The sequence below is a fragment of the Streptosporangium sp. NPDC020145 genome, from assembly GCF_040631275.1.
In the GTDB taxonomy this organism is placed as follows: Bacteria; Actinomycetota; Actinomycetes; order Streptosporangiales; family Streptosporangiaceae; genus Streptosporangium.
On the sequence record NZ_JBEXZT010000011.1, the window covers coordinates 170,929 to 224,255 of the forward strand.

The following is a 53,327-nucleotide window of genomic DNA, read 5'->3' on the forward strand; positions in this document are numbered from 1 at the left end:
CGCCGTGACGCGGAGCCGCTGGTCCACAAGAACTACGGCGACTCCTTCGAGGCCACCGACCTTGAGGAGCTCCTGGCCGAACACGGCGTCGGCCATCTCGTCGTCACCGGCGCGCAGACCGACGCGTGCATCCGTTCGACCATGCACGGCGCCTTCACCCGTGGCTACGACGTGACACTGGTCGGCGACGCGCACACGACGGACGACGCGGGAGAGGGCCTGCCCTCCGCCGCGCAGGTCATCGCCCACACCAACCTCTACTGGTACTGGCAGAGCGCCCCCGGCCGCCACGCGTCGACCGTGGAGACCGCGAAGGTCACCTTCGACGCCACCTGACCTGCCCCCGGCGGCCAGGAGACGCCTCGGCTACCCGGGGCCGGGCTCGCGCGTTCCACTCCTGGGCCCGGAGGGGTGGAACGCGGGCCAGCCGAAGATCAGGGCATTAAGTGTTACTTTGTCCGCCATGTTCGACTGGCTCGGGGCGGCCCTGCTCATCGCCCTGCTGGTGGCGGCGATCGCCTGGCCCCTGCCGGCCGTGGCCGCCGCCGCGTTGGTGGTCAGCCTGCGGGTGTCCGCCGTACGCCGCCGCCGAGCCGGGCAGCCCGCCGCCTGGCGGACGCCAGCGTGGTGGGGCCGGGCCTGCGTCGCGGCGTTCCTGCTGGCCATGGCCGGTACCGGCGTTTTCGTCCAGGCGGACGACAGCTTCGGCAAGCTCGACGCCGACGATCCGCCTCGCTGTCCCGTCGGCGCGGACTGCGTACCCTCGACCTTCGCCGAGATGGCCGCGCACCAGGAGATCGTGCAGAAGTACGCCCTGGCCGGTGCGGTGATCACGACCGTGGCGGGGCTGGTGTGCCTGACCGTCTGCGTGATCCTGCTGCTCAGAAGGCGACGACACCGCGCCTGACGGCGAACGTCCGCCGGGGCGCGCCGGAGAGGGCTGGAACCCGTCGAACGCCTTCGCCGTCAAGACCGCGAGCGGGTAGGCCCTACCTGTCCGGTACCCTCGCGACTCCGGCCAGCATCCAGATCCGATCGCCCTGCTGCTCGGGCGGGATCTCAGCCTCCGGCCGCCAGTACGACGCCGGGACCAGCCCGGGCGCGACGAGTGCCAAGCCGCTGAACAGCTCTTCGATGCGTCGGCGGGGGCGGATCTCGACGGTCAGTCCGGCCGACCGGTACAGCCGCTGGATCTCCATCACTCCGTCGGCCCGGCTGGTGGTGTCGGTGGCGTGCGAGATCACCAGGTGGCTTCCCGGCGTCATGACCTCGCGGAAGGCCGCCACGATCGGTTCGGGCGAGGTGAGGAAATGCAGCACCGACGACATCAGTACGGCGACCGGCCGACTCCAGTCGATCAACAACCGGGTCCGGGGATCGTCGATGACCGTCCATGGCCGACGGATGTCCGCCTGGATCATCGCCGTGCGCTCACCGTCATCCAGCACCGTACGACCACGCTCGAACACGGCCGGGTCGTTGTCGACGTACACCACCCGCGCCTGCGGTCGCCTCTCGCGAGCCACCTGGTGAACATTGGGGTGGGTGGGCAGCCCCGTGCCCAGGTCGACGAACTGGTCGATCCCGGACTCACCGGCCAGGTAGCCAACCGCGCGCGCCAAGAACTCGCGGTTGGCTCGCGCGACCGGCTTGAGATCAGGCGCACGGCGCAGCAGGTCGTCGGCGGCTTCGTGATCGACCGCGTCGGTGCCCTCGCTGTCCAGGTAGGCGTTGTACAGCCGTGCCACGGTCGGTCCGTCAGCTGTCGTGTCCCGCCTGCGGGAGTCAGGCGGCCCGGGATGCCCCGGTAAGTCCTCACCGTCCACATGCCAACCTCACCGCGTGTCCCCAACAGGCCACAACTAGCGTCACGACCACATTTGCCGCCCCTCTCAACAAGCCGAAGCGTCGAGGAGGGCCTTGATGTCGGTTTCCCGGTAGCGGCGTTGGCGACTGGGGGTCCTGACCGAGGGGATCTTCCCGGTCAGCGCCCAGCGGTTGACGGTCTTCGGGTCCACGCCGAAGATCCGGGCGACCTCGCCGGGGGTGAGCAGCCGTTCGGTGGTGTCCGGCCCGGTGGAGAAGGTGCCGTCGGGGGCTACGGCCTTGAGCGGAGACATGAGGGCTCTCTTTCAGTAGCGGAGGGTGTGCAGGATCTGGTCATGCCGGGCCAGCGCCCTGGCCAGCCGGTGCAAGGTCGTACGGCCGAGCACGTCCCTGGCCCCGGCTCCGCGCTGGTCGAGGCGCAGGGGTTCGTAGCGGACGGCCCACCACCGGGGCAGTCCGGGCAGGTTCCGTTCCTCGTACCGCCAGGCGGGGTGGGTGCTGATGAGCAGGTCGATCAGGCGTCGCTCGTCGTCGGTCATGGTCGTCCTGGTTCGGAGGGCGGACAGGGAACACACGTCGTTCAGGCCGTGAGGTTCACGAAGTGAGGAGGGGGCGGGTGCCCGGCCCCGAGCCGGGGAGCACGGGCCGGGCACCCTGGAGGAGGACCGGCCTCCAGATACGGAGACCGGTGCGCCAGACGGCTCCCTCTTCCCCAGCACGCCCGTTTGTCCCGGCGCGCACGGGAACCGCCTTGCGAAGGTGTGCGGCCCAGACCCCTCCCGCCTGAGCCGCACGTTCATGGGTACGGCGAGCGACGGGTGGGATGACGTCCACGCCCGCCGTACCGGCTTCACGAGCGCAGAAGTCTGCGCAATGCCGTAGACCGGCTAGGCGCGATGGCCTGACCAGGACATACGGCCTGAACGACCCAGGCGGTTCGAGTCCGCAGAGCGCGGGCGACGGCGACGGCCTGGATGCTCGGCGGCACCACCGGAGGTGCCTGGGCGGTCAGCTTCCGCTCCAACTCCTCGACCGAGTCGGCCCGCACCAACAGCACGTTCCCGGGGTACGGCCTGCCGGGCAGAACACTCCGGTAGGCGCTCCACAAACCGGTCGTCGAGTTGTGGAAGACCAGCCAGCCGGAATGGGCCCGCTGTACGGCGTCGCAACTCTGACGCGCGATACCAACCGTCATGCCGCCCTCCCACCCGACGAACGTCGTCCCCCAGCGGACGCCGTCCCCTCACCTGACAAAGGCCGTCCCCCAGCGGACACCATCTCCCCGCCCGACGAAGGCCGTCCCCCAGCGGGCACCGTTTCCCCAGCCGACGAACCCCGCTCCTCACTGAGCTCCTCGGCGACCACCTCGTTCCGCGCCCCGGAAGGCGGACGACCCGTCCCACCCCTCCTGCGCCGAACCGGCGCCGGAGAAGGCCGCGACGCGAGCCGGATCGCCCGGATCATCTCGGCCTCCCGCATCCGTTCCTCCAACCCGTCTCCGGTGGGGTCCTCGACGATCACCGGCCGGGGGCCGTCCCAGGCGGCCACGGCGTAGAAACAGCGTCGTCCCAGGCTGTAGAGCACGGCCCAGTCCGCCCAGGCCTGGTCGATCCGCTCGGCCTCGGCCCGCGCTGGGCCGTCCCAGACCCGCCGATAGACCGGGGCGTACGGCTGGCCGTCACGGTGGCGTCCCGTCACGAGGTGACCTCCTCGACCAGAGCGACGCGGGCCCTCTCCTCCTGCTCGGCGACGATGGCCTGGATCTCCTCGAAGGTGTCGGCGTCCACCGCCGACTCGGCTCCGGCCCGTACGGCGGCGCGGGGGAAGAGGTGGTTGCGGAAGGCCCAGAACCGGCCCGCGTCACTGATGATCAACCGCCAGCCCGGGATCACCGGGCGGCCGGGGGTGCTGTGCATGATCTGGACCTCCAAGATCCGACCAGAGGCTTGTGCCGACAAGGTGATCACCGGCCGGGCCTGCCCTGCGGGACGACGAAGAAGGTGTGTGCCAGCCGGACGAACGCCGGGCCGACAAGCCGCCTGAGCCTGGGGAACGCGACATCGGCCGCCGCATCGAGGCGGCCGACCGCTCGCGGGCCGTACGCCGCCAGGCCGACACGCCCTCGTCCAGGTGATCCCCGACCGAAAAGCGCCAGGGAAGGGGCGCCGGATTCGCCGAAGCGGCGACGGCCGTACCGGCACAACGGGTGCGGCCTCCGGAGCGGCGACCGGCCTGTCCACAGGCACCGGCCCAGAAGCGCCGCCCTCCTCCACAGGACCATCCGGAACCACCGCAGCCGCCCCCGGCCCGGAATCCGCAGGGCCTTCCCGTACGGCGGTCGCGGCCACTCCCGGCTCAGGGGCAGGACGACGCCGACCAGGCACCAGCCCACAATCCGGGCCAGTCTCATCCACAGGACCGTCCGGTACGGCCTTCGCAGCCGGGGCCATCGCGGGCGCCTCAGGATCGGGGTCATGCTCGGGACGCCGCTGGGCGGGCACCAACGGGATCACCTCGGCGGGCGCCACTTCCACCGGAGGCCGAGGCGCGGGAAGAAGCTGTGGACCGTACTCGCGGCGGGCCTGGAGACGGGCGTTCATCAACAGCCCGGACGGCTGCGCGTACTCGTGCCCGTCCTGCTGCGAACAGCCATGGGCGTAGGGGGAATGGCCACAGCGGGCACATCCCATGGGCAAGGGGACGGCGTCACCGAAGCAGTCGCATCCGTTGCGGAAAGTGATCGACTCAAAGGTCGAAACACTAGGCTTGGTCACGGCTTGGGACTCCACTTCCTGATCTAAGGAGCCGCCTAGATAAAGCTGGGCGAGAGCTGCTCTAAAAGTGTCGTGTGACACTGGACGCTAGAGCAGGTCAGGAGGCCCGTCAAGCAGAATGGCCTACGACACTTAGATATGGTGGTTCGCGTGCAAATAGACCCGAATTCGCCCGCGCGTCGCATAGTTGCGGATATCCGGGCCGACATTATGGAAGGGCGCTTGTCCGAGGGCGCAAAACTGCCCTCCGTCCGCTACCTCTCCGACCGGTACGACGTTGCCCGCAGTACGGCAGCCAAGGCCCTGGTCATGCTCCAGGCAGAAGGCCTGGTCGTCACCCGTCACGGATCGGGTTCCTACGTCCGTGAATCGGACCCCATTCGACGCCTGGGACCAGACCGCTACGCACGCCACCGCTGGCAAAGAACCACCGTCGAAGTATTCGTCACCAGAAAGCCGGAAAGCGTCTCCGCCCAGCAGCAGGGACACCAGACGCAGAACGTCTCTCTGGTCGAAGCCGACGAAGACACAGCCACCGCCCTCGGCATCGAACCCGGTTCACCGGTCTACGAACGAGCCCGCGTCATGACCCGCGACGGCGCCCCCACGCACACCATGACCTCCTACTACCGCCCCGCCGACATCGAAGGCACACCCCTGACCGACCCCACACCCGGCATCGCCGGACAGTCCGGCGGATTCCAAGTCCTGACCGACCAGGGCCTTCCCCCACACCAGATCACCGAGGACATCTCCGCCCGAATGCCCACCACCGAGGAAACCCTGCTCCTCGACCTCCCCGCAGGCGAACCCGTCGTCGAAGTGCGCCGCACCACCCGCACCGCCGAAGGCCACGTCATCGAATACGCCCGAGGCATCCACTCGGCAAGCAGATTCACCTGGTCATACACCTTCGACATCCCCGACTGACCATCACGCGCAAGGGGCGACAACCGCGAAACCCTAGCCGAACGACCAGCCCGTCCAGCCGGTGATGTGGACCAGGATCACCGCGCCGGTCGGCGGCACCTCCCGATACTGTCCGTAACGGGCGATGAGCCGCTCCAACGCCCGGGCCCGCTCCGGCCCCTCTTCCCGGACCTGGGCACGTCCGTCCGCCCGCACCCACCACAACCGATCCCAGTCATCGTCGTACTCATCCACCAACAGCGAGACCTGCGGATTCGCCGCGATGTTCGCCAGCCGCCGCAGCCGTACCGTGGACTTCGGCTTGTGATCAACGGCAATCGCGATCACATCGTCAACGACCGCGAACGTGACCGGCACCAGATGAGGTCGACCATCATCACTCACCGTGGCCAAACGGGCCACCCGCGCCGTCTCAAACCGGGAACGAGCCTCTACGGGATCCAGTTTCACGCCTTCACCATGCCCTCATCACACGAATGGCAGCCCACTGTGAACCGCGTTCATTCGGAACTTCCACAGAGGAAAGGCACCAGCTCCGAGATGCCGTCGATATGCCAATCAGCCGGCCGATCCTTCGCCCACAGGTGCCCCCATGGGCCTCGCCTGATCAGGCACGTCCGCAAACCCGCCGCCCTGGCCGGAACGATGTCGTTGGCCGGATGGTCCCCCACGTAAACCGTCTCCTCCGGTGCCGCCCGGCCCAGCTCGACGACACGTCGGAAGAACTCCGGGTCCGGCTTCGCCACCCCCCACTCCTCCGAGACGGCGATCTCATCGGCGGGCAGGCCAAGGCCACGCACGAGATTCCCGGCCCTGACCGTCTGGTTACCGGCCACACACACCCGCACCCCTGCCTCCCGCAACGCCCGAAACCCCGGCCGCACATCGGGATACAGATCGCTCTCGTCAAGGAACTCCCCGCGTCCGGCCTCCTCCCGGGCCCGCCGCTCGGCATGCAAATCCACCCCGGGACGCAACAGCCGGATCGCCTCCGCGTTGTCCAGCCCCATCGCCGTCACCGCACCGACCAGAGCCGACAGAGTGTGCCGGGAAACCCCCAGCCAATCAGCCCAGGACGCCCAATAACGATCATCCCGAACAAGCGTCTCACCGATGTCGAACACCACAACCCTGATCACACCTGGCAGGGTAAGCCACCCCTCCAAGAACGGCCCGGAAGGCGTCGAGCCCCTCTGGCCCTGACCTTCATCCCTGCCCAGTGGCGCTCGTTCATCGGCCACGTGAACACCGGCGCCTTCGACGCCTGATCGCCTGCCCTCTCCGCAAGGCCCTGGCACCCTACGGCGCCAGGGCCTTGTCCATGTCAGGGGGGTTGCTCGCACCGTGGGAATCGGAAACGCTGGCTGACGGACGAAGGGCGCGTGCCCCACCCACGCCACCGGTGGGCCGCCTCCGAAGCGTTGAAAGTGGATGAGTCCGTGCTGTGGCCCGACGCGATACGTAACACGGTCAAAACCGGCCCGGACCGCGAGGTCCTGTCGGTCTACCCCTACCGATCCGCCTGCCCCAAAAGCGTGTGGCGTTCCCTGATCACCAACGCCACCTCAACCATCGTCCTGGCCGGATACACCAACTACTTCCTCTGGCTGGAACACCCCAACTTCGCCAAAGTCCTCAAACGTAAAGCCGAACAGGGCTGCCGCGTCCGCTTCCTCCTCGGCGACCCCGACAGCGACGTCACCCGCCGCCGCGAACAGGCCGAAGCCGTACCGCTGACCGTCTCCACCCGCATCCGCATCACCCTGGCCGAACTCGACCCCCTCAAGAACCTCTCCGGCATCGAGGCCCGCTTCGGCGACGAACACATCGCCCTGTCGGTCTTCCAGTTCGACGACGAAATGCTCGTCACCCCGCACCTGGCCAACCTCGTCGGCCACGACTCCCCGATGCTGCACCTCAAACGCCACCAGGACGACGGCCTCTACGACCGCTTCGCCTACCACGTCAACGAACTGTGGCAACGCGGCCGCGACATCTGGACCAACGAACCCGCCGCCCCCTGAACCCCCAGCAGGAGAGCCGCACGATGGCCGCACATTCGCGCTACCGGGACCTTGCCACGCAAATCCGGACACGGATCGAAGCAGGTGAGTGGGAACCCGGGGCCAGGCTGCCGCGCCTGGATGACTTCGCCGCGCAGTACGGCGCCAACCGCGACACCATCGGCCGGGCCATCGGCGTCCTGGAATCCGAGGGGTATGTCTGGGCGGTTCAGGGGCGAGGGATCATCGTCCGACACGGCATGATGCGACTGCGCAGACCACGCGGCAACCTCGTCAAACGCAACGTCGCCACCGACGGCCCCGGCTACTCCTTCCCCTCAGCAACCGGGCAGGAGGTCTGGAAACACCACGTCCCGCCCACGGTGTCCGCCGAGCCCCTGACCGATCCGCGTATCGCCAGGCTGCTCGGTGTCTCGCCCGGCACGACGGTGACCCGTCGCTTCCGTGTCACCGGCCCGCAGTCGGAGCCGCCGTTCCAGATCGCCGTCTCCTGGATCCACCCCCGCGGCCTGACCGACGCCCCCGACGTGACCGGCCAGGCCACCGGACCGGGCGACTGGCTGTACCGGCTGGAACAGGCCGGACACTGGCCCATCAGCTGGATCGAGTTCCACCGCGCCCGCATGCCCACCAAGGACGAGGCCGCCCTGCTGGAGATCCCCACCAGCCTGCCCGTCCTGGAGATCGTCCGCCAAGGCGTCTCCGGAGGCGACGACCAGCCCATCGAGGTCACCGAATACGTCGTGGCCAGCGACCGGGTGGAGACCGTACACGTCCTGCACCGCGACGAATCCGCCCAACCCCCCTGGCCCAACCCCACAGACGGTGACGGTGAGCGGCCATGACCCTCACCGCCCACGCCGCCACCCGGACCCACGTCGGCCGCGTCCGCCGCCGCAACGAGGACGCCGCCTACGCCGGAACCCACCTGTTCGCCGTCGCCGACGGCCTAGGCGGCCACCCCGCAGGCGACATCGCCGCCCAGACCGTGATCGACGTCCTCCGCCCCTACGACCGCCCGGCCGACGCCGCCGACCTACCCCACCTGCTCGGCGGCGCCATCCACACCGCCGGCGGGACCTTGCACGAGGCCGTCACCGCCGACCCCGCCCTGACCGGGATGGGCACCACCCTCGTGGCCCTGATGTGGTCGGGCACCACCGCCGTCGTGGCCAATGTCGGCGACTCGCGCGCCTACCTGCTGCCCGCCCACGCCACCCCCGGCACGCCGCTACGGCGCCTCACCGAGGACCACACCTACCGGAACCTCATCGCTGACGCCGAGGCCGTACCGAACCTGCCCGCCCGCATCTCCCGCTTCCTCGACGGCCGCCCCGAAGGACGCTCCCCCGACCTGACCACCCACACCCTCCATCCCGGCGACCGGTTCCTGCTGTGCTCGGACGGCCTCACCGAAGCCGTACCCGGCAAACTCCTCACCGAGGCCCTGCGCGCACCCGCCGACCCACCCCAGATCGCCGACCACCTCATCACCCTGGCCCTCGACCACGGCGGCCCCGACAACGTCACCGTGATCCTCATCGACATGAAACCCGCCCCCTGACCGCAGGCCATACCGACCCGTACGACGCCGGACCGTTGAACGAACCGTCTCTCGGCTGTCCGGCTGCCGCCGCTACGAACGCCGAGTGGACCGCTCGCATCCTTCATCGCCATCGCCGACTCACCACATAGGACACGGTCTTATGACTCCAAAGACAGGGGCCGATGATCGAGCGATCTGTGTTCCCTCCTGATCGCCTGAGAACCGACGCTTCGTTCCTCTGGACGATCAGGCCGGTGCGGGCGTCCTCGGATCAGGGTCGAGTACAGGTCACCCGGGCGAACAGGTCCAGCGGAACGGAGCCGTGGTTGGTGGCGCGCACGGTCCATCCGGTGGTCGTCGGGAACGACTCGTTGAAATCGACCGCCGGATTGCCCAGTCCGCCGCCCCCGGTCGGCACCTCACCGGGTCCGCACTCGACGTGGGCGGTGCCCGTGGCGCCCTGTGCCAGCCGGGTCGGACCGCTGGCGTAGGCGGTGTGGGGCGTGTCCGCGCACCGCACGTAGGTTTGCAGGATCACGAAGCGGGGGCCGTGGTTGGTGACCCGGCCGACCCACTGCTGGCCGATGTCGGACGACTGGCTGATGTAGGCCTGCCCGCTGTCGGACCCCGTACCGCGGGCTCCGGCGTTCGGTCCGCCGCCGGTGGCCACCTGTCCCGGGTCGCAGGTCGCGCGGACGATCGCCGTCTGCCCCGACGGCACGTTGACGAAGGTGCCGAACCGGGTCGTGTGGCGCTGGAGAGTGCAGATCGCCACGGGGGTGAAGGTCTGCGGCGTGTCGGTCTCGTTGTAGACGTCACCGACCCAGCTGATTCCGCTGGGCCATGTGGCGGTCAGGAACACCCCGTTGCTCGTGGTGAGCACGCCTCCTCCCGAGGGGAGCCGTCCTCCCTGGCAGGGGACGTTACTCGTGCCCGCCGAGTGCGGGCCCACGGTATGAGGGATGCCCACGGTGATCGTGTGCGGAGCCTGGGCGGGGACGGGTTCCGTGTCGGCCGAGGTCTCCCCGGCGCAAAGGACGGTGGCGAACAGAGCGCCGACGGCGCCGAGCGCGGCCAAGCGAAGACGGCCCACGGTTACTCCAGGTGATCAGTGAGGCGAGAATGCCAAGGTTGTCACGCCTCATACACACAAATCAAACACGCAGAGTAATTGAAATGGGTGGTGGCGACGGACGGCCCGCTCATCGGATTCGGCGTTCACCGGCAGCGGCCGCCCCGTGGTCGTCCACGCCCGGCCCGAGGTGAGGAAGACCGCCGTCTCGGCCACACCCCGAGGGGGCATGACGGACGGCGTGCGTCACAGACGGCGGCCGACGGTGAGGACGGCCAGCCAGTGGCGGGTCAGGCGGCCGTCCGGGCGTACGGCCAGCAGGCGGCGCACCTCCCCGTAGAGGTGTTCGCGCTTGGACGCCTGCATGGCGATGTGGCCGGAGAAGGTGTTCAGCAGCGCGATGTACTCCTCGGCGGTGTACTTCCGCGCCCACACGTGGCGTCGCGTCCCGACGACCGTGAACTGTCCGGAGTCCTCGAACTCGGCCGCGGTCGGGTCGGGCTGTTCCTCGGGCGTCGGTGGTGGCCAGGCCGCGCCGTCGCCCTCCCCCATCTCGTCGTAGACCCGCTGGATCTCGGTGAAGAAGGGGTCGAAGTCCTCGGGGAAGGCGTGCTGGGCGTCCCACACGGCCAGGTGGCCGCCGGAGGGCAGCAGGGCGGCGGCCCTGTCGTACTTCAGCCGGGGGTCGATCCACTTCCACGCGGTGGCCGCGTAGAGAAGGTCGAAGGGGGAGTCGTCCCCTGGCCGCCAGGTCTCGAACGGGGCGGTGACCACCGAGACGGCGGGGAAGTCGCGTAGTTCGCGCCGCGCCTCCCCGGCGAGGGCCGCGCCGAGCTCGACCGCCGTGATCCGGAAGCCCAGCCTCGCCAGGGGGATGGTGGCCTTTCCCGGGCCGCAGCCGACTTCGAGCAGGTTCGCGGGCGGTTCGATCCCCGTCATCGTGAGCAGGTCGGTGTACAAATCGACCGGATAGTCGGGACGCGCCCTCTGGTAGTCGGCGGCCACGGTGTCGAAGGTGGTTCGCAGGTGTTCTCGGGACATCTCCTCATTCTGGCGGACGCACCGGGGGTGGGAGAGCGCTCTTCCCCGAAGAAAACGTGAAGGCTAAAGGAAATGGCCGGCCGGGTGATTTTCCTGGGGCGCGGGGAAGGGGGAGGCGGCGCCGGGGAAAAGGGCTCCTCGGCCTGACTTCCGCACGCTCTGCTCCGCGCGCCCGGGAGAAGTGGGGTCACCTCCTCATGGAACGTTCCTGTCCGGAAACCGGACAGGTCATCACCCGAGGGCGTTGCAGCAGATTACCGACGTTTGGGGAGGTCAGGGGAGGGGCGGAGCGTCCTCCACATGCCAATCGGCGTCCGAGGATAAAAGTTGTCGCCACATGCACAGTCAGGGTCGGATGACAACGGACCCAAATGATTGACAGGGGCGCCGTTAAACACACGTACAGTGATCGTTAATGATCAAGGCGTGCTCAACGGACCACATAACCGCAGGTCAGAGGCCATTTTTGGACTCCCCGTTCAGCGGGCGAAAGCCCGCCCACAGCACCCGAGATGTCCGACATATATGCATATATCACCTTGTTTACAGCTTTCGGCGACGAAGGTGTTGACGGTGACACCGCCGTCGGAATACTCTCCGGAACGTCAAGAGCGCTCTTAACCGTCCCTCAACGAAGCGTTCATCACCCAGCGGCGTCTTCGGTTACGCAGAATTAGTTTTCCGCACCCAGAAAACATGCGAACAAGGAATGTAAAAGTGTTTCCCATAACCGTCTTCGGGGCCACAGAGGAAAGTCAGAAGATCTCATGATAAGGCCCGTCGTGGCCATTACCGGAGGTGCCGGATTTCTCGGCTCGCATCTCTGCGAGCGATTTCTGGCCGAGGGGTACCAGGTCATCTGCATTGACAACTTCCTCACCGGGGCCGTCGCCAACGTCGAACACCTCATGACCGACGGACACTTCCGCCTGGTACGCGCGGACGTCTCCGAGCATCTGGCCGTTGTGGGAAGGGTGGACGCCGTCCTCCACTTCGCCTCCCCCGCCTCGCCCATCGACTATCTCCGGCTCCCCATCGACACGCTGCGGGTCGGCTCGAACGGCACGTACAACGCCCTCGAACTGGCCAGGGAGAAGGGCGCGCGGTTCGTCCTCGCCTCGACCTCCGAGGCGTACGGCGACCCGCAGGTCCACCCGCAGCCGGAGACCTACTGGGGCAACGTGAACCCGGTCGGCCCGCGTGGTGTCTACGACGAGGCCAAGCGCTTCGCCGAGGCCATGACCATGGCCTTCCACAGGGCGCACGGTGTGGACACCGCGATCCTGCGGATCTTCAACACGTTCGGTCCGAGGATGCGGCCCTTCGACGGCCGCGCGATCCCGACGTTCGTCAGGCAGGCGCTGCTCGGCGAGCCGATCACGGTCGCCGGGGACGGCAGCCAGACCAGGTCGATCTGCTACGTGGACGATCTGGTCGAGGGAGTCTTCCGGGTGCTCAACTCGGACATGCCCGGCCCGGTCAACATCGGCAACCCGCACGAGATCTCCATGCTCGACCTCGCCGAGTGGATCAGGGAGCTCACCGGCACCGCCTCGCAGGTCACGTTCGTGCCCCGGCCGCAGGACGACCCCGAGATCCGCCGTCCCGACATCACGCTCGCCACGACCCGGCTCGGCTGGGCGCCGAGGACGCCGGTCGAGCAGGGGCTGCGGCAGACCATCGCCTGGTTCCAGGAGCATCCGCGGCTGTGGAGCGTCGAGAACCTGGCCGGAGCGGTCTCCTAGGACGAAGGCATGAGCACCACGAGGACCGGCTACGCCGACCTGTTCCAGCAGGATCACACCCAGCCGCACTGGGCCTACCACTACGCGCGACGCCTGATCGACCGGCACGGCCCCGAGCGGCGGGTGGTGATCCAGACCAGCATGTCGCCGACGGGCTGGTTCCACGTCGGCAACTTCCGCGACACCGCCTGCGCCTACCTGGTGCACCGCGCGCTGGAACGGCTCGGGCGCAGGTCGTCGATCCTGCTCAGCTTCGACGACTACGACCCGGTGCGGCCGGCCCAGGCCGCGGCCCAGTCCGAGCTGGCCGGGTACGGGACGCGTCCGCTGGGCGCGGTGACCGAGCGCAGCAGGCGGATCTGCCGTCGCTACATCGACGAGCTGAAGCGGATGGGCATCTGTCCCGCCGAGGCCGACGCCGACGGCCGTACCCCGGCCGGTTCTCCCTGGCAGACCCACTACCAGTACGAACGTTACCTTTCCGGCACCTACGTGCCCCTGCAGCGCCGCTACCTGCGCGGCGCCAGGAAGCTCGCCAAGCTGCTGGACCAGGCCCCCGAGCACCTGTTCACGGTCTACTGCGAGCAGTGCGGCCGGGGCAGCACCCGTAACCTGCGGCTCGGCCACGACCGGGTGCGGTACGCCTGCGAGTCCTGCGGCGCGCTCGCCACCACCAGACGCGTCGAGCTGGTCAAGCCCTCCTGGGCGCTGGACTGGACGCTGCGGGTGACCCACGAGCGCATCGACTGCGAACCCGCCGGTCAGGACCACTGCAGCGCGGGCAGCACGATGGACCGCACCCAGCCGATCTACCGCGGTTACCTGCGCGCGCACCAGCCGGTGATCGTGCCGTACGGCCTCGTCCGCCAGGTCGGCGACCGGGGCAAGGTCTCCGGCTCCCGGGGCGGCGGCATGACGGTCGGCGACCTGCTGCGGGTGATGCCGCCCCGGCTCGTCCTGTTCCTGTACGGCAGGCCTAACTGCCTGTCCGACATGCGGCTCGGTCTCGACCGGGCTTCCTTCCTCGGCGCCTACGACGCCTACGACCGGTTCCTGGCCGAGGTGCGCGAGGGCGACCCGAAGGCCGTCGCGCTCCACGAGCTCATCGACGGAGACGGCGACACCGCCCCGCTGCCCCGGATGCGGGCCGTACTCGGGCTGCTGCACTCGCACAGCTACGACGCCGAGCGGGTCGTCGCCCTGACCGGGGGGACCCCGGAGGTGGCCGAGCGGGTCGGGCACGCCCTGGCCTGGCTGGCCGGGTACGGGCGGTGCTGGATCGACGAGGTCTCCGACGCCGAACCCGGCCCGCTCCTGGCCGGGGACGCGCTGCCGGAACGCTGGGACCGCGCCTCCTACCGGGACCTCTACCTGACGTTGTTCGGCACCGAGTCCGGTCCGCCGCTGCGGCGGCTCGACAGGACGTTCGGCCGGGACGCGGTCGTCGCCGCCGTCCACGCCTACCGTGACCGTGCCGAGCGCCCGCTGCGTGAGCGGGTGCTGGGCCGGCTCAGGCCAGGTGATCCCGGTGCGCGCTGAGATCATCGACCCCACGACCGAGCCGGTGCCCGCCGACTGGGAGATCTTCCGCAAGCAGGAGGGTCTGATCGCGGCCTGGCAGGCACGGGCGCTCACCGCGATCGCCTGGTGCTCGACCAGCCCGGTCTACCTGGGCGTCGTACGGCAGGGCGGCCAGGTGGTCTGCCTGTTCACCGGCTCGGCCGGCGGGCCGTCACGGCGGCGCGGGTACGCCGAGCCCGGCTCCATGCCGCCGGTCGGGTGGTTCGACTGCCACCTGCCGGTCGGGTTCACCGGCGGGTTCGCCTTCGCCGCCGACCTGTCCGTCGCGGAGCGGGCCGAGGCGGCGGCCGCGTTCGAGAAGGCGGTGCGCCGCAGGCTGGGCAGGCGCTGCCTGGGCGTGCTGTACCGGCAGGTCACCGCCGAGACGATGCCCGTGTTCGGCCGCCGGTTCCGGCCCAGGATCACCACGGCGCCCAACACGTTGCTGCGCAACCGCTGGGCGAGCCTGGACGACTACTTCGCCGACCTGCCGCGTGACCGGCGGCGCAGGCTGCTGCGGATCCACACCGAGGCGTCCGAACGGACCCGGGTGCTGCGGGGGACCTGCGGCATCGACGCCGCACGGGCCAGCGCGCTGGCCTGCGCCACCGTGCGCAAGCACAGCCCGTACGCCCCGCCCCTGCCCGTGCGCTACTTCGAGGCACTCGGCGGGGAGGAGGGGGTGCGTTACTTCGGGCACCTCGACGGGGACCGGCTGCTGTCCTTCGACCTGACCTTCGACGACGGCAGGCGGCTGGTCACCACGGTGAACGGCTCGCTCGACGTGCGGGACGGCGGACGGCGCGATCTCTACTTCGACCTGTACCTGCGGGAGATCGACTACATGATCTCGCACGGCCGTGAGGGCTGCGAGTTCGGCAAGGGCATGGCCGAGCTGAAACAGCAGTTCGGCAGCGAGCTCGTCCCCCAGTCCCTGGTGATCGCCGCCTGGTGACCCAGAGCGTTTCAGAGAGGAAGAACCATGGAGTTCCCCCAGGCGCTTGACGCGCACCTGACGGCGATCCGCTCCCGTGACCTGGACGGATACCTGGAGACCGTGCACCCGGACGCGACGGTGATCCTGCCGAACGGGACGTTCCTGCGGGGTAAGGACGCCGTCGCCGAGTTCCACACCTCGTGGTTCGGCGACCCCGACTGGTCGCTGCGGACCGAGACCGTCCGGATCTCGACGGCGGGTGAGTCGGCGTTCGCGCTGCTCTCCGTGGTCTACGACGACCTGGACCCCGAGGGCAAGCCGTACCAGAAGGAGTACTACCTGACGCTGTACTTCACGCTGGTCGAGGGCCGGTGGCTGCTCCTGCACGACCAGAACACCTTCTGCTGACATGTGGACTCGGGGGTTCTCGGAAAGGGCCTGGGAGCGGGGGTACCGGGAGACGGTGGCGCGGGCGTTCGCGGCCGTGCCGTACTACCGGGAGATGTGGGCCGTGGCGGGCGCGCGGCTCGACGAGCCCGAGGCGACGCCGGTGACGCGGCTCGACACGGTGCTCGACCGGCTGTATCCGCTGGACGCGCCGTACGTGCGGCGGCGGGAGGAGCCGCTGTGGGTCGGGGAGCCCGCCGAGCTGTTCGAGGCGCTCGAACTGACCGGTGCCCACCGGCGTGACCTGCCGCTGTTCGAGGTACGGACGTCCCTGCTGGACTGGGAGCGGATCGGTCCCGGCGGAGGGCGCTACCACGTCGTGCTCAGCGCGTCCGCCGAGGTCGCCGACCCGGAGCTCCGGCAGGGGCAGTTGCGGGCGCTGCGGGAGGCCCGTGATCCCGGGCTGCTCGCCGACGCCGCGCAGCTCACCGAACTGGACGGCGGGACGGCCGGGGCCCGGGTCTTCCTGCGCCGCGCTCCCGGCGAGGTCGCCGGGGACGACACGACTGAGGAGGTCGTGCACGACGAACGGCTCGGCTACCTGGGCGCACGGCACCGGGGCTGTGGCCGTACGCACCTGAACTGGCGGCGGGTCCACGCGCGGACCGGCGGGTCGGGGCCGCTGTTCACGATGACGCGGCGGCGCAGGCCGACGCTGGCGAACGTCACCCTGCCCGGCACCGCCCACCTCACCGTCGGCCGCTGCGCCGAGCACGGCACGCCGATCCTGGACGGGGGGTCGCGATGAGCAGGCTGCGCTCGACGATCAGTCTCGCGCCCGTCGCCTACAACCTGGCCATGATCCGCAGGCAGGAGCGCCTGCCCCACGCCGAGCAGCTGCGGATCCAGTCCCGGCTGCTGCGCGAGCTGGTACGGCACGCCCACGCCGACGTCCCGCACTACCGCAGGACGCTCACCGCCGCCCAGGTCGAGGGGGTGCGCACCGCCCACGACCTGGCCGGCCTGCCGACGCTCGACCGGATCACCCTGCACGACGCCCCCGCGCGGGACATGCTCGCGGCCGGTTTCACCACGGAGAACACCCGGGCCGCCACGACCAGCGGTTCCTCCGGCATCCCGATCACGATCCGCAACTCGGAACGCGACCTGGGGTACCTGCGGGCGACCTACCTGCAGGACATGCTGGCCAACGGGCTGCGCCCGACCGACCGCATCGCCTACTTCCGGGTCATGTCGTTCCTGCGGCACCCGCTGGAGCGGTTCGGCATCCTGCGCAACCACCACATTCGCACCGACCGGCCGCTGGACGAGCAGGTCGAGGCGTTCCTCGCGGCCAGGCCGACGTTCCTGATCGGCTTCCCCAACGTCATCGCCAGCATCGTGGACGAGCTGAAGCGGCGCGGTATCACCCACGAGGGCGTCAGGACCGTGCTGTTCGGCGGGGAGCGGCTCACCCCGACCGCCCGCGCCCACGTTCTCGACTACTTCGGCGCCTCCCACCGGGAGGTGTACGCCTCGGTCGAGGTCTTCACGATCGCCCGTACCTGCCCGGCGGGCAGCATGCACCTGCGCACCTCCGACCTGGTCGTCGAGGTCGAGCACGACGACGGGACCGTCTCCGTCGAGGACGGCGTCGGAGAGATCCTGGTGACCAGGCTGCGCAGCGAGGCGATGCCGCTGATCCGCTACCGGCTCGGTGACCGGGTGCGGATCTCCCCCAACGACTGCCCCTGCGGGGTCGCGACCACCCCGATCGTGCGGGAGGTCGTCGGCCGCAGTGAGGACCGCATCGTCGCCGCCGACGGCAGGCGTTACTACGGCGACTTCATCTCCACCGTCATCCAGGACTTCTCCCAGGTCGTCCGGCTGCAGATACTCCAGCCGCGACCGGGGGCGGTCGAGGTGCTGGTGATCCTGTCCGGGGACGCGCCCGACGACGTGACAGCCGCCATCGAGCGGGAGGTCCGGCGCAGAGCGCCCGGCCTGGACGTCACCGTACGGCGCACACATCGGATCACTCCAGAAGCCAACGGAAAGATCAAGCTTGTGAAGGTGCTCACTCCCACCGGAGAACGTGTGCCTTCCGGGGGTCCTGCCTCAGCGGAGGGCGGACCGTTACCACAGAAAGGTCGGATGTCAGATGTCGCTGAAGGAAACGATTGACCAGCGTCTCGCCGAACACCTGGAGACCACCTACACCGACGAGCACGCCGTGCGTAAGCTCTCGCAGCACTTCCGCCGTGAGGGTTACGTGAAGCTGCCCGAGCTGGTCTCCAAGGACCTGTTCCAGGAGGTCAGCACGGAGGTCCACCGGCTGCTCGACCTGCACGAGAAGCGGATCGACATCCAGCTCGCCGAGACGGGTAACTCCCCCCGTTACATGAGCACGATCAGCCAGCAGGCCATCGCCAAGGACAGCGAGCTCATCCCCGCCGTCTACGAGTCGCAGGCGCTGATGGGCTTCCTGTCCAGGATCGCGGCCCAGCCGGTTCTGCAGTGCCCGTGGGAGGAGGAGAAGTACATCGCCATCCGCCAGCACAAGCAGGGTGACACACACGGCTGGCACTGGGGTGACTTCAGCTTCACCGTGATCTGGATCATCGAGGCCCCGGAGGCCAAGTACGGCGGCCAGCTCCAGTGTGTCCCGCACACCGACTGGAACAAGCAGGACCCGCGCGTCGAGGAGTACCTCCAGGCCCACCCGATCAGGACCTGGGGACACGTCACCGGTGACCTGTACTTCCTGCGGTCCGACACCACGTTGCACCGCACCATCCCGCTGAACGCGGACAAGACCCGCATCATCCTCAACACCTGCTGGGGCAGTGAGTCCGACAGCAAGAAGGAAGCCACCCACGAGACCATGCACGCGATGTTCGACTGACCGATGGCCGACTCCGTGCGTTCGATGGACACACGGGTGAAGCGGGGGGCGGGCCGTGTCCCGCCCCCCGGCATCACCGCGATGGTCCCCTGCTACAACGAGATCGCCTGCGTCGATCGTGCCTACCGGGAGATCCGGGCCGAACTGTCGAGGTACGACGACGTCGAGCTGCTGTTCGTCGACGACGGCAGCACCGACGGCACGCTTGAGGCGATCAAGGGGTTCGCCGCCGAGGACCCCCAGGTGAAGTACATCTCCTTCGCCAGGAACTTCGGTCTTGAGGCGGCCTTCTCCGCGGGGTTCAAGTACGCCTCGAAACCGTGGACGGTCCAGTTCGACGCCGACCTGCAGTCGCCGCCGCACGAGATGCACCGTCTGGTGGACAAGGCGCTCGAAGGGTACGACGTGGTCTTCGCCGTACGCGAGAACCGGCAGGACCCGTGGCACCGGCGGCTCGGCACCTGGGCTCACCAGACGATCGCCAGGAAGTGGCTGGGCATCGAGCTGCCCCAGGGGGCGTCGGTGTTCCGGATCGTCCGCACGAGCGTGGCGCACAAGGTGGTGGACAGCAGGCTGTCCACGCCGTACTTCATCGCCACCGCGCCGTTGCTCGGCGCCCGCTACACCACGTTGCCCACCGCGCACCAGCCCCGCCTCGACGGCCAGGGCAAGTGGAATCTGCGCAAGCTGTTCTCGCACGCCGTCGAACTGTTCTTCGGGTTCTCGTTCCGGCCGCTGACCTGGCTGATCGGCCTGTCCGCGGCGGTGATGGCCATCGGTACGGCGGTGCTCGCGCTGGCACTCGCCGGGGGGCTCGGGGCCGTCGCGGTCGAACTGGCCGGGCTGACGGCCGTACTGGTCACCCTCGCCCTGCTGATGGTGATCGCGCGTTACCTCGTGCGGGTGATGCGGGTGCAGGCCATCGGCGTGCCCCGCTACCAGATCCGGGAGGCCAACATCCCGATCCGCGCGCAGGAAGCCCTCTACGGCTACGAGACACCCGACGTCAGCGGTCACTTCAGGGAACCAGAGGTCTGGGAGGACGCCAGTTGAGAAACCTCATCGTGCTCGGCGGGGGCGAGGACCAGATCCCCGCGTACCGGGAGGGCCGCAGGCTCGGCTACCGGGTGATCGGCGTCGACCAGCGCCCCGACGCGCTCGGCGCCGCCGAGGCCGACCACTTCCTCTGCATGACCAGCAGGGACCCCGAGGGCATCGCCCGCGCCCTGGGTCCGATCGAGGTCGCGGCCGTCATCTCCCCCGCCAGCGACGCCGCCCAGGAGTCGGTCGCCGAGCTGAGCCGCATCTACCGGACCGCGCACCAGGTCGCGCCGGACGCGCTGCGCTGCTCGGTCGACAAAGGCTTCTTCCGTGAGGTGGTCGCCCGGGTCGGGCTGCCCACCTACCGGCACGTCCAGCACGACGACGTGGACAGCCTCATGGCGGCGGCGGCCGAACTGGGCTACCCGCTGATCGTCAAGCCCGCCGACTCCTCCGGCAGCAAGGGGATCACCGTCCTCGACGACCCCGCCGACCTGCCGGGGGCGATCGAGCACGCCCGCAAGTACTCCTTCTCCCGGCAGGTGATCCTGGAGGAGCTGATCGAGGGCAGGCACGGCGCCGTCGAGTGCTTCCTCGCCGGGGGCGAGCTGGCGTTCATGGCGGTGACCGACCGGGTCATCACCGGGCCGCCCGCGATGATCAGCGTGGCGCACACCGTCCCGGCCGACCTCGACGAGGACGTCCACACGCGGCTGCGCGAGGCGGTCGTCGCGATCTGCGCCGAGGTCGGGCACCGGCAGGGGCCGGTCAACCTCGACTTCGTGCTCACCCCGACCGGCGACATCCACCTCATCGAGATGGGCGCCAGACTCGGCGGCAACGGCATGCCGCTGATGGTCAGGCACGCCTTCGGGCTGAACACCGTCGAGGCCGCCATCCGGCTGGCCCTCGGCGAGCCGCTGACGATCGACGTCACCGAGCACCGTACGGCGACGCTGCGGATCCTGGCGGCCGAGACCGACGGGACGCTCACCGCCGTCGAGGGACTCGACGCCCTGCGGCGGATGCCCGAGGTCGTCGAGGTGCAGGTGTTCAAGGCACCCGGCGACCACGTGAACGCCTACACGCAGGCGGGACACAAACTTGGCTACCTGGTGATGGTGGCCGACACGCGCGAGGCGCTCGACGAGGCCGTCGACCGGGCTCTGCGCACCCTCCGATTCGAGATCGAGCCTGACACGAGAGGTCAACGATGCTCCCCCGCAAGCCCCTCGGCTTCCTGATATTCGTCGCGCTGGCCGTCGCCGCCGCCGCCTTCGTCTGGTTCGGCCTGCCGCACGACCGGGAGGTGAAGTCACTCGGGCTGTTCCTGGTGAAGCTGCTGCCGTTCGTCTTCGCCACCGAGGCCCTGGCCAGGCTCGACGTGGAGTGGGCCAAGCGGCTCAAGCTCCCGCTGATCACGCTGCCGGTGGCGTTCCTGGTGTTCTTCCTCTACTTCGTGCCGAAGATCTTCTTCTACGGCGGTGTGGAGACCGGGACCAGGGAGTCCTTCTACGCGCTGTACTACCACGTGCTCACGCTGACCCCGCTGATCATCCTGACGATCACGCTGGCCAACCGGCTCGGCGGCGGCACCGCGGCCCTCACCCGCAGGCTCGCCTACGGCATGCTGCTGCTGATGCTGTCCGGCCTTGAGGACTTCGCCTTCCTCACGGTCAACGACCACACCGACCCGGCCTACGCCACCATCCCCGCCGTGTGGGACTGGGCCTCGCACATGACCGTGTTCATCGGCCACCCGCCGACCAGGAACGAGGCCTACGCCTTCATCATCGTGCACGTCATCCTGGCGCTGCTGGTGTTCTTCAGCCCCCAGCGCTGGTGGGACGCGCTGGCCAACCGGGTCAGGCCGCGCGGGACGCGGTCGGAGAGCGCGTAACGATGCTGGTCCGGGAGGCGGCATACATACCGCTCACCATCGCCCGGCAGTACGGCGGCGCGGCCGGGCTGCGCCGCCGTCAGCTCAACGGGCTCAACCGGATGCTCGACGTGGCCCGTACCCGGGTGCCCTACTACCGCGACGACCCCCGCTACGCCGGAGGACCGCTGCGGAGCCTGGCCGACCTGGCGCGCCTTCCGGTGCTGGACAAGCAGGTGCTCCGCGACGAGCCGCTCGAACGCATGCTCGCCGACGGCGTCGACCTGGACGACTGCCTGTCCTTCCAGACCAGCGGGAGCACCGGGCGCCGGGTCAGGATCGTGCACGACCAGGACAGCCACGACTACCACATGGCCGCCTGCGTGCGCCGGTTCCTGGCGACCGGCCGCTACCTGCCGACCGACCGGCTCAGCCACATCCGCCCGTTCGCGCCGCCGGCCCGCATGTTCGAGAGGTTCAACCTGTTCCGCAGGCACGTGATCCTCTCCAACCGGCCGATGCGGGAGATCAAGGCGGAACTGCTGGCCAACCGGCCCAAGGTGCTGATCGGCTACCCGGTCCACCTGCGGGCGCTGCTGCGGGCTCTCACCCCGGAGGAGATGGCCCGGCTGCGCCGTACGCTGCGGATCGTCATGACCGAGTCCGAACTGCTGCTGCCCGAACACCGGAAGCTGTTCCAGGAGCGGTTCGGCGCCCCGGTCTTCGACGAGTACTCGGCGTTCGAGGTGCTCAACGTCACCTACGACTGCCGTCACGGCCGCGCCCACCTGGGTGAGGACCGGGTGTACTGCGAGATCGCGGACGACGACGGCGCCGTGCTGCCCGACGGGGAGCCGGGCAACGTCGTCGTGACGGCCTTCCTCGAACGGGCCATGCCGCTGGTCCGCTACAGGCTGGGTGACATCGGGTTCATCTCCCCGGAGCGCTGCCCCTGCGGGCGTCGTTTCCGCACCCTGCGGCTGACCACGGGGCGCAGCAACGACTACGTCACGCTCCCCTCGGGGGAGAAGCTCTACCCGGACGCGTTCCTGCACCTGGCCGCCACCCATCCCGGGGTCAGCGAGTGCTTCGTGCACCAGGACACGACGGGCCTGGTGCGGGTGCACGTGGTCCCGGCGGACGAGGCGGGCGAGGAGGTGTACACGACCGTACGGCAGAAGCTGTTCGCCCTGGCCGGAGGGGAGTTCCCGCTTGAGGTCGTGCCCGCGGAGACCGTGCGGATCACCGTCGGGGGAAAGGGAAGGTTCGTCACCTCCGACTACGCCGCCCCCCTCACATGAGGCTGCCGGGAACTCCGAAGACACGGGCCCTGGTGATGCTGCTCGGCGGACGGGCGGCGTTCCGGGGCACCGTGCTGCTGTCCAACCTGGCGTTGCTGGCCGCCTGGGGGGCGAACGGGTACGCGGACTACGCCCAGGCCATGGGCAGCATGATGTTCCTGGCCCCGCTGGCCTCGATCGGCATCGAGAAGTGCGCGCTGAAGCTCATCCCGAGGCTGCGGCCGACCGTCGCCTCACTGCTGGTCGGCGTCTTCGTCACACTCTGCGCGCTGCTGCTGACCGTGGCGCTCACCGTGCTGGCGACCACGGTCGCCCTCGGCCACTCCGGCCACTGGGCGACCGCCGGGCTGGCCGGGCTGTACGCGATCTGCGTCGGCCTCACCCAGGTGATGGTCGGCCTGTCCAGGGCCCTCGGCAAGCCGAAACGGGACGTGGCCGCCCATCTGACGCTCTGCGTGGCGCTGGCCTGCTGGACGGTCGTGGTGGTCGTCCTCAAGGTCTCCCCGGTGACGTTCCTGACGTTGACCGTGGCCACGATGGCCACGGTCAACGTGGTGCTGCTGGTCATGCTGCGGCCCCGGTTCGACGGGCTGCGGCGCCGTACGCTCGTGCGGGCCGCGATGCGGACGTCACTGCTGATGGCGATCCCCGACCTGGTCGGCGGCCTGTCGATGAGCCTGCTGTTCGTGGCGCTCTCGGTGACCGGCGCGCGGGCCGAGAGCACCGGCCTCTACATGGCCTCCGTCGCCTCGGCCCTGTTGCTGAACGCCTTCTCCTACCTGCTGCGCGTCCTGCAGCCCGACGTCTCACGCTCCCTGAACCAGCGCGACCTGACCGCGACCTACGACCGGCTGTCGCGCTGGCTGCGGCTGCTGGTGCTGGCCGGGGTGGTGTACGTACCGGCCGTACTGGCGCTGGCGCTGGCGGTGCTGCGGCCGTACGGCGGGGCCGGGGTCGTCATCGTCTACGCGGCGTGCGTGCCGGTCATCTTCGCGGTCGGCAGCGCCAACTACGTGATGGAGAACGCCAGCGCCGGGGCCCTGGCCGCGACCTCGGCGGGGGCGGCCGTCTCGCTGGTCGCGGTCGGGGCGCTGGCCTTCTCGATCGTGCCGTGGGCGGGCGCGCTCGGCGCGGTGACCGTGCTGGCCTTCGGCGAACTCGTCCACGCCCTGGTCATCCTGCGCTGGCTGCGCACCCTGGACAAGCCCGCGTCTCACATCCTCATCGGTGAAAGGAAGTAGTCCCATGACCTACACCTCGCTCGTCACCGGGGGTGCCGGGTTCATCGGCTCCCACGTAGCGGCCGACCTGCTCCGCGCCGGTCACCGGGTCGTGGTGCTCGACGACCTGTCCGGCGGGACCGCCGGGAACGTCCCGGCCGGTGCCCACTTCCACCAGGGCGACATCTGCGACCCGGGCGTGGTCGACGCCCTGTTCGCCGAGTGGAGGTTCGACCACGTGTTCCACCTGGCGGCCTACGCCGCCGAGGGACTCAGCCACTTCATCAAGCGCTACAACTACACCAACAACGTGGTCGGCAGCGTCAACCTCATCAACGCGGCCGTCAACTCCGGCAACGTCCGCTGCTTCGTCTTCACCTCCTCCATCGCCGTGTACGGCCACGCCGAACCGCCGATGACCGAGGACCTGATCCCCTCCCCGGTCGACCCGTACGGCATCGCCAAATACGCCGTCGAGCAGGAACTGAAGGTCAGCCACGAGATGTTCGGCCTGCCGTACATCATCTTCCGCCCGCACAACGTGTACGGCGAGCGGCAGAACATCGGCGACCGCTACCGCAATGTCATCGGCATCTTCATGAACCAGATCCTGCGCGGCGAGGAGTGCGTCATCTTCGGCGACGGCGAGCAGACCAGGGCCTTCAGCCACATCGACGACGTGGCGCCGCCCATCGCCCGTTCGATCGAGAACCCCCGGGCCTACGGGCAGACCTTCAACATCGGGGGCGACACGCCGTACACCGTCAACGAGCTGGCCGAGGCGGTCGCCGCGGCGATGGGCGTCGAGGCGCGTGTGCGGCACGTCGAGGCCAGGCACGAGGTCGTGCACGCCTTCTCCTCGCACGACAGGGCCCGCGAGATCCTCGGCGTCGGCGCCGGCTCCGTCCCCCTGTCGGAAGGCCTCGCCCAGATGGCCGCCTGGGCCAAGAAACACGGCCCCCAGGAGCCCTCGATCTTCTCCGGCATAGAGGTGTCCAAGAACATGCCCCCGTCCTGGCAGTCCGTCGTCACCTCCGACTGACCCTCCTTCCCCCCGAAGCGCCACCTCCGCGTGGCGCTTCGGCGTTTCTCCGGCGACGCGCCCGGGTGATGCTTCGGGGAAATCCCCTCACCGGCGCCCCCATGCGTGCGGTAAACACGGCTCAAAAATTGTCCGCAATATCCACTTATGTGTTGGTTTATGCCTACCGTGGGCACCATGGCCCGCATGGAAAGAAAGCTGCAGGTTTTCGCCGTGGCGGCGACCGCGGCGTCCGTGCTGACCGGCCCGGCGGCACCCGGCTCCGGGACCGCCCCCACGCCCGAGGCGAAGATCGTCGCCACGGGCCTGAAGGATCCGTACGAGCTGGTCATGGGCCCCGACGGTTACCTGTGGCTCACGGAGAAGAGCGGGCTGAAGGTCAAGCGGGTCAAACCGAACACCGGCGCGGTGAGCACCGTACTGGACCTGTCCGGCCAGGCGGTCCACACCCCGACGAGCAAGGACGGACTGCTCGGACTGGCCCTACATCCCGACTTCGGCGGGGGAAAGGGCACCGACTACGTGTACCTGTCCTACACCTACAGGGGCAAGGACGGGAACAACACCAAGCTCACCCGCTACACCTGGGCCGACGGCAGACTGACCGGCGCCCGTGACATCCTCACCGGGCTTCCCTCCAGCGTCGATCACCAGTCCGCCCGCCTGCGGTACGGGCCGGACGGCATGCTCTACTACACGATCGGCGACCAGGGCAACAACTACGACACGCGTCACTGCCTGCCCAACCACGCGCAGACCCTGCCCACCAGTGATCAGGTCGCCGGCCGGAACTGGACGGCCTACCAGGGCAAAGTGCTGCGGATGACGCCCGACGGCTCGATCCCCGGCGACAACCCCGTGATCGACGGGGTGCGCAGTCACGTCTACGCCTACGGCTTCCGTAATCCCGACGGGATGGTCTTCAAGGGCGGACGGCTGTTCGTGGCCGACCAGGGGCCGAGCACCGACGACGAACTCAACGAGATCAAGGCGGGAAAGAACTACGGCTGGCCCTACATCGCCGGATACAAGGACGACCAGGCTTACGTCTACGGTGACTGGGCCAAGGCGCCCGACTGCGCCAAGCTGCCCTACGACCCCAACAAGATCCCTCCGCAGGTGCCGCAGACCAAGGAGAGCGCCTTCACCCAAGCCGCCCAGAGCCCGCTGACGACGTACGGCACAACCGTCAGGAACGGCCACGACTTCGGCCTCACACCGCCGTGCACCGAGGAGAAACTCGCCTACATGTGCTGGCCCACCCTGGCGCCCTCAAGCGCGGAGGTCGCGGGCGACGACCTGGTGGTCACCATGCTCAAGGAAGGCATCGTCCACCGGGTCTCGGACAAGGGCACGACCAAGGACAAACGGTATCGGACCATCAATCGCTACCGCGACACGGCCATCAGTCCCGATGGCGGAACCCTCTACATCGCCGTCGACTCCGCCGGAGTGACCAGGGACCCGCGCGGAGCGCCCACCACTCACCTGGCCGACCCCGGCGCGATCCTGGCGGTGCCGTACCAGCCCTGACCGGCGCCGGGCCGTGACCTCACGGACGTCGGCCGGAACACGACAAGGAGGAGATCATGAACGAGCGGAACGAGCCCGCGGAGGTTCGCCGGGAACCGGCACACGACCACGACGGGCAAGCCACCTGGCACAGACCCTCCTACCGCGTCATCGAGGCGTCCATGGAGGTGTCGGCCTACTTCCTGGCCGACCGATAAGCCGTCGCCCGCAGACCGGCCGGGCGTCGAGGTGACCGCCGAGGGAACGGTGATCGAGCTGTGCGGGACTTCGAGGCCGAGTTGCGGGCCGTGGTCAGGAGCCGCTACCACGACCTGCACCCCTTCAACCAGCGCATGCACACGGGGCTGCTGTCCCGGCGGGAGTTACGCGGGTGGATACTCAACCGTTTCCACTACCAACGGCACCTGCCGATCAAGGACGCGCTCATCCTGGCCAAGCTGGACCACCCCGACCTGCGCCGCCTGTGGATCCGCCGCATCGTCGACCAGGACGGCGCCTCCGACGGGGAGGGCGGCCTTGAGCGCTGGCTCCGCCTGGGCGAGGCGGCCGGGTGCGGCCGGGAGGAGATGTGGTCCGGCCGGGCGGTCCTGCCGGGGGTCCGGCTGGCCGTGGACGGATACGTGAACCTCTGCCGGCACGGCAGCGCACTGGAGGCCGTGGCGGCCTCCCTCACAGAGCTCCTCGCCCCGGACCTGATGAGGACCCGGATCGCCGCGTTCGAGAAGCACTACCCGTGGATCGGCTCCGACGGGTTGCGGTACTTCCAGGTCCGCGTCGACCAGGGGCGCGAGGACGGCGAACAGGCGCTGCCGCTGGTGTTGTCCTGGGCCCGCGGCCCCACCGAACGGCAGGCGGCGATCAGAGCGCTGGAATACAAGTGCGAGGTGCTGTGGACGCTTCTGAACGCGGTCGAGCGGGCCTACCGATGACCTGGCGTCCGTCGCTGAGCCCGGGTGCGCTGCTACGACACTGCCCGGTACGGCAGGCGGACCTGCTGATCGTGCCCGAACGGATCGTGGTGCTCAACGCCGAGGCGGCCGCCATCGTAGGGCTGTGCGACGGGCGCAACACCGTCGAGGAGATCGCCGCGCGATTCCCCCGCGAGGTCTTCGCCGACGTCACGGAGTTCCTCCGGGACGTACGCGCCCAGGGATGGATCCGGTGAACGGGCCATGGGCCATGCTGGCCGAGGTGACCCACGGCTGCCCGCTGCGCTGCCCGTACTGCTCCAACCCCACCTCCCTGGTGACGAGGTCGGCGGAGCTGGACACCGCCACCTGGGTCCGGGTCTTCGACGAGGCCGCCGCGCTGGGCGTGGTCCACGCCCACCTGTCCGGAGGGGAACCACTGCTCCGTGGCGACCTGGCCGAGATCGCCGCGGCGGCGGCCTCGGCGGGTGTCTACACCCAGCTCGTCACCAGCGGTGTCGGCCTCACCCGGGAGCGGCTGGCCGAACTCGTGCGGGCCGGGGTGCGCGGTGTCCAGCTGTCCACGCAGGCCGCCGACGCGGCGGCCTCCGACCGCGTCGCCGGCCGCCCGTCCTTCGCGGAAAAGCGTCGGGCGGCGGCGCTGATCGTGGAGGCCGATCTGCCACTGGGCCTCAACGTCGTGCTGCACCGGCACAATCTGGACGCCATCGACCAGATCGTGGAGCTGGGCATCGCCTGGGGGGCGCAGCGCGTCGAGCTGGCCAACGTCCAGTTCTACGGCTGGGGCCTGGTCAACCGGCGCGCCCTGATGCCCACGCGAGCCCAGCTCGCCACGGCGAGGGAGAAGGTGGAGCGATGGCGCCGCCGCAGTGACCTTGAGCTGATCTGGGTGGTTCCCGACTACTTCGACGGCACCGCCAAACCCTGCATGGGCGGCTGGGGGACGCTCTCCCTGACCGTCGCACCGGATGGGCGCGCGCTGCCGTGTCCAGCCGCCTACTCCCTCCCCCTACGGCCGCCCAACGTGCGCGAGCACAGCCTGGAGTGGATATGGCGGGAGTCGGAGGCGTTCAACGCCTACCGCGGCACCTCCTGGATGTCCGAACCGTGCTCCGGCTGCCCCCTCAGGCACCGGGATTTCGGAGGCTGCCGCTGCCAGGCGTTCGCCCTGACCGGCGACGCGGGCCGTACCGACCCGGCCTGCTCCCTCTCGCCCGATCACCACATCGTCAGCGACCTCACCACGGACCAGGACGACACGTTCGTCTACCGCTCCCACTCCCGCCGCGCCCGCTGAAACAGCGGCCTCGCCGACCGCCGAACCCGCGAGGCGGCCGATCGGCACGGCGGCACGAGGTCGTCCCTCCCGGCGGCCCGTCGCCACCCCCGCATGGCGCTTCGGCGTTTCTCCAGTTCGGAGAAACGCGACACCGGCAAGGGCCCGGCCGCCGCCGTCCGTGTCCGACCGGAGCGGATGACCCCTGCGCAGGTGCCTGGCGCAAAGTTTGACAAACCTTCCCAAAACCTAATTTAACTATTCAAACTCTGCGATTTCCGTAGGGGCTCTCCTTGGCGGGTTTCCGAGGCTCTTCGGAAAGCAAGTTCTGAGCGGATCCCACCTCTATCCGGAAACAATGCAGATAGCTCACGCTCTCGATGAGCGTCCGATAAAGTGACGCCCAAGGGCAGCTCTTGATCCTCTGAAGACAGCCCTGTTCCCCGGTGCCAGGGATGAGCCCTTCTGCGCGGAACCACTGGCTCGACTCCCCACACACGCGGGGAAGGAACGGCCGTTCGGGCTCGGCCCGGACGACCGCCCACAACCAACAAAAGCCGAAAAAGCAAGTGGCCCTCGCTGCAACGAGGGCCACTCCGCTCCCGCTTGTGTTGGCCAAAGGACGCGACATCCCGCAGACACAGAAAAGAAGCATCTTGAGTCTAGACAACTCGACGGGCCCGAATGACCCGTTGCACGCGCGGACGGCGCTCACCTTGGCCGCTGCGACCGTCATGGCCGCCTGCACCGCCATTTCCTCGTGGTCCATGGTCGACCACGCCCTCGGCGAAACCGACGGACCACTCGCCCCGCTCGTAGCAGGAGGAACAGCCTTCATGAAGTCGATCGACTGGCTCCGCCGCAATTTCCGGTGAGAGTCATCCCGACCTCCCTGGCCCCTTGGGCGAAGGCGGCCAAGGAAGGTCACCACCCTCTTATCTGTCACGCCCTCGACACCGCCGCCGTCGCCGAACGGCTGATCGAGCCCCTCATCGGGCCTCGGTGCCGCAGTGAACTGCGCGCGGCCTTCGAACCGCTCGGAGAGCCGGACACGTGGATCGCCCTGTTGTGCGGCCTTCATGATCTTGGGAAGTTCAGTCCCACCTTCCAGGGGCTCAATGTCGAACTCGCTCTGGAGAGGTTCAACGAGTCCACCGCGGCGGACTTGAAAGAATCCACTGCGGCGGACCTGAAAGCGGTGCGGAAGCGGTCCGGACTGGGCGGGCGCATCGACACCCCGCACGGTCTCGTGACGGCCATGCACATGAAGGACCTCCTGCTCCGCTGGGACGCCTCCATGGACACGGCCGAGACGATCGCCGTCGCCCTCGGTGGACACCACGGCCACTTCCCCAACGGCGCCGCCCTGCGACAGGCACGGCAGGAGGTCAACAACCACGGAGGCCAGACCTGGGAGGGATGGCGTGACGCCTTCGTCCGTGAGGTCGCCGCGGCCCGTGGCCTGCCGGATCCCGCCGGACTGCCGTGGTGGGATGTGCACGTGAGTACGGCGGCGGCGGTCGGGCTCGCCGCCCTGACCACGGTCAGCGACTGGATCGCCTCCGACACCCGCGGCTTCGCCTACGCCGACCCTTCCGACCCGATGACCTACGCAGAGGAGGCCGACCGGCAGGCGGCCGCCGCCGTCGAGGCGCTCGAACTCCGCCCCTGGTCTCCTTCCGCCTCGTTCACCGCGTTGTTCCCGAAGAAGTCGCCACGACCGGTGCAGGCCGTCGTCGAACGACTCACCGCCGACTGCCATGAGCCCAGCCTGGTCATCGTGGAGGCTCCCACCGGTGAGGGAAAGTCCAAGGCCGCCCTCCAGGCCGCCGCGGCCCTCATCGGCAACCTGGACCTGACGGGTGCCTACGTCGCGATGCCGACCCAGGCGACGAGCAACCAGATGCACAGGGAACTGGAAGAGCTCCTGGAGAACCTGGGGGATGACCGGACCAGGGCACGGCTGATCCATTCCAACGCGGGTGAGTATCTGGCCGAGCTGAACCTCACCCCCACCGACGTCGGCCGAGATGACCCGGAGGATTCCGATGTCCAGGCCAAGGAGTGGTTCACCCGTAAGAAGAGCTTGCTGACCCCGCTCGGGGTCGGCACGGTTGACCAGGCGTTGAAGGCCGCCATCCGATCAGGGCATTTCTTCGTACGGCTGACCGCCCTGGCCGGGAAGGTCGTGGTGATCGACGAGGTTCACGCCTACGACGTCTACATGTCCACGCTGCTGGACCGGCTGCTCGCGTGGCTCGGGCGGCTGGGGACGTCGGTGGTGATGCTGTCGGCCACCCTGCCTTCAGAGCGGAGGAGTGAACTGGTCGCGGCTTGGCAGTCAGGTCTGCTGCGCTGCCTGCCCAGGGAGACACCCGGGTTGGAACCGTTCACCGAGTATCCCCGGGTGACGCTGGCGGGGACGGGCAAGCCCGTGGTCGAAGCGGCGGGCCTGTCCGAACTGAACGCCCGACGCAGGCTCCGGTTGACGCACGTCGGAGACGACGACGTGGTCGACTGGGCGCTCGGCCAGGTGACGGACGGCGGCTGTGTGACCGTCATGCACAACCTGGTCCGCAGAGCCGTCGCCACCCACGCGGCTCTTGAGGAGCGGATCGCCAAACTCCCTCCGGAGGAACGTCCCCGGCTGCTCACGATCAACGGCCGGTTGCCTGCGGGCGCGCGCCACGCGGTTGAGACCGAGCTCAAGGCCGCGGTGGGGAAGGACGGGAAACGGCCTCCGAGAATGATCGTGGTCAGTACCAGCGTTCTGGAACAGGGGTTGGACCTTGATTTCGACGCCATGCTGACCGACCTGGCGCCGATCGACAACCTCATCCAGCGGGCCGGACGGGTGCACCGTTTCAGCACGGATCCCTCACGCGGCGAGGCCGTACTGGCGATCACCGGTGTGGACGACACCGACGAGGGACCGCGTTTTCCGCGCTACCTCCACACGGTCTACGCGCCGATGACACTGATGCGCACCTGGGCACTGCTGCGGGAGCGGACCACACTGGACATGTCCGCCGAGGTGTCCTCGCTGGTCGACGCCGTGTACGGCCCGGCGGAGGCGATCGTCTGTCCCACCGGATGGGAGGACTCCTGGCAGGTCGAGGCCGAGAAGCTGGCCGTCCAGTGGAGAAAGAGCGAGCACGACGCCCGGCTGATGTATCTCCCGCACCCCACCACGGTCACCCATCTCGGTGAACTGACCACTCACGGCAAGAGCACACGTCAGACGCGGAAGAGGTGAGACCACGGTGGACCCCCTTCTCACGGTCGACGTCGTGCTGTTCAGAGCGACGCGGAACGGCCGGTTCGTCCCCGTCGGGGCCGACCTTCCGCTCGACCTGACCGACCCCGCCGAACCGACGGAGGACCTCCTGCGCGCGCTGGACGGCGCATCCGTCTCGCTGGCCGCTGGACCTGGCCTTCCCGCCGAGGTCGTACGAGCTGTCGCCGCGACACCCGTGCCGAGGCTCTTCCAGAGCTCTTCCTGGTTGTACCGACACAGAGCCGTGATCCTCACCGACAACAAGTGTGCCGTCGGCGGTCATGTCCTTCACTACACCGACCTGTTCGGTCTGTACGTGACAGAGGTCGAGCCGGAATCCGCCGCCGTCGTGACGGCGAAGGACACCGGTACGAAGTGCCCCGCCATCGCGACGACGTCCTTCGATCTCCTCACCCAGCCCTGGATTCCGGTCGTCGGAGACGACGGGGAGACGAGACAGCTGAGCCTCAGGGACGTCGTCCTGAACGCGCACACGATCCGGCAGATCACCGCCGAGATTCCGACGATGGCCGCGGCACTTCACCGGTTCCTCCTCGCGTTCTTCCACCGCGTGTACGGCCCGGAGAGCGAGGCGGCCTGGCAGGAGCTGTGGACGACGGAGCAGCTTCCCACCGAGGCGTTGGACACCTATCTGCACCGGCATCGTCATAGATTTGACCTGTTTCACCCGGAAGTGCCATTCATGCAGTGCGCGAAGCTGGCGTCTCTGACTCCCGCCACAGCGGCCAAGCTCGTTCCCTACCGAGCGGTCGGCAACAACGTGACGCTCTTCGACCACACCACTGCCGCCGACCGGGTGACGCTCTCCCCACAGGAGGCGGCGCGCTGGTTGGTGACCGTCCAGGCCTTCGACCCCGGAGGCATGAAGACGCCGTACGAGAAGGACAAGTCGTCGGAACGCGCGCCCTGCAACGACTTCGGCGTCGTGGTGGTCGAGGGTGGAAGCCTCAAGGAGACGTTGCTGCTCAACGCCCTCGTCTACTGGCCGGACCACCAGAAACCCATGATGACCGCGCCCGACGACCGGCCGGTGTGGGAGGAGGAGACCGGGCCGTCACCGCGACCGGACAAACGTACGGCGCGCGGCTGGACCGACCTGCTGACCTGGCCGTCACGCCGTGTTCTGCTGTCAGCCACCGGCTCCGGGGAGAACACCCTGGTCGAGGGGGTGGTCATCACCCCCGGGACACGCCTCGACGCGAGTCTGGTCGACGAGGAGTGGATGGCGGCCTTCCGCCGCCCCCGAGACGCCAAGGGGAGGTTCAAGAAGGACGCCCCCGTGCTTCCGGTCAGACTCCATCCGCTGCGCGGCGTGTGGCGGCACAGTGTGGAGCTCCTGATCACCGACGTATGGGAAGAGGGTAAGAACCGGCGGCGTCCGGCCGCCCTCGACCAGATCTCCGAGCTGGCCGAACGTCGGCTCATCCCCCTGAACGCCGTCTACACCCTGCGTGTCTTCGGCCAGCGACTCGACTCCAAGGCGTCGGTGATCGAGGCGTGGATGGAGGAGAGAGTTCCCGCGCCCGTTCCGCTGTTGCGCGCGAAGGACGAGAACCTCGGCGCGATCATCGGCCACGCGATCGCGCTGGCCGACGACGCGGGCTCCGCGCTGCGCTCGTTCCAGGCCGAGTACCGCAAGGAATTCCGTGACACCACGACGCCCGATATCGACCACCAGTACTGGCCACGCCTCTCCCGCCCCTTCGGCGCCTTCCTGGTCGCTCTCGGCGACGCCCGAGACAAAGACCGCTCTGAGCTGCCCGCCATCCAGGCGTGGGCCCGGCAGGTGAAGCGTCTCGCCGCCACGGTCGCGGACCGCTGGGTCACCGGTTCACCGGCGCGGGGACGCGCGATGGTCGCCCTCGGCAAACACCACGGCGTGTTCCACTCACGGCTGGCGGTGTCGGAGCGCACGTTCCACGCCAAGATCTTCGCCTACACCACGGGAAAGGAGGGCACGGATGTCTGACTCACCCCACGATCGACGTCACGTCTACATCAGACATCTCCGCGGCCTGGAGAAGGCACTGCGCTCCGAGAACCGAAGCGCAGCCGCCGAGGCGCGCCGGTCACTCGCCCATCTGCGGTACGGCCTCGTCGAGGATAAACAGCACCAGGCATCCGTGGTCGCGTTCCGGCGCGGCCAGCCCCAGGACTCGGAGGAGGAGAAGATCTGGCTGCTGCTCGGAGGGCTGTTCGCGTTGCACCCGCTGGATTGGGCGAACCCTCCTCGCCCCCGCTCGCTGGGCGCCTGCCTGGGACGGCTGCAGAAGAAGCTGGACAGCCCCAGGGTCGAGCGGCGACTCTCCGCGCTTCTCGCCATGGACCGTGACTCCCTGCCCCACCATCTGCGCCAGACGATCCAGCTGCTGTCCAGCCACGACATCCCCGTGCACTACGAGCAGCTTCTCGACGACCTCGTCGTGCTCCTCGGCAGGAACCATCGTGGCGACCTGGCCAGTGACGTGCGCCTGCGCTGGGCCCGCGAGTACCACATGCCGGTCTCGGCCGAGACGCCCCAGGACTCCCCCGATCTCCCGGAGACAACCGAATGATCATCGAACTGCACCTGCTCCAGTCGTTCCCCGTCAGTAACCTCAACCGGGACGACATCGGCCAGCCCAAGACAGCCACCTTCGGTGGGTACACCCGCGCGCGCGTCTCCAGCCAGAGCATCAAGCGCGCGGCTCGGCTGCTGTTCGAGGAGTACGGCCTGGACAGCTCCGAGGTCGGTGTCCGTACCAAGCGGCTGCTCGACAGTGTGGTCGAGCGTCTGGTCCAGGCTGACCGCGACCAGGAAGAGGCACGGGTGGTCGCCATGGCCGCCATCCAGCAGCTCGGCTTCGGGCTGGACCCGGTCAGGGGGCTCACCCAGTACCTGCTCTATGTCGGCCGGGAGTCGATCGACCAGCTGACGAGCTACTGCCTCAGCGAGTGGGACGCCCTGGAGAAGTTCGCCGCCGCCAGGACCAAGGCCCAGCAGACGAAGGTCAAGCCGGACAAGGCGGCGCAGGCCGAGGTACGCCGGATCCTTGACGCGAGCCGGGCCGCCGACGTCGCGCTGTTCGGGCGGATGATCGCCGACAACAAGGATCTCAACGTCAACGCCGCCGCCCAGGTCGCCCACGCGATCTCGACACATGTCGTCGCCACCGAGTTCGACTTCTACACGGCGGTCGACGACCTGAAGCCCGACGACGAGTCAGGGGCCGACATGCTCGGCACGATCGACTTCAACACCGCCTGCTACTACCGGTACGCCAACGTCGACCTGGCGCAGCTGGCGGAGAACCTCCAGGGCGACGTCGACCTCGCCGAGCGCACCGCGCGTGCCTGGCTGCTGGCGTTCGTCAACGCCGTGCCCGGCGGCAAGCAGAACTCGATGTCGGCGCGGACCATGCCCGACACCCTGCTCGGTGTGGTGCGGGAGCGGGGAGCCTGGAACCTCGCCAACGCCTTCCTCAAGCCGGTCACCGACAACGACCTCATGGACGGCTCGACCAGGCGACTCGTCGGGCACTTCGCCAGGCTCCGTGGTTTCTTCGGCTCCGACGGAATCCGTACGGCGGTCGCGGCATCGGTGTCCGGGGAGATTCCCGAGGTCGAAGGAGTGCTGACCGTGGACAGCCTCGACGCCTTCGCCTCCACCGTGCTCACCGCCGGGGAGTACGGTCGGTGACGCGCGACGACGTGATGTCCCTGGCGCTGTGCTTCGACGCGCCGATGCAGTCGTGGGGAATCAGGTCGCACGGCATCATCCGCGACACCATGCCCGAACCGACGAAGTCGGGGGTCGTGGGCCTGCTGGCCGCCGCGCTGGGCATCGACCGGAACGACGACATGGCCCTGGCCGTGGTCGCCGGGCTCCGCCTGGCCGTACGGGTGGACCGGGAGGGGGTCATGGAGCGGGACTATCACGTCACCCAGAACGTGCCGACCACACAGGGCACCGGGCACCGTACCGTCGTGAGTGAGCGTTACTACCTGGCGGACGCGCTCTTCCTGGTGGTGCTCGAAGGTGGGGAACGGATACTGACCAGGGTGGCCGAGGCGGTGGAACGGCCGCACTGGCGGCTGTCCTTCGGTCGCAAGGCGTATGTCCCCGCCCGCCCGCTCCTTGCTCCCGGGGAGGGACCTGTCGCCCTGGGCGCGGAAGAAGTGCTCAAGAAGTACGGCTGGCTTGAGCCCTCCCCACGAACCCGTGCGTGGATGAAGGGGCAGACGGAGCGCCCAGGGCTGCGCACCATCGTGGAGTGCCCGCCAGGGCTGGCCGGTACGGAGGTCCGTCACGACCAGCCACTCAGCTTCGCCGAGGGCAACAGGCGGTTCGCGTCCCGTGCTGTCCTGATCGGCGAGGTCCCGCTGACCGACGGCATGATCCCTGCGGGAGAAACGCTGTGTTCCTGACCAAACTCACCATCAACCCCCAGTCTTCAGCCTTCCGGCGGGACACCTCGGATGTCCACGACATGCACAGGACGGTGATGTCGGCCTATCCCGAGCTGCCACCGACCACCGTCTACCGCAGCACACACGGTGTTCTCTGGCGTGTCGACGAACTCCCCGGGGGGCGGATCGTCCAGTACGTGCAGAGCCAGACCGCCCCGGACTGGAGTCACCTCTCCGAGGGAGTGTTGCTGAGGCCGGCGGAGGTGCGCCCTCTTCAGCCTCTGCTTGAGTCGATCCGGCCGGGCAGGAAGCTCACGTTCCGGCTGATGGCCAATCCGACCCGCTGTGTCCAGCGCAGACGCATCCCCCTCCGGCAGCCCGCCGAGCAGGTCGAATGGCTGGTCGGCAAGGGCGAGCGGCACGGGTTCGTCGTTCCCGTGAGCCGCCAGGGCACGCCCGACGTGGTTCCCACCCCCGCTCCCAGGCTGGTCGGGAAGAAGCAGAAGGCGCAGCGCATCATCATCGATCCCGTCCGTTACGACGGTCATCTGGTGGTCACCGATCTCGATGCCTTCACCGCCGCGCTGGTCAACGGTGTCGGGCGTGCCAAGGCGTACGGCTGTGGCCTGCTCAGCCTGGCTCCTGCGCGTTCCATCCCCTCCTGAGACCGCGACGTAGGTGATCCAGGCCGGCTCGGATCTGGAAGGCCGTACCGAAGCGACCGGCTGGGGTCAGTCGCCGGTGAATTTTGGGGTTCTGCCCTCCTGGATGGAGGCGAAGCCCTCCCTCAGGTCCTGGGTGCCGAACATCAGTTGGTAGCCGCGGCGTTCCAGGGCTATTCCCGCCTCGAAGGAGGTGTCCAGGCCGAGGCGGACGACCTCCTTGATCTGCCGTACGGCCAGCCTGGGACGGGAGGCGATCAGGGCGGCCAGTTCCACGGCCCGGTCGATGGCGTTTCCGGCGACCACCTCGGAGACGTAGCCGAGCCGGTGGGCGTCGTCGGCGCTCATCGGGGCGCCGGTGAGCAGGGCGTACATCGCGTTCTGCCGTCCGATGGCCCTGGGCAGGCGCTGGGTGGCGCCGCCGCCGGGGACCAGGCCGATGGTGACCTCGGTCTGGGCGAAGCGCGCGTTCTCCGCGGCGATGACGAAGTCGCACTGGAGGATGAACTCGTTGCCGCCGCCGAAGGCGTCGCCGTTCACGGCGGCGATCACCGGCTTGCCGCTGTACCAGAACGCCTGGTGGGTGTAGGCGCGGATCGCGCCGACCACGTCGCGTCCTGCCTGTTCGCCCAGGTCGGCGCCGACGGCGAAGACGGTGTCGCCGCCGGTCAGGACGATGGCGCCGACGTCGTCGTCCTTGTTGAGCTCCTCGACGGCCGCGGCGAGCAGTTCACGTACCTCGGTGTTGAGCGCGTTGCGCACCTCCGGCCGGTTGAGCCGGATGATCGCGACGCCGTCGCGAGGCCTTTCGATCTCGACAACTGCCATGGGTGACTCCTGGCCTTTCCTACGCCCGGCGAGGGCGTCAGTGATGGGACTCGAAGGTGTCCATGTTGGGGTTGTTCCTGAGCTTTCCGAAGATCTCGGAGCCGGTGTTGATCCAGTGCGGCGCCTCGGGCGTTCCGGCCTCTCCGTCGAGGTCGGCGACGCCGATGAAGCAGACCATGAACCAGATCAGTTCGGCGGCGAACATCTCCGGGTGTCGCTGTGGATCGCGTCCGCCGACCCGCCGGGACCACTCGGCCATGGCCGTGTCCAGGTCGATCCGGAAGCCGAGGGTGTCCTCGGGGACGTCGGTGTCGTGGAAGATCACCAGGATCCGGTCCTTGCCGTCCTCGACCGTGTGCCGTACCTCCTCGAAGGTGAAGGCGGGCCAGAAGGGACGGTCGTGGAGGTACTCGTCCTCGGTCGGCGTGTGGGGGGCGCGGCGGTTGGTGCGGTAGCGGTCGCTCAGCAGCGACCACATGCTGTCCCTGATCACCTCGGGCAACGCCCGGTCACCGGTGGATTCGCCGTTCACCGTGCGTACACCTCCTCACTCGTCGTTTCCCCGGCCGGAGGTGCTCCGGCTGAAGGGTCTCCGGCCGACGAACCCCCTGCTGAAGGGGCTTCGGCCAGTTCGGCCTGGATGCGGGCCTTCATCCGCATCACCGCGCGGGGCGCGTTGACGCCCGCCGCGGCGACGATCCGGCCCTCGCGGAGGTAGGTCACGAACGGGTACCCGCCCGCCCCTGCCTCCTCGACGTGGACCTCGTCGTGACCACGGGCGTGGCCGACCATCTGGTACTTGAGGCCGTACTGGTCGGACCAGAAGTAGGGCACGTCCGCGAAGGCGGGCGGCCGCCTGTCCTCCTGGCCGGCCAGCCAGCTCTCCACGGCGTGCCGTGCCTGCGCCGAGGCGTTGCTCCAGTGCTCGACCCGCATCCGGTGCCCGAACAGGGGGTGGCGCCAGTTGGCGACGTCCCCCGCGGCGAGGATGTTGGGCCGCACGGTGCGCAGCGTCTCGTCACAGCCGAGGCCGTCGGACAGGTCGAGGCCGCAGCCGTCCAGCCAGTCGCAGGAGGTCACCGCGCCGAGCCCGAGGACGACCATGTCGGCCGTGCTCTCCCGCCCGTCGTCGTAGGTCAGCGTGACCGGCCCCCGCGGCCCGGCCGACGACAGGGCGGTGACGGTCGTGCCGAGGCGGGTGGTGACGCCGTTGGCGTGGTGCTGTTCCAGGCAGAACCGGCCGAGTTCGGCGCCGAAGACGGCCTCCATGGGCAGTTGTCCCTGCACGATCAGTTCGACCGGCAGTTCGCAGGAGCGCAGGGAGGCGGCCATCTCGCTGCCGACCAGGCCCGCGCCGACGACCACGGTGCGGGGCCGTACGGCCAGCCGTTCCTTGATCCGTTCGGCGTCGGCGAGGGTGCGCAGGCTGTGCACGCCGGGCAGTCCGGCGAACGCCCTGGGCACCCTGGCGTTGGTCCCGGTGCAGACGAACAGGGCGTCGAAGGAGATCCGCTCCTCCCTGGAGGCCCGGGTGACGAGGACCCGGTCGGCGTGCGGGTCGAGCCGCGCGCAGACCGCACCGTCCATGATCCGCGTTCGCGGGCCGTACGGCCGTTGCACGGGCAGCCGGATCGTCTCCGCGGTGACCTTGCCCTGGATGAGTTCCTTGGACAGCGCGGGCCGGGAGTAGGGGGCCGTGCCCTCCTGGCCCCGTACCCAGACGATCCGCCCGGCGAAGCCGCGCCGTTCGAGTTCGGTGACCACGGTGTGACCGGCGAGGGAGCCGCCGGCCACCACGATGGTCTGTGAGGTGTCGCCCACCACGGCCGATCACTCCTCCAGGGACAGGGCGAGGACCGGGCAGGAGGTGACCGACTGCCGGACCTGGGCCTGGACGGCCGGGTCGTCGGGGATCTCGTCCACGATGTGCAGGTTCAGGTCGTCGTCGATGTCGAAGACCTCGGGGGCGATGCCCATGCACACGCCGTTACCGTCGCACAGGGTGCGGTCGACAGAGATTTTCACGGTGTTTCCTCACTCGGGAGTTCAGCGGGTGGCCGAGGGTTCGGGGGCGCCTTCGACCAGGTCCACGTAGTCCTGGTAGCGCTTCAGCAGCCACTGGTTGAACTGCAGGAGCGACTCCTCCTGGAAGGAGTAGCGGCCGGGACGGCGGAAGCGGGAGCGCATGCCCTTCTGCAGGGAGGCGTCCGAGCTGGCGTCCTGCTGGTGGAAGAGGACGAGGCCGTCCTGGGCGATCTTGTAGAGCTGTTCGAACCGCGGATGCTTGGTGGACTCCTCCGGGTAGAGGTGGCCGATGCGCAGGTTCATGTGCTCGGGCCCCGCGGGCAGGACGAGGTAGTAGAACAGGCCCTCCGGCACCGCCCCGAAGCCGAGGTTCGGCGGGATCGAGGCGAAGATGACCTGGTTGCGCTCCTTCTCGCCGAGGGTCGGGATGATCGGCAGCAGCGCCTTGGTGGTCGGGTTGAATCCGGCGTCGGCGTGGTAGAAGCCGGTCGGATGGTAGATCGCGCCCTCGTCGGGGCTGATCTCCACGAAGCTGGTCAGCCTGACGTGCGCGAAGTCGTGCAGCATGCCGTGGAGATAGGCGCTGTGGTACGGCTCGATGCCGTTCTCCAGCTGGGACTTCCAGTTCCAGGGGTTGTCGCGCAGTTCGGCCACCGGCATGCTCACCATGTCGCCGATGTGGTAGTTCTCCAGCTCGGCGGTCAGTTTGGTGAGAGTGGGCGCGAGGGGTTTCGCGTTCGGGTCGAGATTGGTGAAGACGAAGCCGTTCCAGATCTCGACCCGGTGCGAGGGGAGGTAGGCCTCTCCCTTGAGGTTCTTGAGGCCGACGGTGTCGTTCATGGAGGGCGCCGCGATGAGGTTGCCGTCCAGCCCGTAGGTCCAGGCGTGGAAGGGACAGCGGAAGAGCCTGCCGGTGTTCCCCGACCCCTCGCACACCAGGTGGGCCCGGTGCGCGCAGATGGGGCTGAGGACCCGGATCTCCATGTCCTTGCCACGGACCATCATCAGGGGCTCGTCGCCCATGTCGACGCGGACGAAGTCGCCGGGCTTCGGGATCTCGTCGACGCGGCCGAGGCACAGCCACTGCCGCATGAAGATGGCCTCCTGCTCGAAGGCGTAGAACTCCGGATCGACGTAGCACTCCCGGGGGAGGTTCCACCCGGTGGCCATGTCGTGGGAGCCGTCCTCGATGACCTTGAGGATTCGCCGGAGGTTCGCTGAGACGGGCGCCTGACCCATGACGTGGTGCTCCTTAGGTACGTGTGTGCTGACGCCGGGGCGTGGGACTCAGGCCGTGCCCTCCTGGGCTTCGGCGAGTTCGGGTGCCTCGGCGGGTGGTTCTTCCCTGCGGGTCTCCCCGCGGACGAACAGGTGGTTGAAGAGCAGGTTGAGCAGCAGCGCCACCAACACGGTGGCCGTGATCGCGCTGCCGAGGATGAACTGGGTGTCCTGGCTGAACTTCTGGTAGATCGTGGGCACCACGACCGGCAGCATGCCGACGCCGAGTGCCACGGCGACGATGAGCAGGTTCTGGTTGCCCTCGTACTCGACCTTCTGGAGCATCTGGATGCCCACGGCCGCCGTCATCGCGAACATCACCAGGCCGGCGCCGCCGATCACGGGTCCGGGCAGGCTGGCGACGAGTTCGCCGAGCTTGGGAATGGCTCCCATGATCACCAGCAGGATTCCGGTGACCGTGATGACGTAGCGGCTCTTGACCTTGGTGAGGCTGATCAGGCCCACGTTCTGGCCGAAGGTGGAGTCGGGTACGGAGTTCATGAACCCGGCCAGCAGGGAGGACAGGCCGTCGGTGGCCAGGCCCCTGGCCATGTCCCTGTCGGTGACCTTCTTGCCGACGGCGTCCCCGATGGCCAGGACGCAGGCGGTCATCTCGCTGAAGACGACCAGCATGGCCACGCACATCGCGATGATTGGAACGATCCGGAACTCCGGCGCGCCGAACTGCAGCGGGGTGGAGAAGCCGAACCACTTGGCCCCGGCGACGGAGGAGAAGTCCGCCAGGCCCATGAACCAGGAGATCACCGCGCCGATGGCGAGTCCGAAGAGCACGGAGACGTTGCGGACGAACCCGCCGAAGATCCGGTTCACCAGGACGATGATCGCCACGACGCCGAAGGCCAGCAGGATGTACCGCACGCTCGCGTAGTCCGCCGCGGCCGGGTCGGAGCCGATGATGAGGTCCGCGCTCACCTTGATCAGCGACAACCCGATGATCGTGATCACACAGCCGGTGACCAGGGACGGGAAGTACCGCAGCACCTTGGAGAACGGTCTGGCGACCAGGATGCCGAAGACGCCGGCGGCGATCATCGAGCCGTACATGGTCGGCAGGCCGTACTCGGAGCCGATCAGGATCATCGGGGTGAGGAAGGTGAACGAGGCCCCCGCGACCACCGGCATCCGGATGCCGAAGAAGCGGGTCAGGCCGACGCTCTGGATGATGGTCGCGATTCCGGCCACCAGAAGGTCGGCGTTGACGATCAGCGCGATGGTGTGGGTGTCGAGTTTGAGCACCGCTCCGAGCACGAGCGGGACGGCCACGCAGCCCGCGTACATGATCAACATGTGCTGCAGGCCGAAGAAGAACAACTGGGGGATGGGCAGGACTTCGTCTACCGGATGGCGGTCCGAAGCCGTTGACTGGGGTGCGCGGACGGTAGGTGACACGACGGTCTCCTGGGCACTGAGTGGAACGCGCCCTGGTCCCTCCGGCGGCGTCGACGTGGCCATGATCCGGAGCTATGGGCAGACGTGTTCGATGCCCGCCGGAGCGGGAATCCTCGCTGGTCCGACGGCCGGGGTGGCCCGTCAGAGCGCCGTTACAGTGGGTATCCGGTTAGCGGTATATGGAGATTAAGCGCGACCTATACCAGTGTCAACGACTTGTTTTCCTACGGACCACTTCTTAGGATTCTGTATACCGTATCCCTAATCGACCCCTCTGAGCGGAGGCACAGTGCAGCCGACCGCCCGGCGGATAGGCATGATCGCCCCGTCTTCCAACACCGTCGTCGAACCCGTCACCGGCGCCCTGCTGGCCGCGAGGAACGACGTCTCGGTCCACTTCACCCGGATCAGGGTGACGAGCATCAGCCTCGATCCGGCCGACACCCGCCAGTTCGACCAGGACACCTTCACCGACGCCGCCAGACTCCTCGGTGACGCCCGCGTGGACGTCGTCGCCTGGAACGGCACCTCGGGCTCGTGGCTCGGCCCCGGCCGTGACGAACGCCTGTGCCGCGCCATGGAGGAGGTCGCCGGCGTCCCCGCGACCACCTCGACCCTGGCCATGCTCACGGCGCTGCGGGCCTTCGGGTCCGAACGTCCCGGCCTGCTCACGCCGTACACACCGGACGTCGGGGAGGCCATCGCCGTGAACTACGCCGAGCAGGGCCTTCCCGTGCGGGCGGCCCGCCACCTCGGCCGCACCACCAACTACGACTTCGCGCTGATCGGCGACGCCGAGCTCGACGCGGCCTTCGACGGGCTCGCCGCCGCGGGCTGCGACGCGGTCGCGGTGGTGTGCACCAACGTGCGCGCCGCGCACCTGGCCGCCCGCTGGGAGGCCGGGTACGGCGTCCCGGTGGTGGACAGCGTCGCGGCGACCCTGTGGCGGGCCCTCGTCCTGGCCGGGGACACCACTCCGATCACCGGGTACGGCGAGCTGCTCGCCGCCCAGAGATGAGGAAAGTATGGCCAAGGACATAAAGATCCTCGTGGGGGTCGACGTCGACGCGGTCGCCGGCTGGCTCGGCTCCTACGGCGGCGAGGACTCCCCCAACGACATCCAGCGCGGCGTGTTCGCCGGTGAGGTCGGCACCCCACGCCTGCTCCAGCTCTTCGAGCGGTACGGCCTGCGGACGACCTGGTTCATCCCGGGCCACTCCATCGAGACCTTCCCCACCGAGATGGCGGCCGTCGCCGAGGCGGGGCACGAGATCGGGGCGCACGGCTACTCCCATGAGAACCCCATCGACATGACCCCCGACCAGGAGCGGGACGTGCTCGGCCGCTGCGTCGAGCTGGTCGAACGCCTGTGGGGACGGCCCCCGCGCGGCTACGTGGCCCCCTGGTGGGAGATGAGCCCCAACACCGCGGGCCTGCTCAAGGAGTTCGGCTTCTCCTACGACCACTCGCAGAACTACAACGACTTCCACCCCTTCTACGCCCGGGTCGGCGACGAGTGGACGAAGATCGACTACACCGGACGGGCCGCCGACTGGATGAAACCCCTCAAACACGGCACCGAGGTGGACCTCGTCGAGTTCTGCGGCAACTGGTACGTCGACGACCTGCCGCCGATGATGTTCGTCAAGAAGTCCGCCAACAGCCACGGCTTCGTCAGCCCCCGCGACGTCGAGCAGCTGTGGCGCGACCAGTTCGACTGGGTCTACCGTGAGCTGGACTACGCGGTGTTCCCCATGACGCTCCACCCCGACGTCTCCGGACGGCCCCAGGTGCTGATGATGCTGGAACGGCTCTTCGACGACTGGCTCGGCCTTCCCGGGGTCGAGTTCACCACCTTCGACGCGGCGGCCGACGACTTCCGGCGGCGTTATCCTTTCGAGGAGACCGAGCGTCCGGCACCCGTCGGCGACGGTCCCGGGCCGAGACCGAACACCGGGGAGACGACCCTGTGAGCAGGCAGCCGGACGCGCCGGGTTCTTTCGACATCGACGCCGACTACAAGCCGCTCAGGGACCGCGTCCGCGACGAGCTGCGCCAGCGGATCATCGACGACGTCTACCCCGCGGGCACCCGGCTCGTCGAGACCGAGATCGCGGCCCAGCTCGGCGTCTCCAGGCTTCCGGTGCGCGAGGCCATCCGGGCGCTGGAGACCGAGGGGTTCGTCAGGACGGTCCCCCGCAGGGGCGCGGTCGTCGTCGAGCTGTCCGAGCAGGACGTCGAGGAGCTGTTCGACGTCAGGGAGGCCCTTGAGGTCCTGGCCAGCCAGCAGGCGGCGACCCGGGCGACCAAGGCCGAGCTGCGGCGGGTCCGCAACGCCCTGGCCAGGGGCCGCAAGGCCCTCGACGCCGGAGACCGGGTGGCCCTCGGCGAGGCCAACGAGGCCTTCCACGACGAGATCCTGAAGCTGTCCCACAACGTCCTCCTGCAGACCGTGCTCGAACCCCTCCAGGGACGTCTGCACTGGCTGCTGCGCCAGACCGGCGACCCGCACGACCTGTTCGAGGAGCACTCCGCCTGGTTCGAGGCGATCGCCTCCGGCTCCCCCGACCTGGCCGCCGAGCACGCGCGCAGGCACGCCCGGCTGAACCGGGAGATCGTACGCAAGCTCCTGGCCGAGCGGCACCAGGCCCCCTCCGCCTAGGCCTGTTCGAGAAATCCACACAGCGTTTCCCCCCACGGCGAGCGACCCCGCCGTGCCTTCGCCTTCCCACATATCAGGAGCACCGCCATGTCCGATCCGACCCGGGCGACACTCGACGCCCTCAACGGCACCGACGTCCACCTGCGCCGCGTCTGCAAGGCCCGCGACGCCACCGACCAGGTCGGGCCACGACACTTCCTGCACGCGGGACCGCCGATCGCCCTGGCCGACATCCCCGGGCCCATGCGGGGCGGGATCATCGCGGGCCTGCTCCTGGAGAAGGAGGCCGGGTCCGTCGCCGAGGCCGAGGCGATCATCGACCACGGCGAGGTGAGCATCAGCCCCTGCCACGACGCCGGCGCCGTGGGGGCCATGGCCGGGATCGTCACCCCCGGCACCCCCGTCGTGGTCGCCGAGACCGCCGGCGGGCTGCGGACGTTCTCCCCCCTGAACGAGGGCATCGGCGGGGCCATGCGCTACGGGTCGTACGACGAGGTGACGCTGGCGCGGCTGCGCCGGCTCGGCGACGTGCTCGCCCCCGCCCTCGACGAGGCCGTGGCGAACTCCGAGCCGCTCGACCTGATCGCCCTGGTCGCCGAGGGGCTGCGCCGGGGTGACGACTGCCACAACCGGCTGGTGGCCACCAGCGCGGCCCTGCTGGTCACGCTCACCCCCGGCCTGCTGCGCTCCCGCCTCGGCCGGGAGGACCTGGCGGAGGTCGTGGCCTTCGTCGCGGGCAACGGGCACTTCGCGCTGCCCTTCGCGATCTCGGCGGCCAAGGCGGTCACGCTGACCGCGAGCGGCATCGCGGGCAGCCCGATCGTCACGACCATGGCGGGCAACGGGCGGGAGTTCGGCATCCGCGTCAGCGGCCTCGGCGACCGCTGGTTCACCGTGCCCTCGCCGGTCGGCGACCCGGTCCTCGTCGAGGGGGCGACCCTCGACGACGTCACCCCGACCATGGGCGACTCGATGATCGCCGAGACCGCGGGCTTCGGCGCCCTCGCGATGACCGCCGCCCCCGCGATCATGTCCTTCGTCGGCGGCGACATGGCCCTGGCCCAGGGGATCACCCGGCGCATGCGGACCCTGTGCGCCGGGACGAGCGAGCGGTTCCTCATCCCGGCCGAGGACTTCCTGGGCACCCCGCTCGGCATCGACGTGCACCGGGTGCGCGCCCTCGGCGTCGAACCCGTCATCAACAACGGCCTCGCCCACCGAGAGCCGGGACGCGGCCGGGTCGGCGCCGGGATCACCTCGATCCCGATCGAACCGTTCGTCGCGGCCAGCCAGGCGCTCACGGAGGAAACGGAGCGGCGCGGGTGAGCCTCCCTTCCTTCACCTCAGCGGACCTGGAGGCCGTCGCGGGCCGGTGGAACCTCGACCCCGGGCTGGTCGGCAGGCTCGGCCCGGCAATCGACCGGATGCGCGACGCCTACGGCCGCGTCCGGGACCTGGCGGCCGAGGATCGCGCCTCCGAAGCCCCGGAACCGCCGCCCGTCGCGGTCACCCGGGTGCCGCGCGGTCCGGACAACCCGCACGGTGCCTGGCTGTACCGGATCGACGACCCCGAAACGCCGGGAACCGGGCCGCTGGCCGGGCGGACGGTGACCGTCAAGGAGTCCGTCGCGGTGCGCGGGGTGCCGATGACCCTGGGCAGCCGCCTCATGGCCGGGTTCGTCCCCGGCTCGGACTCGGTGGTCGTCGGCCGGATGCGCGACGCCGGGGCGGTCGTCGTCGGCACGTCGGTCTGCGAGGACCTGTGCTACTCCGGGTCGAGCTTCACCAGCGCGCACGGCCCGGTGGGCAACCCCTGGGACCCGAGCCGCTCGGCGGGCGGCTCGTCGAGCGGCGCCGCGGTCCTGGTCGCCACCGGGCAGGCCGACTACGGCGTCGGCACCGACCACGGCGGCTCGGTCCGCAACCCCGCCGCCTGGTGCGGCGTCCTCGGACTCAAGCCGACCTATGGGATCGTCGACTACGACGGCGCCATGCCGACCGAGCGCACACTCGACCACATCGGCGTGCTGACCAGGGATGCCGCCGACCTGGTCGCCTTCCTTGAGGCGGCGGCCGTGCCGGGGCCGTACGCCGAGGGGTATGCCGAAGAGGTGGCCGGGCTGCGGGCCGGGGTCCTCACCGAGGGGTTCGGCTGGCCGGGCCGTTCCGACCCGCGCCTGGACGACGTGGTCCGCGGGGCCGCGCGGGCGCTGGAGAAACTGGGGCTGACCGTGTCAGATGTCTCGGTGCCGTTGCACCGGTACGGCAGGGACATCCACCTGCCCATCTCGATCGAGGGCGGCCTGACCACCGTCTTCGAGTCACGGCTGCAGGGCAACAACCACCAGGGGCCCTACCACCCGAACTTCGGGGAGACCTTCGGCCGGGCCGTCGCCGACCGTCCGGAGGACATCCCGGTCGGCGGGGTGCTGGCGCTCGTCGGCGCCACCCTGCTGCGGGACGCCACCCACGGCAAGGTCATGGCCTACGCCCAGCGGCTGCGCCGGAGGCTGCGCGAGCAGGTGGACCTGGCCCTGCGGGAGGTCGACCTCCTCGTCCTGCCGAGTGTCCCGATGCCGCCGCACCCGCTGCCCGCCGACCCCCGCGAGGCCGTGATCGAGACCGACCTCCCCTTCGAGATGCACGACAACAACTGCGTCTTCAACCTCACCGGGCACCCGGCGCTCAGCGTCCCGTGCGGATTCGTCGACGGGCTGCCGGTCGGCATGCTGCTGGTCGGACGGCCCGGCGCCGACGCCCGCCTGGCCCGGGTCGCGGCCGATTTCGCCGAGCGCGTCTTCCGCTGCCCCGTGCCGCCGCACCACGAAACCATCGGGAGCCAACGATGACCGAGCAGGCACTGAACGTCTTCGGCGAGCCGCTGGAGGCCTGCGGCTTCGACCCGATCACCGGTTACCGCCGCGACGGCCACTGCCACACCGGCCCCGACAACCCCAAGGGGCACACCGTCTGCGCGATCGTCGACGAGGTCTTCATCGCCTTCCAGTCCACGGTGGACAACGACATCGCGACCCCCCGGCCCGACCTGGCCTTCCCCGGGCTGAAACCGGGTGACCACTGGTGCGTGATCGCCGCCAAGTGGTACGAGGCCTACCTGGCGGGCCACGCCTGCCCGGTGAACCTCGCGGCGACCAACGTCAGGGCTCTGGAGGTGATCCCCCGCGAGGTCCTGATGGAGTACGGCGTGGACCTCCGCGCCTCGGACGGACGAACCCCGGACACGCCATGAGCCGCTGGAACGCGCTGCGCGCCTACGCCGCCCTGCCCGCGACCACCGGCCCGTGGTACCTGGCGATCACCCTGCTCGGCCGCATCCCCGCCTCCATGGGCCAGCTCGGCTCGCTGCTGCTGGTCAGCGGGGCGACCGGGTCGCTGGCACTGGGCGGCGCCACCGCCTCGGCCTTCGCGATCGGGCAGGCCACCGGCGGGCCGCTCATCGGCAGGTCCGCCGACCGGTACGGCCACCGGCCGACCGGGCTGGTCGCCGCGCTGCTGCACGCCGCCGCCCTCGTCCTGCTGGTGATGTGCGTCGAACAGGACGCGCCCACCTGGGCGGCGCTGGCCTCCGCGGTGGTCGCGGGCTCCGCCGTACCGCAGGTGGGGCCGCTGTCCAGGGCCCGCTGGACCGCGTTGGTCCATCGCGGGAAGCTGTCCCTGAACCGCTTCCCCACCGCGATGAGCTTCGAGGGGACGAGCGACGAGTTCGCCTTCGTCCTCGGCCCCGCCCTGGTCGGCATCATCGCGACGGTCACCTCCCCCCGCACGGCGGTGCTCATGGCGGCGGCGCTCACCGCCACGGCCTGTGTGTCCTTCGCCCTGCACCCGACGGCGACCATGGTCACCCGGCACGAGGATCAGGACGGGGCCGCCACGGCTCCGGTGCGGCGCGTCCCGGTGTTCCTGCTCGCCGCCGGGCTGACCGGTCTGGGCTGCTACTTCGGCTCGGTGCAGGCCGGGGTCACCTGGCGCGCGGTCGACGCGGGCTCGGAGGGGGCCGCCGGGCTGATCTACGCGATCCTCGGGCTGAGCAGCGCCCTGGCCGGGGTCTTCGTCCCGATGCTGCCCGCCTCCTTCCCGCTCGCCCGCAGGCTCCAGGCGGGTTTCGCGCTGCTGGCCGTCCTCAGTCTGCCGCTGGCGATCGTCGGCGGGCTGAACATCGGCGGGCTGTGGCCGCTGGGCCTGCTGATCGTGCTGCCCGGTGTCACCATCGCCCCGATCCTCGTCACGGCCTACACCCAGGCCGAGATGACGGTCCCGGTGCAGCGGATCTCGTGGGTCATGACCGTGCTGACCTCCTCCGTCGTCATCGGTTACGCGATCGGCGCCTTCCTGTCCGGCACCCTCGCCGACCGGTACGGCCCGCTGGCGGCCTTCCTGGTCGCGCTGGGCGCGGCCTGCGTCGGCGTCGCGGCCAGCGGCTTCGGCCGACGACGCCTGGCGGCCCTGCGCCCTGGATAGTGCGAGAGGGTTGTCGAGGGCCCTTCGTTCGCCCGGTGCGGTGGTCTCCGTGGTGGTCTGAGATGATCTGTCGCCATGGGGCCGTTCTCGGCGGTGAGGTGGGTACGCGCGACGGGGTTCGCCGTCACCTGCGCCACCCTGGCCGTGCTCGGTCACCTGCTCGGCGGCGGATCCTTCGACCCTGCGGCGGCCGTCGGCGGCGTCCTGCTGCTGGTGCCGGTCGCGCTGGCGCTCACCGGACGTGAGCGGACCTTCGGCGCCATCCTTCCCGCGACCGGCCTGTCGCAGGTCGTCCTGCACGCCCTGCTCTCCTACGGCGAGCCGCAGGCGGCGGTGGCGCACCACACGACGGGCACACCCCCGGGGCAGATGGACCACATGGCCACCTCGGCCCTGGGCATGCCGCTGATGCACCTGGCGAGCGTGGTGGCGACCTCGGTGTGGCTGCGCTGGGCCGAGGAGAACCTGTGCGCCCTGGCCAGGCAGCTGGCCGGGCACGTGCTGCGGCGCCTGCTGGTCCTGCTGATCCTGACGCCCCCGCAACCGTACGGCCCGGTCACCGTCCCGGTGGCCGAGGAGATCGGGGCTCCCCGAGCCCGCACCCTGCTGAGACACGCCCTCGTGCGCAGAGGGCCCCCGGGAGCGCGCGCCGCGTCGGTCGCGGCCCTCTGACATCCGGCGACCGCCCCGGACGGCCCGTCACGGCCGCCCCGCACGGTCCCGCGCGCCGGCGCGCACCCTTTCCGTACGGCTTCCGCGACCTTCCTCTGCGGCTTCCCGTGTTCCTCCGTACGGCCTCCGTGCTTCCGTGAGGTGCCCCGGCGCGCGCTCTCCCCTCGGCAGAAAGCGCGAACACCCATGTCCTTCGACCGTCTCACCAGACCACTGGCCGCCGTACTCGCGACGGCCCTGACCCTCACCGGCTGCGGCGCCCGGGGCGGAGACCCGGCCGCCGCGAAACCCCGGGTCACCGAGGCCCCCGGCCCCACGGAATACCCGTTGACCCTCGACAACTGCGGCATGCGGATCACCTTCCAGGCTCCGCCACGACGCGTGCTGATCCTCAACGGGACGAGCGTCGGCGAGGCGGAGAGCTTCGTCCTGCTCGGCCTGGAGCGGAACGTCCTGGCCAACGCGCAGAGCTACGGCATCTCCGACGACCCGTCGATGGTCGGCAGGGTCAGGGCGCTGCCGACCGGCGGACTGACCATGAACAAGAACTTCGACGTGCCCGCGGAACAGGTGCTCAACCTCAAGCCGGACCTGGTCGTCTCCACCTGGTCCGGCGGGTTCGAGGCCAGGAACGGCTTCGCCACCCGCGAGCAGCTCGCCGCCGCCGGGATCACCTCACTCGTCAACCCGGTCAACTGCGCCATGGGCAAACCCGACGCGACACCGGAGGAGAAACTCGCCTACCGGGGCCAGTCCATCGGCTCCACCTTCGAGTTCATCGGCCTGCTCGGCAGGATCTTCGACGTCCAGGAACGGGCGCGGGACCTGGTCGGACAGCTGCGCTCCCGAGTCGAGGCCGTACGGGCGCGGGTCTCCGGCCGCCCCGCCAGGAAGGTGCTCATCGCCTACCCCGGCATGTCCATGATGAACGCCAACGGCCTGCCCGCCGTGATGACCGGGGGCATCTACGACGACGTGATCAGGGCGGCCGGGGGCGTCAACGTCTTCGCCGGTCAGACCGCCGACATGACGCGCACCCTCAACAGGGAGCAGCTGGCCGTCGCCCCGGTCGACGTCCTGGTCGTCGGCCTGTTCGGCCCCAGGGAGGACGGCGAGCGGGAGGCGGCCAGGCTGTTCGCCGCCTACCCGCAGTGGCCCGCGTCCCGGTCGAGGAGCTACACCGTGGTCTCCGACGGCGCCTACCTCGGCCCGCTCAACGCCTGGGCCGTGGAGAAGATCTCCCGGGTGGTGCATCCCGGTGACTGACCTCGCAACCCCCGCCAAGAGCCGCCCCCACCTGATCTCGGGACCCGCGACCGGGGTGCTGCTCGCCGTACTGGCGGCGGCCCTGGTCGCGGCCCTGGTGCTCGGTGTCTCCGTCGGCTCGGTCACGCTGCCCTTCGGCCAGGTCTGGCAGGTGGTCTGGGCGCATCTGTCCGGCCACGGCGACCAGGCCGACCCGATGCTCGGACAGGTCGTCTGGGAGATCCGTACGCCACGGGCCCTGCTGGCCGCGCTCGCCGGGGCGGGCCTGGCGGTGGCCGGGGTGGCGCTGCAGGCGCTGGTCCGCAACCCGCTCGCCGACCCCTACGTGCTCGGTGTCTCGTCGGCGGCCTCCCTCGGCGCCGTGCTGGTGCCCGCCCTCGGTGGTACGGCGCTGGCCGGGCTGGCCGGTTCGCTCGGCGTCACCGGCGCCGCCTTCGTCGCCGCGATGGCCTCGGCGCTGGTGGTCTACGTGCTGGCCCAGCGATCCGGGCAGCTGCTCGACTCCTGGCTGGTGCTGAGCGGCGTCGCCGTCGGATACCTCTGCACGGCGGCCACCACCTTCGTCCAGCTCCAGCTCAACCCGACGGAGCTGCAGGGGATGATGTTCTGGCTGATGGGCAGCGTCGCCGGGGCCTCCTGGGACGACCTCGGGGTGCCCGCCCTGGTCATCGTGGTCTGCGTAGCGTGGCTGCTGACCCAGGCCCGCGCGCTCAACGCCCTGCTGGCCGGGCAGGACGCCGCCGTCGGCGTGCCGGTTGCCGCGCAGCGCGTCGGACTGCTGCTGGTCGGGTCGCTGCTCACCGCGACCGTGGTCAGCGTGGTCGGCGGCATCGGGTTCGTCGGGCTGATGATCCCGCACGGCACCAGGTTCGTCGTGGGAGCCGACCACCGGCGTGTGCTGCCGACGTCCCTGCTGTCGGGGGCGTTGTTCCTGGTGCTGGTCGATCTGGCGGCCAGGGTCGTCGACCGCCCCAACGAACTGCCCGTCGGCGTGTTCACCACCGGGTTCGGCGTGCCGTTCTTCCTGTGGTTGCTACGCCGCCGTACGAACGGGGGCTCCGATGCGTCTTGACCTGGCCGGGGTCAGCGCGCGCATCGACGCGCGCCCCATCGTCAGCGAGGTCGACCTGACCGCCGAACCCGGGGAGTTCGTCGCGCTGGTCGGCCCGAACGGCAGCGGCAAGCCGACTAGCAACCTGACACATATTTCGCTTAGGTAACGATCCTGTCGGGGATGGCCTTGACCTGGGGTTTCTTGCCGTACCCCTCCCCTCCTGCACATCTTCCCCTAGCCGGTCTTCCCGTCCGCCGTCGTCCCCCTGCGGGAATAAGCGGAGTCGGGGCAGGGGGTCAAGGTGGAGCGCCCTACTGGACGAACGACCTTGACCC

58 protein-coding genes (1 of these 58 running past the window's edge) are annotated in these 53,327 nt (G+C 69.3%); 42 read left to right on the plus strand and 16 right to left on the minus strand.

Annotated elements, in window-relative coordinates; genetic code table 11:
- Both ABZ463_RS21790 and ABZ463_RS21795 read left to right on the plus strand, forming a co-directional pair.
- On the plus strand, window positions 1-336 hold the 3' portion of the coding sequence (locus ABZ463_RS21790) for an isochorismatase family protein (protein ID WP_352015950.1). It extends 219 nt beyond the left edge of the window; 336 of the gene's 555 nt are visible here — the last part of the coding sequence; its start codon lies beyond the left edge, outside the window; it ends in the stop codon at window positions 334-336.
- 127 nt (window positions 337-463) lie between these two features.
- Window positions 464-907, plus strand: coding sequence for a hypothetical protein (locus ABZ463_RS21795; RefSeq protein WP_362778375.1), 444 nt, complete (start codon window positions 464-466; stop codon window positions 905-907).
- Between the two features lie 82 nt (window positions 908-989).
- Here ABZ463_RS21795 and ABZ463_RS21800 read toward each other — a convergent pair whose 3' ends face one another.
- From ABZ463_RS21800 to ABZ463_RS21825, 6 genes are all read right to left on the minus strand, one after another.
- The gene (locus ABZ463_RS21800; RefSeq protein ID WP_352015948.1) at window positions 990-1,826 is read right to left on the minus strand and encodes an SAM-dependent methyltransferase; all 837 of its coding nucleotides are present in this window, start codon (window positions 1,824-1,826) and stop codon (window positions 990-992) included.
- Between the two features lie 66 nt (window positions 1,827-1,892).
- Window positions 1,893-2,120, minus strand: coding sequence for a BldC family transcriptional regulator (locus ABZ463_RS21805; RefSeq protein ID WP_352015947.1), 228 nt, complete (start codon window positions 2,118-2,120; stop codon window positions 1,893-1,895).
- Between the two features lie 12 nt (window positions 2,121-2,132).
- Window positions 2,133-2,366 (minus strand): hypothetical protein, encoded by a 234-nt coding sequence (locus ABZ463_RS21810; protein WP_352015946.1) that lies wholly within the window; start codon window positions 2,364-2,366, stop codon window positions 2,133-2,135.
- A 311-nt stretch (window positions 2,367-2,677) separates the two neighbouring features.
- Window positions 2,678-3,022, minus strand: coding sequence for a hypothetical protein (locus ABZ463_RS21815; RefSeq protein ID WP_352015945.1), 345 nt, complete (start codon window positions 3,020-3,022; stop codon window positions 2,678-2,680).
- Window positions 3,019-3,525 (minus strand): hypothetical protein, encoded by a 507-nt coding sequence (locus ABZ463_RS21820; protein ID WP_362778380.1) that lies wholly within the window; start codon window positions 3,523-3,525, stop codon window positions 3,019-3,021. Before ABZ463_RS21820 ends, ABZ463_RS21815 begins: the two co-directional genes overlap by 4 nt.
- Complete coding sequence (locus ABZ463_RS21825; protein WP_362778382.1) at window positions 3,522-3,743, minus strand: hypothetical protein; 222 nt, start codon at window positions 3,741-3,743, stop codon at window positions 3,522-3,524. The genes ABZ463_RS21820 and ABZ463_RS21825 overlap by 4 nt, the downstream gene beginning before the upstream one ends.
- A gap of 86 nt (window positions 3,744-3,829) precedes the next feature.
- On the opposite strand from ABZ463_RS21825, the gene ABZ463_RS21830 reads away from it, so the two are divergent.
- The gene (locus ABZ463_RS21830) at window positions 3,830-3,961 is read left to right on the plus strand and encodes a hypothetical protein (protein ID WP_362778384.1); all 132 of its coding nucleotides are present in this window, start codon (window positions 3,830-3,832) and stop codon (window positions 3,959-3,961) included.
- A gap of 790 nt (window positions 3,962-4,751) precedes the next feature.
- Window positions 4,752-5,531: a GntR family transcriptional regulator gene (locus tag ABZ463_RS21835; RefSeq protein ID WP_352014348.1), complete on the plus strand. Its 780-nt coding sequence runs from the start codon at window positions 4,752-4,754 to the stop codon at window positions 5,529-5,531.
- 33 nt (window positions 5,532-5,564) lie between these two features.
- Here the strand turns inward: ABZ463_RS21835 and ABZ463_RS21840 are convergent, their stop codons facing one another.
- The gene (locus ABZ463_RS21840) at window positions 5,565-5,975 is read right to left on the minus strand and encodes a TIGR03668 family PPOX class F420-dependent oxidoreductase (RefSeq protein ID WP_352014538.1); all 411 of its coding nucleotides are present in this window, start codon (window positions 5,973-5,975) and stop codon (window positions 5,565-5,567) included.
- A 56-nt stretch (window positions 5,976-6,031) separates the two neighbouring features.
- On the minus strand, window positions 6,032-6,670 hold the full coding sequence (locus ABZ463_RS21845) for an HAD family hydrolase (RefSeq protein ID WP_352014349.1): 639 nt from the start codon (window positions 6,668-6,670) through the stop codon (window positions 6,032-6,034).
- Between the two features lie 300 nt (window positions 6,671-6,970).
- Here ABZ463_RS21845 and ABZ463_RS21850 point away from each other — a divergent pair, with 300 nt between their 5' ends.
- From ABZ463_RS21850 to ABZ463_RS21860, 3 genes are read left to right on the plus strand one after another with little or no spacing between them, the layout of a single operon-like run.
- The gene (locus ABZ463_RS21850; protein WP_362778387.1) at window positions 6,971-7,555 is read left to right on the plus strand and encodes a hypothetical protein; all 585 of its coding nucleotides are present in this window, start codon (window positions 6,971-6,973) and stop codon (window positions 7,553-7,555) included.
- 23 nt (window positions 7,556-7,578) lie between these two features.
- On the plus strand, window positions 7,579-8,400 hold the full coding sequence (locus ABZ463_RS21855; RefSeq protein WP_362778389.1) for a GntR family transcriptional regulator: 822 nt from the start codon (window positions 7,579-7,581) through the stop codon (window positions 8,398-8,400).
- Window positions 8,397-9,119 carry a protein phosphatase 2C domain-containing protein gene (locus ABZ463_RS21860; protein ID WP_362778391.1) on the plus strand — a complete coding sequence of 241 codons (723 nt, stop codon included), beginning with the start codon at window positions 8,397-8,399 and terminating at the stop codon, window positions 9,117-9,119. The genes ABZ463_RS21855 and ABZ463_RS21860 overlap by 4 nt, the downstream gene beginning before the upstream one ends.
- Before the next feature lie 253 nt (window positions 9,120-9,372).
- Here the strand turns inward: ABZ463_RS21860 and ABZ463_RS21865 are convergent, their stop codons facing one another.
- Complete coding sequence (locus tag ABZ463_RS21865; protein ID WP_362778393.1) at window positions 9,373-10,194, minus strand: hypothetical protein; 822 nt, start codon at window positions 10,192-10,194, stop codon at window positions 9,373-9,375.
- A gap of 225 nt (window positions 10,195-10,419) precedes the next feature.
- Window positions 10,420-11,214, minus strand: coding sequence for a methyltransferase domain-containing protein (locus tag ABZ463_RS21870; RefSeq protein ID WP_362778396.1), 795 nt, complete (start codon window positions 11,212-11,214; stop codon window positions 10,420-10,422).
- 767 nt (window positions 11,215-11,981) lie between these two features.
- On the opposite strand from ABZ463_RS21870, the gene ABZ463_RS21875 reads away from it, so the two are divergent.
- The 24 genes from ABZ463_RS21875 (at window position 11,982) to cas6e (ending at window position 37,321) form a co-directional block, all read left to right on the plus strand.
- On the plus strand, window positions 11,982-12,959 hold the full coding sequence (locus ABZ463_RS21875; RefSeq protein WP_352014354.1) for a UDP-glucuronic acid decarboxylase family protein: 978 nt from the start codon (window positions 11,982-11,984) through the stop codon (window positions 12,957-12,959).
- A gap of 9 nt (window positions 12,960-12,968) precedes the next feature.
- Window positions 12,969-14,498, plus strand: a complete 1,530-nt coding sequence (locus ABZ463_RS21880; protein WP_362778401.1) for a hypothetical protein — start codon at window positions 12,969-12,971, stop codon at window positions 14,496-14,498.
- On the plus strand, window positions 14,488-15,474 hold the full coding sequence (locus ABZ463_RS21885) for a hypothetical protein (protein ID WP_362778404.1): 987 nt from the start codon (window positions 14,488-14,490) through the stop codon (window positions 15,472-15,474). Before ABZ463_RS21880 ends, ABZ463_RS21885 begins: the two co-directional genes overlap by 11 nt.
- Window positions 15,475-15,501: 27 nt before the next feature.
- Window positions 15,502-15,864: an SgcJ/EcaC family oxidoreductase gene (locus tag ABZ463_RS21890; RefSeq protein WP_352014357.1), complete on the plus strand. Its 363-nt coding sequence runs from the start codon at window positions 15,502-15,504 to the stop codon at window positions 15,862-15,864.
- 1 nt (window position 15,865) lies between these two features.
- On the plus strand, window positions 15,866-16,651 hold the full coding sequence (locus tag ABZ463_RS21895) for a hypothetical protein (protein ID WP_362778407.1): 786 nt from the start codon (window positions 15,866-15,868) through the stop codon (window positions 16,649-16,651).
- Window positions 16,648-18,027 (plus strand): hypothetical protein, encoded by a 1,380-nt coding sequence (locus ABZ463_RS21900; RefSeq protein ID WP_362778409.1) that lies wholly within the window; start codon window positions 16,648-16,650, stop codon window positions 18,025-18,027. Before ABZ463_RS21895 ends, ABZ463_RS21900 begins: the two co-directional genes overlap by 4 nt.
- Window positions 18,005-18,748 carry a hypothetical protein gene (locus ABZ463_RS21905; protein ID WP_352014360.1) on the plus strand — a complete coding sequence of 248 codons (744 nt, stop codon included), beginning with the start codon at window positions 18,005-18,007 and terminating at the stop codon, window positions 18,746-18,748. Before ABZ463_RS21900 ends, ABZ463_RS21905 begins: the two co-directional genes overlap by 23 nt.
- 24 nt (window positions 18,749-18,772) lie before the next feature.
- On the plus strand, window positions 18,773-19,801 hold the full coding sequence (locus ABZ463_RS21910) for a glycosyltransferase family 2 protein (protein WP_362778411.1): 1,029 nt from the start codon (window positions 18,773-18,775) through the stop codon (window positions 19,799-19,801).
- Window positions 19,798-21,033: an ATP-grasp domain-containing protein gene (locus ABZ463_RS21915; protein WP_352014362.1), complete on the plus strand. Its 1,236-nt coding sequence runs from the start codon at window positions 19,798-19,800 to the stop codon at window positions 21,031-21,033. The genes ABZ463_RS21910 and ABZ463_RS21915 overlap by 4 nt, the downstream gene beginning before the upstream one ends.
- Window positions 21,003-21,689, plus strand: a complete 687-nt coding sequence (locus tag ABZ463_RS21920; RefSeq protein ID WP_352014363.1) for a hypothetical protein — start codon at window positions 21,003-21,005, stop codon at window positions 21,687-21,689. Before ABZ463_RS21915 ends, ABZ463_RS21920 begins: the two co-directional genes overlap by 31 nt.
- Window positions 21,690-21,691: 2 nt before the next feature.
- The gene (locus tag ABZ463_RS21925; protein ID WP_362778414.1) at window positions 21,692-22,969 is read left to right on the plus strand and encodes an AMP-binding protein; all 1,278 of its coding nucleotides are present in this window, start codon (window positions 21,692-21,694) and stop codon (window positions 22,967-22,969) included.
- Entirely contained in the window at window positions 22,966-24,210 is a 1,245-nt protein-coding gene (locus ABZ463_RS21930; protein ID WP_362778417.1) for a hypothetical protein, read from the plus strand. Before ABZ463_RS21925 ends, ABZ463_RS21930 begins: the two co-directional genes overlap by 4 nt.
- Window positions 24,211-24,214: 4 nt before the next feature.
- Window positions 24,215-25,231, plus strand: coding sequence for an NAD-dependent epimerase/dehydratase family protein (locus ABZ463_RS21935; protein WP_362778421.1), 1,017 nt, complete (start codon window positions 24,215-24,217; stop codon window positions 25,229-25,231).
- 186 nt (window positions 25,232-25,417) lie between these two features.
- Window positions 25,418-26,764: a glucose/sorbosone family PQQ-dependent dehydrogenase gene (locus ABZ463_RS21940; RefSeq protein ID WP_352014367.1), complete on the plus strand. Its 1,347-nt coding sequence runs from the start codon at window positions 25,418-25,420 to the stop codon at window positions 26,762-26,764.
- Window positions 26,765-26,820: 56 nt separating this feature from the next.
- A complete protein-coding gene (gene pqqA / locus ABZ463_RS21945) occupies window positions 26,821-26,961 on the plus strand; it encodes a pyrroloquinoline quinone precursor peptide PqqA (RefSeq protein ID WP_352014368.1) in 141 nt (46 codons plus the stop codon).
- A 60-nt stretch (window positions 26,962-27,021) separates the two neighbouring features.
- Entirely contained in the window at window positions 27,022-27,693 is a 672-nt protein-coding gene (gene pqqC, locus ABZ463_RS21950; protein WP_352014369.1) for a pyrroloquinoline-quinone synthase PqqC, read from the plus strand.
- Window positions 27,690-27,929: a pyrroloquinoline quinone biosynthesis peptide chaperone PqqD gene (gene pqqD, locus ABZ463_RS21955; RefSeq protein WP_352014370.1), complete on the plus strand. Its 240-nt coding sequence runs from the start codon at window positions 27,690-27,692 to the stop codon at window positions 27,927-27,929. Before pqqC ends, pqqD begins: the two co-directional genes overlap by 4 nt.
- Window positions 27,926-28,990: a pyrroloquinoline quinone biosynthesis protein PqqE gene (pqqE, locus tag ABZ463_RS21960; RefSeq protein WP_362778426.1), complete on the plus strand. Its 1,065-nt coding sequence runs from the start codon at window positions 27,926-27,928 to the stop codon at window positions 28,988-28,990. The genes pqqD and pqqE overlap by 4 nt, the downstream gene beginning before the upstream one ends.
- Before the next feature lie 850 nt (window positions 28,991-29,840).
- Window positions 29,841-32,225, plus strand: coding sequence for a CRISPR-associated helicase Cas3' (gene cas3, locus ABZ463_RS21965; protein ID WP_362778429.1), 2,385 nt, complete (start codon window positions 29,841-29,843; stop codon window positions 32,223-32,225).
- 7 nt (window positions 32,226-32,232) lie between these two features.
- Window positions 32,233-34,236 carry a type I-E CRISPR-associated protein Cse1/CasA gene (casA, locus tag ABZ463_RS21970; RefSeq protein ID WP_362778432.1) on the plus strand — a complete coding sequence of 668 codons (2,004 nt, stop codon included), beginning with the start codon at window positions 32,233-32,235 and terminating at the stop codon, window positions 34,234-34,236.
- Complete coding sequence (gene casB / locus ABZ463_RS21975; protein ID WP_362778435.1) at window positions 34,229-34,822, plus strand: type I-E CRISPR-associated protein Cse2/CasB; 594 nt, start codon at window positions 34,229-34,231, stop codon at window positions 34,820-34,822. Before casA ends, casB begins: the two co-directional genes overlap by 8 nt.
- Window positions 34,819-35,946, plus strand: a complete 1,128-nt coding sequence (cas7e, locus tag ABZ463_RS21980) for a type I-E CRISPR-associated protein Cas7/Cse4/CasC (protein WP_362778438.1) — start codon at window positions 34,819-34,821, stop codon at window positions 35,944-35,946. The genes casB and cas7e overlap by 4 nt, the downstream gene beginning before the upstream one ends.
- Window positions 35,943-36,674: a type I-E CRISPR-associated protein Cas5/CasD gene (cas5e, locus tag ABZ463_RS21985; RefSeq protein ID WP_362778440.1), complete on the plus strand. Its 732-nt coding sequence runs from the start codon at window positions 35,943-35,945 to the stop codon at window positions 36,672-36,674. Before cas7e ends, cas5e begins: the two co-directional genes overlap by 4 nt.
- Window positions 36,665-37,321, plus strand: coding sequence for a type I-E CRISPR-associated protein Cas6/Cse3/CasE (gene cas6e, locus ABZ463_RS21990; RefSeq protein WP_362778443.1), 657 nt, complete (start codon window positions 36,665-36,667; stop codon window positions 37,319-37,321). The genes cas5e and cas6e overlap by 10 nt, the downstream gene beginning before the upstream one ends.
- Before the next feature lie 66 nt (window positions 37,322-37,387).
- Here cas6e and ABZ463_RS21995 read toward each other — a convergent pair whose 3' ends face one another.
- From ABZ463_RS21995 to ABZ463_RS22020, 6 genes are read right to left on the minus strand one after another with little or no spacing between them, the layout of a single operon-like run.
- Entirely contained in the window at window positions 37,388-38,146 is a 759-nt protein-coding gene (locus ABZ463_RS21995; protein WP_352014379.1) for an enoyl-CoA hydratase-related protein, read from the minus strand.
- A gap of 37 nt (window positions 38,147-38,183) precedes the next feature.
- Window positions 38,184-38,678, minus strand: coding sequence for a hypothetical protein (locus tag ABZ463_RS22000; RefSeq protein WP_362778446.1), 495 nt, complete (start codon window positions 38,676-38,678; stop codon window positions 38,184-38,186).
- Window positions 38,675-39,967, minus strand: a complete 1,293-nt coding sequence (locus ABZ463_RS22005; RefSeq protein WP_362778448.1) for an FAD-dependent oxidoreductase — start codon at window positions 39,965-39,967, stop codon at window positions 38,675-38,677. Before ABZ463_RS22005 ends, ABZ463_RS22000 begins: the two co-directional genes overlap by 4 nt.
- A gap of 9 nt (window positions 39,968-39,976) precedes the next feature.
- Window positions 39,977-40,171: a ferredoxin gene (locus ABZ463_RS22010; RefSeq protein ID WP_352014382.1), complete on the minus strand. Its 195-nt coding sequence runs from the start codon at window positions 40,169-40,171 to the stop codon at window positions 39,977-39,979.
- A 21-nt stretch (window positions 40,172-40,192) separates the two neighbouring features.
- Window positions 40,193-41,410 carry an aromatic ring-hydroxylating dioxygenase subunit alpha gene (locus tag ABZ463_RS22015; protein WP_352014383.1) on the minus strand — a complete coding sequence of 406 codons (1,218 nt, stop codon included), beginning with the start codon at window positions 41,408-41,410 and terminating at the stop codon, window positions 40,193-40,195.
- 48 nt (window positions 41,411-41,458) lie between these two features.
- Entirely contained in the window at window positions 41,459-42,859 is a 1,401-nt protein-coding gene (locus ABZ463_RS22020; protein ID WP_352014384.1) for a nucleobase:cation symporter-2 family protein, read from the minus strand.
- 316 nt (window positions 42,860-43,175) lie between these two features.
- On the opposite strand from ABZ463_RS22020, the gene ABZ463_RS22025 reads away from it, so the two are divergent.
- The 11 genes from ABZ463_RS22025 (at window position 43,176) to ABZ463_RS22075 (ending at window position 53,158) form a co-directional block, all read left to right on the plus strand.
- Window positions 43,176-43,877, plus strand: a complete 702-nt coding sequence (locus ABZ463_RS22025; RefSeq protein ID WP_362778453.1) for a hypothetical protein — start codon at window positions 43,176-43,178, stop codon at window positions 43,875-43,877.
- Between the two features lie 7 nt (window positions 43,878-43,884).
- On the plus strand, window positions 43,885-44,832 hold the full coding sequence (locus ABZ463_RS22030) for a polysaccharide deacetylase (RefSeq protein ID WP_352014386.1): 948 nt from the start codon (window positions 43,885-43,887) through the stop codon (window positions 44,830-44,832).
- The gene (locus ABZ463_RS22035; protein ID WP_352014387.1) at window positions 44,829-45,521 is read left to right on the plus strand and encodes a GntR family transcriptional regulator; all 693 of its coding nucleotides are present in this window, start codon (window positions 44,829-44,831) and stop codon (window positions 45,519-45,521) included. Before ABZ463_RS22030 ends, ABZ463_RS22035 begins: the two co-directional genes overlap by 4 nt.
- A gap of 87 nt (window positions 45,522-45,608) precedes the next feature.
- Entirely contained in the window at window positions 45,609-46,847 is a 1,239-nt protein-coding gene (locus ABZ463_RS22040; protein WP_362778456.1) for a DUF1116 domain-containing protein, read from the plus strand.
- Entirely contained in the window at window positions 46,844-48,370 is a 1,527-nt protein-coding gene (locus ABZ463_RS22045; protein WP_362778459.1) for an amidase family protein, read from the plus strand. The genes ABZ463_RS22040 and ABZ463_RS22045 overlap by 4 nt, the downstream gene beginning before the upstream one ends.
- Complete coding sequence (locus tag ABZ463_RS22050; RefSeq protein WP_362778461.1) at window positions 48,367-48,771, plus strand: DUF2237 domain-containing protein; 405 nt, start codon at window positions 48,367-48,369, stop codon at window positions 48,769-48,771. Before ABZ463_RS22045 ends, ABZ463_RS22050 begins: the two co-directional genes overlap by 4 nt.
- Window positions 48,768-50,000 (plus strand): MFS transporter, encoded by a 1,233-nt coding sequence (locus ABZ463_RS22055; protein WP_362778463.1) that lies wholly within the window; start codon window positions 48,768-48,770, stop codon window positions 49,998-50,000. The genes ABZ463_RS22050 and ABZ463_RS22055 overlap by 4 nt, the downstream gene beginning before the upstream one ends.
- A gap of 75 nt (window positions 50,001-50,075) precedes the next feature.
- On the plus strand, window positions 50,076-50,672 hold the full coding sequence (locus tag ABZ463_RS22060) for a hypothetical protein (protein WP_362778465.1): 597 nt from the start codon (window positions 50,076-50,078) through the stop codon (window positions 50,670-50,672).
- Between the two features lie 186 nt (window positions 50,673-50,858).
- A complete protein-coding gene (locus ABZ463_RS22065; protein ID WP_362778467.1) occupies window positions 50,859-51,938 on the plus strand; it encodes an ABC transporter substrate-binding protein in 1,080 nt (359 codons plus the stop codon).
- Window positions 51,931-53,010: an iron ABC transporter permease gene (locus ABZ463_RS22070; protein WP_362778469.1), complete on the plus strand. Its 1,080-nt coding sequence runs from the start codon at window positions 51,931-51,933 to the stop codon at window positions 53,008-53,010. Before ABZ463_RS22065 ends, ABZ463_RS22070 begins: the two co-directional genes overlap by 8 nt.
- Window positions 53,000-53,158, plus strand: a complete 159-nt coding sequence (locus ABZ463_RS22075) for a hypothetical protein (RefSeq protein WP_362778472.1) — start codon at window positions 53,000-53,002, stop codon at window positions 53,156-53,158. The genes ABZ463_RS22070 and ABZ463_RS22075 overlap by 11 nt, the downstream gene beginning before the upstream one ends.
- Window positions 53,159-53,327 lie beyond the last annotated feature (169 nt).

Bases quoted from the DNA above. Each gene is read 5' to 3' on its own strand.
- ABZ463_RS21795 (WP_362778375.1), top strand. From the start codon at position 464: ATGTTCGACTGGCTCGGGGCGGCCCTGCTCATCGCCCTGCTGGTGGCG.
- ABZ463_RS21805 (WP_352015947.1), bottom strand. From the start codon at position 2,120: ATGTCTCCGCTCAAGGCCGTAGCCCCCGACGGCACCTTCTCCACCGGG.
- ABZ463_RS21810 (WP_352015946.1), bottom strand. From the start codon at position 2,366: ATGACCGACGACGAGCGACGCCTGATCGACCTGCTCATCAGCACCCAC.
- ABZ463_RS21815 (WP_352015945.1), bottom strand. From the start codon at position 3,022: ATGACGGTTGGTATCGCGCGTCAGAGTTGCGACGCCGTACAGCGGGCC.
- ABZ463_RS21825 (WP_362778382.1), bottom strand. From the start codon at position 3,743: ATGCACAGCACCCCCGGCCGCCCGGTGATCCCGGGCTGGCGGTTGATC.
- ABZ463_RS21855 (WP_362778389.1), top strand. From the start codon at position 7,579: ATGGCCGCACATTCGCGCTACCGGGACCTTGCCACGCAAATCCGGACA.
- ABZ463_RS21860 (WP_362778391.1), top strand. From the start codon at position 8,397: ATGACCCTCACCGCCCACGCCGCCACCCGGACCCACGTCGGCCGCGTC.
- ABZ463_RS21870 (WP_362778396.1), bottom strand. From the start codon at position 11,214: ATGTCCCGAGAACACCTGCGAACCACCTTCGACACCGTGGCCGCCGAC.
- ABZ463_RS21875 (WP_352014354.1), top strand. From the start codon at position 11,982: ATGATAAGGCCCGTCGTGGCCATTACCGGAGGTGCCGGATTTCTCGGC.
- ABZ463_RS21880 (WP_362778401.1), top strand. From the start codon at position 12,969: ATGAGCACCACGAGGACCGGCTACGCCGACCTGTTCCAGCAGGATCAC.
- ABZ463_RS21890 (WP_352014357.1), top strand. From the start codon at position 15,502: ATGGAGTTCCCCCAGGCGCTTGACGCGCACCTGACGGCGATCCGCTCC.
- ABZ463_RS21895 (WP_362778407.1), top strand. From the start codon at position 15,866: ATGTGGACTCGGGGGTTCTCGGAAAGGGCCTGGGAGCGGGGGTACCGG.
- ABZ463_RS21900 (WP_362778409.1), top strand. From the start codon at position 16,648: ATGAGCAGGCTGCGCTCGACGATCAGTCTCGCGCCCGTCGCCTACAAC.
- ABZ463_RS21905 (WP_352014360.1), top strand. From the start codon at position 18,005: ATGTCGCTGAAGGAAACGATTGACCAGCGTCTCGCCGAACACCTGGAG.
- ABZ463_RS21910 (WP_362778411.1), top strand. From the start codon at position 18,773: ATGGACACACGGGTGAAGCGGGGGGCGGGCCGTGTCCCGCCCCCCGGC.
- ABZ463_RS21920 (WP_352014363.1), top strand. From the start codon at position 21,003: ATGCTCCCCCGCAAGCCCCTCGGCTTCCTGATATTCGTCGCGCTGGCC.
- ABZ463_RS21925 (WP_362778414.1), top strand. From the start codon at position 21,692: ATGCTGGTCCGGGAGGCGGCATACATACCGCTCACCATCGCCCGGCAG.
- ABZ463_RS21930 (WP_362778417.1), top strand. From the start codon at position 22,966: ATGAGGCTGCCGGGAACTCCGAAGACACGGGCCCTGGTGATGCTGCTC.
- ABZ463_RS21935 (WP_362778421.1), top strand. From the start codon at position 24,215: ATGACCTACACCTCGCTCGTCACCGGGGGTGCCGGGTTCATCGGCTCC.
- ABZ463_RS21940 (WP_352014367.1), top strand. From the start codon at position 25,418: ATGGAAAGAAAGCTGCAGGTTTTCGCCGTGGCGGCGACCGCGGCGTCC.
- pqqA (WP_352014368.1), top strand. From the start codon at position 26,821: ATGAACGAGCGGAACGAGCCCGCGGAGGTTCGCCGGGAACCGGCACAC.
- pqqD (WP_352014370.1), top strand. From the start codon at position 27,690: ATGACCTGGCGTCCGTCGCTGAGCCCGGGTGCGCTGCTACGACACTGC.
- casB (WP_362778435.1), top strand. From the start codon at position 34,229: ATGTCTGACTCACCCCACGATCGACGTCACGTCTACATCAGACATCTC.
- cas7e (WP_362778438.1), top strand. From the start codon at position 34,819: ATGATCATCGAACTGCACCTGCTCCAGTCGTTCCCCGTCAGTAACCTC.
- ABZ463_RS21995 (WP_352014379.1), bottom strand. From the start codon at position 38,146: ATGGCAGTTGTCGAGATCGAAAGGCCTCGCGACGGCGTCGCGATCATC.
- ABZ463_RS22015 (WP_352014383.1), bottom strand. From the start codon at position 41,410: ATGGGTCAGGCGCCCGTCTCAGCGAACCTCCGGCGAATCCTCAAGGTC.
- ABZ463_RS22025 (WP_362778453.1), top strand. From the start codon at position 43,176: ATGATCGCCCCGTCTTCCAACACCGTCGTCGAACCCGTCACCGGCGCC.
- ABZ463_RS22030 (WP_352014386.1), top strand. From the start codon at position 43,885: ATGGCCAAGGACATAAAGATCCTCGTGGGGGTCGACGTCGACGCGGTC.
- ABZ463_RS22040 (WP_362778456.1), top strand. From the start codon at position 45,609: ATGTCCGATCCGACCCGGGCGACACTCGACGCCCTCAACGGCACCGAC.
- ABZ463_RS22050 (WP_362778461.1), top strand. From the start codon at position 48,367: ATGACCGAGCAGGCACTGAACGTCTTCGGCGAGCCGCTGGAGGCCTGC.
- ABZ463_RS22055 (WP_362778463.1), top strand. From the start codon at position 48,768: ATGAGCCGCTGGAACGCGCTGCGCGCCTACGCCGCCCTGCCCGCGACC.
- ABZ463_RS22060 (WP_362778465.1), top strand. From the start codon at position 50,076: ATGGGGCCGTTCTCGGCGGTGAGGTGGGTACGCGCGACGGGGTTCGCC.
- ABZ463_RS22065 (WP_362778467.1), top strand. From the start codon at position 50,859: ATGTCCTTCGACCGTCTCACCAGACCACTGGCCGCCGTACTCGCGACG.
- ABZ463_RS22075 (WP_362778472.1), top strand. From the start codon at position 53,000: ATGCGTCTTGACCTGGCCGGGGTCAGCGCGCGCATCGACGCGCGCCCC.